The following is a 56272-nucleotide window of genomic DNA, read 5'->3' on the forward strand; positions in this document are numbered from 1 at the left end:
TATTCCAGTCGGACACCACGAAGTCGAATTGCTCCGCGCGCAGTTTAGCCAGCGCCATCACGCCGTCTTCTGCCTCGTCCACGTTGGCATAACCCAGTTCCTTCAAGAGATTTCGCACGATGCGACGCATCGTGGAGAAATCGTCAACAACCAAAAATTTCATCTTTGGATCAGCCATGAATTGCTCCGTTGTTTCTACTTACGCGGTTATTAATTAAAGTGGTGTACCCAGCAAGTTGTAGGATAGCATTTTCGTTGCTCCAAGGCGAACTAACTACCCCAAAACTGTCAATCACGTGTCAAACGCGCAATGCACGCGAGCCATGCTGCGCAAGATAACCCAATACCATGCCGGGCAGCGCCTGCAAGGCTCCAACTTCGTGCGTTGCACCAACGGCAATCGCTTCGCGCGGCATGCCGAACACCACGCAGCTAGCTTCGTCCTGCGCGAAATTATACGCTCCGGCGTTCTTCATCTCCAGCATGCCTGCCGCGCCGTCCTTGCCCATGCCCGTCAGGATCACGCCGACCGCGTTCTTGCCCGCATTCTGGGCCGCCGAGCGGAACAGTACGTCGACCGAAGGGCGATGGCGGTTGACCGGCTCACCCTGGTCCAGCCTGGTCATGTAATTGGCGCCGGAGCGGGTCAGCAGCAGGTGCGAGTGGCCGGGCGCGATGTAGGCATGGCCCGGCAGTACGCGCTCGTTGCCCTGCGCTTCCATCACGGAGATCTTGCACAGCGAATCGAGGCGCTTGGCAAACGATTTGGTGAAGCCTTCCGGCATGTGCTGGGTGATCAGGATGCCCGGGCAGTCCGACGGCATCTGCATCAGGAACTCGCGGATGGCTTCCGTGCCGCCGGTCGATGCGCCGACAATGATCAGTTTTTCCGAAGACATCAGTGGGTTCCGTAGTTGCGGCAGCGGCGTGCCGCCCTCGCCTGCCGTCCCGGCGGCCGGCAGGGTGCGGGCGCGTACCCGGGCCTTGGAGGCGGCGCGAATCTTCTCGGAGATCAGGTCGGCGTATTCGCGCATGCCGGACTGGATCGAGATCTTGGGCTTGGTGACGAAATCCACGGCGCCCAGTTCCAGCGCGCGCAAGGTGATTTCGGAGCCGCGTTCGGTCAGCGAGGAGACCATCACCACCGGCATCGGGCGCAGGCGCATCAGGCGCTCGAGGAAGTCGAGGCCGTCCATCTTCGGCATTTCGACGTCCAGCGTCAGCACGTCCGGGTTGGTCTGCTTGATCAGCTCGCGCGCCACCAGCGGATCGGGCGCCACGCCCACCACTTCCATGTCCGGCTGGCCCTTGATGATCTCGCTCATCACACTGCGGATCAGCGCCGAGTCGTCGCAAATCAGGACTTTGATCTTGTTCATTTTTATATCTCTCAGAACAGCTCGACCTCGCCCACCACCGGTTTCGACTTGAGGCGGTTGGCGTAATCGTTCTCACGCTGCGCCAGGGTGTCGTTATGGGTTTGCATCAGTTTCTTGACCAGCACCTTGCCAGTCTTGGGGAAGAAGTACACCTTGCGCGGGTAGATGTCCAGCAGGTCCTCGGCCACGATGCGGATCTTCTCGTTCTTCAGGAAGTTCTGCACGAAGGCGGCATTGCGTTCGCCGACATTGATCGCGGTGAAGCCTTTCAGCACGGCGCCGCCGCCGAACACTTTGGCTTCCAGATTGTCGCGCCGGGCGCCGGACTTGAGCAAGTCGTTGATCAGCACTTCCATCGCATACGTGCCATAGCGGGCCGAGGCCGACACCGGGCTGCTCTGGTCGGCGCCGCCATCCGGCAGCATGAAGTGGTTCATGCCGCCCAGGCCCGTCAGGCGGTCGCGGATGCAGGCCGACACGCAGGAGCCGAGCACGGTCACGATCAGCATGTCCTTGTTGGTGTAGTAGTACTCGCCCGGCAGGATCTTGGCCGCGTCGCAGTCGAAGGTCCTGTCGTAATAGACATTGGTCGCGAATTGTTCTTTATCCATGTCATGCCCTCTTGCGCTCATCGAGCTCGTAGACAGTCTTGCCGCGCAACTTCAAAGCGTCCGACACGTAAAGGAAGTTCTCGGAGTGGCCGGCAAACAGCAGCGCATCCGGCTTCATCAAGGGAACAAAGCGCGACAGGATCTTGCGCTGGGTCGCCTTGTCGAAGTAAATCATCACGTTGCGGCAGAAAATCACGTCGAAACCGGGACGGATATCCCATTTTTCGTCCAGCAGGTTGACTTGCCGGTAGGTGATCAGCGAGCGCAGTTCCTGGCGCACGCGCGCCATGCCTTCGTTGGCGCCGCGCCCTTTCAGGAAAAAACGGCGCTGCTGCTCGGGCGACAGCTTGTCGATGCGTTCCATCGGATAGACGCCGTTGGCGGCCGTGGCCAGCACGTTGGTGTCGATATCGGTGGCCAGGATGTGCACCGGCGGCGTCAGCGTATTGAACGCTTCGCAGCAGGTGATGGCAATCGAATACGGTTCTTCGCCGGTGGAGCTGGCGGAGCACCAGATATTGATCGTCTCCCCGCGCTTGGCCTTCACGTGCTCGGCCAGCAGGGGGAAGTGGTGCGCTTCGCGGAAGAACGACGTCAGGTTGGTGGTCAGCGCATTGGTGAACGCTTCCCACTCGCCGTTGCCCAGGCGACCTGCTTCCAGGTCGTCTAGGTAGCGCACGAAACTGTTGATGCCGGTGGCGCGCAAGCGCCGCGCCAGGCGGCTGTACACCATCTCCTGCTTGGAGTCGGCCAGCGCAATGCCGGCCCGCTTGTAGATCATTGCGCGGACCCGTTCAAAATCCTTGCCGTTGAAATCAAACTCTTTCACGGTCTCTTTGGTCAGCGCCATTTTTGCTGTTCTCCGCGGTTACATGGACATTAAAACTCTTCCCAGTCGTCGCCGGATGGGGCGGCCGCAGCAAGTTTCTTCTTCGGCGCCTGCGCGGCCGGGGCGGCCGGCACGACCGCCGTGCTGCGTGGCGGCGCCGCCGGCTTGGCCTTGCGCGGCGCCGCGGCCGCGCGCTTGGCGAATTCGTCGCCTGCCAGCTTGAAGATCGACACCGCCTGCGCCAGGTTGTTGGCCTGGTCCTGCATCGATTCGGCGGCGGCGGCCGCTTCTTCCACCAGCGCGGCATTCTGCTGCGTCATTTCGTCCATCTGGCCGATGGCGGCATTGACTTCCTCGATGCCGTGGCTCTGCTCCAGGGTGGCGGCGGTGATCTCGCCCATGATGTCGGCCACCTGCTTGATCGAGGTCACGATCAGGCCCATGGTCTGGCCGGCTTCATCGACCAGGCGGCCGCCCGCGTCGACCTTGTCGACCGAGTCGTCGATCAGGGCCTTGATTTCCTTGGCTGCCGCGGCCGAGCGTTGCGCCAGGTTGCGCACTTCCGATGCCACCACGGCAAAGCCGCGGCCCTGTTCGCCGGCGCGCGCCGCTTCCACGGCGGCGTTCAGCGCCAGGATATTGGTCTGGAACGCAATGCCGTCGATCACGCCGATGATGTCCACGATCTTGGTCGACGATTGCTTGATCGAGCCCATGGTGTCGACCACCTGCGACACCACCTGGCCGCCCTTCTCCGCCACCGACGATGCCGACACCGCCAGCTGGTTGGCCTGGCGTGCATTGTCGGCGTTCTGCTTCACGGTGGAAGTCAGGTTTTCCATCGATGCCGCGGTTTCCTCCAGCGAGGAGGCCTGCGATTCGGTGCGGGCCGACAGGTCGGCATTGCCGGTCGCGATTTCCTGCGAGGCGGTTGTGATGGTTTCGGTCGAAGCGCGCACCTGGCCAACCGTCTTGGCCAGGCTTTCGTTCATGTCCTTCAGCGCCTGCAGCAGTTCCGAGGTTTCATCCTTGCCTTCCACCGTCACTTGCGAAGTCAGTTCGCCGGCGGCCACTTTCTGCGCCACTTCCACCGCGCCCGACAGCGGACGGGTAATTGACTTGGTAATCACCAGTGCGCACAGGATGCCCACGCCAACGGCCACCGCCGCCAGCACCACCATCCACATCGTCAGGTTGCGATCGGCCTTGTTGGAGCTTTCCTTGAAGTCGGCAACCGCCGCCTGCTGCAGGTCCACCAGCTTGTTCAGCGAGGCCAGGGTCTGCTGCTGCAGCGGGTCGATGCGGCCGGCAATCACTTTCGCCGCGCCTTCGGCGTTGAAGGCCATGATCTGGCCCATGGCTTCCTTGAAGGCTGCGTCGACGTCAGTCTGCAAGGCGGAGATGTCGTTCACCACCTTCTTCTCGGCGTCGTTCAGGCCAAGGCTTTGCAGCTTGGTGCGCGCCGCATCGTAGCGGGCGCGGTTGGCCTTGACCTTCTCTTCTTCCTTCTGCATCAGGCTGACGTCCGACTGCAGGCCGATATTGCGCATGGCGATGCCGGTTTCCAGCATCGCGCTCTTCATCGACTGCGCCTGCGATTCCTTGGCGCCGGCCAGGTCCAGGCCCGTCATCAGGGCCGACTTGTTACGGTAGTTCAGCACATTGGTCAGCAGCACGGTGCCCACCAGGATCAGCAAAATGATCCCGAAACCGAAACCAAGCCGTGTCCCTATCTTGTATTCGCGCACATTCATTTTTCTCTCTCCCCTCGTGTCCTTTTGGATCTGTATTTTTATGCTTTACGCCGCGAGCTTTTCGCTCAAGCCCATTTCAGGGCTGGACATCAGGCGCTGGATGTCGACCAGGATCAGCATGCGCTCGTCGATAGTGCCCAGGCCAATCATGTATTCCGAGCTGAAGGCGGTGCCCATGTCCGGCGCAGGCTTGATCTGGTCTTCCGTCAGCGACGTCACGTCCGATACCGAATCGACCACCATGCCTACCACGCGGCCATTGATGTTCAGGATGATGACCACGGTGAACTGGTCGTACACAGGCTCGCCCAGCTTGAATTTGATGCGCATGTCCACCACCGGAATGATGATGCCGCGCAGGTTGATCACGCCCTTGATGAACTCGGGCGCATTGGCGATGCGGGTCACCGCTTCGTAGCCGCGGATCTCCTGCACTTTCAGGATATCGATGCCGTATTCTTCGGAGCCCAGCTTGAAAGCCAGGAACTCCTGGACGGCTGTACCGGCGCTTGCTGCGTCGTTCATGGTTCTTCCTTCACAAAGTTTGATTCGTCAACCAGCTGGCGCGACGAACGGACCAGCGCCGTCACGTCCAGGATCAGCGACACGCCTCCGTCGCCGAGGATGGTGGCACCGGAAATTCCGGTCACCTTGCGGTAATTCGATTCCAGGTTCTTGACCACGACCTGCTGCTGCCCCACCAGTTCGTCCACGAACAGGCAGGCTTTCTTGCCTTCGGTTTCCACGATCACCAGGATGCCCTGGGTCGGATCGGTAAAGCGCGGTGCAATGTCGAAAATCTGGTACAGCGGGATCAGGGGCAGGTATTCGCCGCGCACCTTGATGACGCGGCCCTTGCCGCTGATTTCCTTCACGTCTTCCGGCGCCGGCTGCAGCGATTCGAGCACGAAGCCGAGCGGCAGGATGTACACCTCGTCGCCTGTCTGGATCAGCATGCCGTCCAGGATGGCCAGCGTCAGCGGCAGGGAAATCGAGATGGTGGTGCCGAAGCCCTTGGCCGAGCGGATGTCGACGGTACCGCCCATGGCGGTGATATTGCGCTTGACCACGTCCATGCCGACGCCGCGGCCCGACACGTCGGTCACGGTTTCTGCGGTCGAGAAGCCCGGCGCGAAGATCAGCTGCCACACGTCGGTGTCGCTCATGTTATCGGACAGCGGCAAGCCGTTCTGGCGGGCTTTTGCCAGGATCTTATCGCGGTTCAAGCCGCCGCCATCGTCCGACACTTCAATGATGATGCTGCCGCCCTGGTGCGAGGCGGACAGGAACAGGCGACCCGTCTCGGACTTGCCGGCCGCCTTGCGCACGTCCGGCATTTCAATGCCGTGGTCGATCGAGTTGCGCACCAGGTGGGTCAGCGGGTCGACGATGCGTTCGATCAGGCCCTTGTCCAGTTCCGTGGCGGCGCCGCTGGTGACGAATTCCACTTTCTTGCCAAGCTTGGTGGCCAGGTCGCGCACCATGCGCGGGAAGCGCGAGAACACGAAGTCCATCGGCATCATGCGGATCGACATCACCGATTCCTGCAGGTCGCGCGTGTTGCGGGTGAGCTGGGAAATGCCGCTCATCAGTTTTTCATGCAGCACCGGATCCAGCGAGCCGGCGCGCTGCTCGATCATCGCTTGCGTGATCACCAGTTCGCCGACCAGGTTGATCAGCTGGTCGACCTTTTCCACCGACACGCGGATCGAGGACGATTCGCCGCCGGCCGGCGCGTGGGCCTGCTTTTCCGCTTCCTTGCGGGCGGCTTTCTTTTCCTGTTCTTCGCTCGGCTTGGCCGCTTCGGCCGGGGCGTCCTTGATGCCGGCCTGGGCGCGGATCACTTCCAGCGGCTGGAAGAAGCCATAGCCGCGCGCGTCGTCGGCGGCGCCGGAGGCGTTGGAGCGGATTTCATCGAGCGGCTGGAAGAAGCCATAGCCTTCGCCCTCGGCCGACGGCGCGGCGGCGCCAGCAGCCGGCAGCGGGTCGAAGAAACCGTAGCCCTGCTCCGCCTCCTTGCGTTCGCGTTCGACCTGCTCACGCGCCGACTGGGTCGGGCTCAGGGCCGGCAGCTCGCTGACCTTCATCTGGTCGGCATCGATCACGAAGGAGCAGATGGCGACAATATCGTCCAGCGATTCGTGGGTGGTGACGATCATGGCATGGCGCTCGGCATCGAGCGGCGTCAGCTCCACATGGCCCATCAGGCCAAGTTCGGCTGCCAGCGCCTCCACTTCCCGGTGCACCATCGGCGGCAGTTCAAGGCGGAAGCGCTTGCCGCCGCTATGGTCCACCGCCTGCGATTCCTGCGCATTGAAGGCCGGCGCCACCGGCGCCATCGCCTCGATGTGCACGTCCTGCGCCAGCTCCTGCAGCATCATGCGCACGTCGCCCACGGCTTCCTGGTCGACAGCCGTGCCGAGGCGGTGCCCGTCCAGCTGCATCTTCAGGATGTCCTTGGCGGCCAGGAAGGCGTCGACGTGGGTCGACGTCAAGGCCATCTCGCCCTTGCGGATGCGGTCCAGCAGCGTCTCCAGCACGTGCGTGACTTCGGTCATGTCGGTCACGCCGAACGTCGACGCGCCGCCCTTCACCGAGTGCGCGGTACGGAAAATCGCGTTCAAGTCCTCTTCGCTGGGCGACTCGACGTCCACGCCCAGCAGCAGACGCTCCATTTCAGCCAGCAGTTCTTCCGCTTCATCGAAGAAGACCTGGTAGAACTGGCTAATATCGATGGTCATGCCACACCCCTTAATTAGCCAATGACCTTCTTCACTACCTCAATCAAGCGTTGCGGGTCGAAAGGCTTGACCAGCCAGCCATTCGCGCCGGCGGCGCGGCCCTTGGCCTTCATTTCGTCGGACGATTCGGTGGTCAGCATCAGGATGGGAACCTTGGCATAGGACGGCTGCTCGCGCAGCAGCTTGATCAGTTGCAGGCCATCCATGCGCGGCATGTTCTGGTCGGTCAGCACCAGGTCCACGGTTTGCAGCTTGGCCTTTTCCAGGCCATCCTGTCCGTCGACTGCTTCCACCACCTGGTAGCCCGCTGCCTTCAGGCTGAATGCCACCATCTGGCGCAGCGAGGAGGAGTCGTCGACTGCAAGAATTGTTTTAGCCATCTTTTTTTCTCACTTGGTTAAATTTTTGTATTCGTATCTATATTCAGAACAGTTCGATGTCGCCGCTTTCCAGGTGCTTCTGGCTGACCGCCTTGCGCAGCACGCTGCGCAGCTCCAGGCTCTGGATCGCCAGCGCCATGCTGACCTTGCTAAGCAGGTCCACGATCTCGTCGCTGCCCGATTCCGGCACCACTTCGGCGCCGTGCGCACCCAGCGTTCCAAGGAATTCGCGCAAGCCGGTGACACGCTTCAGGGTGCGGTCGATCAGCTGGCTGGTCATGTCCTGGAACTGCATGCTGGTAATGGCTGCATTGACGTAGCCGCTTACCTGTTCGTTCATTTCCTTCAGGCGCGCCTTGTCTTCCGCCGAAGGATCGCCGCCTTGCAGCAGCAGCTCGATGGTCGCCTGCTGTGCGCTCACCGCCTCATGGATCGCCATGAAGTTGCGCGTCAGCTTGTCGATCGCCTCCTCCAGCAGCAGGTTGGTCTGCAGCAGGTCGGTCTCGACTTCGGTCAGGTGGCGCCGGCCATGGTCCGACACGCCGGACAGCAGCCGTTTCACATGCGAGCCAAGGATTTTCTTTCTTGTCATAAAGCCCCTATTTCTTCCCCGCCGGCGCTGCCGCTGCCGGTGCCGCTGCCGCTGCGGCTTGCGTAGCTTCGGTATCGAGGCCGACTTGCAATTTGCCGCCGTCACGCAGCACATTCTCCTCGGTCCTCTTGTTCATCACAATGATGCTGATGCGGCGATTGATCGGGTTGAAAGGATCGGCGCGGTCCAGGTGGGCGGCGCTGGCCAGCCCCACCACGCGCAGGATCTTATTGTCGGCCAGTCCGCCATGCAGCAGCGCGCGGCGCGAAGCATTGGCACGATCGGCCGACAGTTCCCAGTTACTGTACCCCGTTTCGGTGAAATACGGCGTGGAGTCGGTGTGGCCGGACAGGCCGATCTTGTTCGGCACGTCGTTCAGGGCCGGCGCGATGGCTTCCAGGATCTCGCGCGCATACGGCTGCAAGTCGGCCTTGCCGGCATTGAACATGGGGCGGTTCTGCAAGTCGACGATCTGGATGCGCAAGCCTTCGCTGGTGAAGTCCAGCAAGAGTTGCTCCTTGAACTTCTTGAGCTCGGCGTTGGTATCGATGGTCATTTCGATACGGGCACGCAAGGCCTGCAGGCGCGAACGCTCTTCCGCCTCGAGCGCCTTCTTGGCGGCATCCAGGTTGTAAGTCTTGCTCTGGGCCGGATCGTCGGTCATCTTGACCTGGCCGGTACGGCGCGACAGGTCCGAGCCGCCGCCCTGGATCACCGAGGAACTGTCGCCGCTGCCCGAGCCGCCCTGCATGGCGACCTTCAGCGGCGTCTTGAAGTATTCGGAAATACCGTTCAGGTCGCCCTTGGTCGTCGAGCCGAGCAGCCACATCAGCAGGAAGAACGCCATCATCGCCGTCACGAAGTCGGCGTAAGCGATCTTCCAGGCGCCGCCGTGGTGGCCGCCACCGCCTTTCTTGATCTTCTTGACGACAATGGGCCGCAGGCCTTCTTCAGCCATGGCAGGTCCTCGCTTCCATTACTTCGACTTCGATTTCTTGATATGTTCTTCCAGCTCGGAGAAGCTTGGGCGCTCGGTAGAGTACAGTACCTTGCGGCCAAATTCCACAGCCAGGGCCGGGGCATAACCATTCAGGCTGGCCAGCAGCGTGACCTTTACGCACTGGAACATCTTGGTCGACTCTTCCAGCTTCTGCTCCAGCAGGCTGGCCAGCGGGCCGACGAAACCGTAGGCCAGCAAGATACCGAGGAAAGTACCGACCAGCGCGTGCGCGATCAGCATGCCCAGCTCGGACGGCGGGATGCCCACCGATTCCATCGTGTGCACCACGCCCATCACCGCCGCCACGATACCGAATGCCGGCAGGCCGTCGCCCAGCTTGGCGATGCAATGGGCCGGCACATGGCCCTCCTGGTGGTGGGTGTCGATCTCGTTGTCCATCAGGTTCTCGATCTGGAAAGCATCCATATTCCCCGACACCATCAGGCGCAGATAGTCGGTCATGAACTCGATGATATGGTGGTCTTCCAGCACTGCCGGGTATTTGCTGAACAGCGGGCTGTCTTCCGGCTTGTCGATATCGCCTTCAATCGACATCAGGCCTTCCTTGCGCACCTTGGACAGCACGTCGAACAGGAGCGACATCAGCTCCATGTACAAGTCCTTGGTATAGCGCGAACCCTTGAACAGCGTCGGCAGCGCGGCCAGCGTAGCCTTGATGGACTTGCCGTTATTGCCAACAAAGAAAGCGCCCGCAGCAGCGCCGCCAATCATCAGCAGTTCCAGAGGTTGGAACAGGGCCGCCAGATGGCCGCCGGACAGCGCGAAACCACCAAAAACGGAGCCAAGGACGATGAGGTAACCGACAATGACTAACAAGCGCGCGAACTCCCCGATAGCTAGTTAAAAGCAATAATATTCCACAGTGGAACTACAATAACGTGAAGACGCCTCTGCGGCAAGGAAAACTGCCTCTAAAATGCTCTTATATAAAGGAGCGGACCACCCTCTGTGGTGCGAATGGTCTTGATGCCGTTTGCAGCTGGAATTTCAAATTCATAACTGGCAAGCAAACTACCGGCCCGCATCTCCCGCTGGGCCTTGCGCCACAAGGCCGGCATGGCGGCCGGCGACAGGTAAGCGAACACCAGGTCGTATTTTGCAAAGTTTAACTGTTCATAGTCGCCACGCACGAAGCGCGCGCGGCTGCCGGACAACGCGGCCCGCAAACGCGACACCAGCCACGGCACCGGCGCCAGTTCAATTCCCACAACTTCCGATTCGGGCCGCGCAACGGCCAGGTGCAAGGCGAAGCCGCCGAGGCCGCTACCGATATCGATCATGCGCAGCACCCTGCCCTGCGGCAGCTCAGCCAGCACGGCGCGCCACACTGCCGGATTCGATGGATAGTAAGGGACCTGGGTGCGATAGGTGGACCAATACCAGCCCAGCAAGAGAAGAAAGGCAGCGGCAGCCAGCCAGGGCGGCAGCTGCAGCGCGAGCCCGGCCAGCAGGGCGACGGGAAATAGAAGCTGGATCGGCAGCCACCACCGCGCCAGGCCAAGCTTCCAGCTGATGCCGGCAGCCAGCAAACCTTGCAGCAGCGCGGCTTGCAGCAAGGTCAACCCATGGCCGAGCGCATCAAGGGCAACCGCCAGCGCGGCGCACGGCAGCAGCGCGCCGGCCTGGACCAGCAGCGCCTGGAAGGCTGGAACTCTAAAATTCATTGCAGGAGTATACCCGGGCCAGCATCGTTGGCACTGCAGTGCCTGACCCTGCGGGTCAGGCACTGGTTTACCGGTTTTGTGTGCGTATGCACCGAAACCTAAACCGGCAACCCGTTGTCAGACCCACGGGGTCTGACACCATCCCAATCAAGCAGCGACCGCTTCGGCAGCATCCTTGGCCTTGCGGGTCTTGCCGGCACGCGAAGGCATATGGCACAGGCCGCACTTGTAGTCGCGGTTCAGGTCCATGGCGTCGACTACGAACTTGCCTTTGCAGCAAGTGCAGGGCTTGAGCTGCAGCATATTGCTGCCTGCGAACTTGACCAGGGTCCAGGCGCGGGTCAGCGAGAGCAGCGGCTCTTCGCCGGTAGCCGGCGGCATCTGCTCCAGGTAGAGCTGGTAAGCCTTCATCACGGCATGGATGCCGGTGGCGCCCGCGTGCTCGACCAGGAAGTTATGGATGTTCATGAACAGCGACGAGTGGATGTTCGGCTGCCAGGTCAGGAACCAGTCGGTCGAGAAAGGCAGCATGCCCTTCGGCGGCGACACGCCCTTCAGCTCCTTGTACAGCTTGAGCAGGCGTTCGCGCGACAGCGACACTTCGGTTTCCAGCAGTTGCAGGCGGGCCCCCAGGTTGATCAGCTCGATGGCCAGCTGGATTTCCTGCGCTTCGGTCACCACACTCTTCTTGCTCATGGCGTCGCTCCTTAAGCGATTTCTTCAACAGCCTGGCCGGCCATCAGGATGGCGGCGTGGGACTGGGCCAGGGAACGGTCCTTGTTGTAGTTGGTCAGCATGCCGAGAATGGCGCTGTCGTCGAAGCGGAAGCGAGCCAGCATCATGTTGCCGCCAGCCAGCTTCAGGATCTGGGCATTGCTCATGCCTTCGATCAGGTCAGCGATGTCGGCGGAAATGCCCAGGCGGAAGATCGCGGTGACTTTGTCGGCGCGGATCATCTGCTGCGCCAGCATCAGGTAGCTCAGGTTCGCATCGCGGATTTCAGCCATCATGTCGTTTGCGGTCATGTCCATCTCCAGTCAGTTTCAGCTTGCAACGCAATTTTCGTTGCTGTTGAGATACATTCTGCTGGAGACGCGATAAAGCGCAAAGAGGCGGCACTCTGTATTTTGGGTCGGGAATAGACGAAGTCGCCCCGTAGGATTTTGTCCTACAGAGGGCTGCCCATAGAGGGACAACGCCAGTATTGGCGTGGGTTTGCGGGGCGTTCGGTCTCGCTCAAAACGCAGGAGCCGAAGGTAAAAATGCGATGTCGGCGTGGTGCTTTTTTGCGACATCTGAACTGGTAACGGCAGGGTTTTGGAGAACTTTAGGGTTCCGAGCAAAAAATTTTAAGATTTTTTCACTCATTCCAAAATGCCGAACAGCAAGCCTTTTACCGGGCTTCTAAAAACGGTAACGGCAGGGGTTTGGGGAACTTTAGGTTTTTTTTGAAAAAAATTTTGAAAATTTTTTGGTTCCTTTGAAATCAATGGCTTAGCCAACCAAACCGGTTGGCGGCCGCCGCGTATCGGTGTCAGACCCTGCGGGTCTGACACCGGTTTACCGGTTTTGGCCAAGAAAAGGTTGCTACAATCTCACTTTGTTTAAGTCTCAAGGAAAATGCCCTCATGATTTCCCGTTCCGACTGCCTGGCGCGCGACGCCGCGGACACCCTGGCGCCCCTGCGCGAGCAGTTCGACCTGCCTGCCGGCGTGATCTACCTGGATGGCAACTCCCTGGGCGCGCGTCCCAAAGCCGCCCTCACCCGCGCCACCGAAGTGATCGCCAGGGAATGGGGCAAGGACCTGATCACCAGCTGGAACACCGCCGGCTGGTTCGACATGCCGAAGCGCTTGGGCGACAAGCTGGCCCCGCTGGTCGGCGCCAAGGCCGGTGAAGTGGTGGTTACCGACACCACCTCGATCAACCTGTTCAAAGCCCTGGCCGCCGCCCTGCACGCGCAGGCGCATACCGGCCGCAAGATCATCATCAGCGAGCGCTCGAATTTTCCGACCGATATCTATATGGCCCAGGGCCTGACGTCCTGGCTCGACCGCGGCTATGAAGTGCGCCTGGTCGACAGTCCGGACCAGCTTCCTGCCGCCATCACCGCCGACGTCGCCGTGGTCATGCTGACCCACGTGAACTACCGCACCGGCTACCAGCACGACATGGCCGCCACCAGCGCCCTCGCCCACCAGCATGGCGCAATGGTCGTGTGGGACCTGTGCCACTCAGTCGGCGCGGTACCGCTCGACCTGCACGCCGATGGCGCCGACTTCGCCGTCGGCTGCACTTATAAATACCTGAACGGCGGCCCGGGCTCGCCGGCCTTCATCTGGGTCCCCGAGTGCAACCAGGACAAATTCAGCCACCCGCTGTCCGGCTGGTGGGGCCACGCCAATCCATTCGCCATGGCACCCGACTTCGCGCCGACCAAGGGCATTGGCCGCGCGCTGTGCGGCACCCAGCCGGTGGCTTCGCTGGCCATGGTGGAATGCGGCCTGGACGTCTTCGCGCAAACCACCATGGATGCGGTGCGCGCCAAGTCACTGGCCCTGACCGACCTGTTCATCGCCCTGGTGGAGCAGCGCTGCCCCAACCATCCACTGGGCCTGGTCACGCCGCGCGAGCATGTGCGGCGCGGCTCCCAGGTCAGCTTCACCCACCCGCACGGCTACGCGGTGATGCAGGCCCTGATCGCGCGCGGCGTGATCGGCGATTACCGCGAGCCGGAAATCATGCGCTTCGGCTTCACGCCGCTATACACCAGCTTTGCCGACGTGTGGGATGCCGTGGAAATCCTGAAGCAGATCCTGGACGATAAGGCCTACGACATCACTGCCGCCCGCGGCGCCGTCACCTGAGACACGACACAATATGACCGAAGAAAAGAAAGACGCCGCCTGGCACGGGGCGCAAATGGACTTCTCCAAGTCCATGAGCTATGGCGACTACCTGGGCCTGGAAAAGATCCTGAACGCGCAGCACCCGCTCTCGCCCAACCACAATGAGATGCTGTTCATCGTGCAGCACCAGACCAGCGAATTGTGGATGAAGCTGATGCTGCACGAGCTGCACGCCGTGGTCGACCATATACGCCGCGACGACCTGCCGCCGGCCTTCAAGATGCTGGCCCGCGTGGCGCGCATCATGGACCAGCTGGTGCACGCCTGGGACGTGCTGGCCACCATGACCCCGCCCGAATACACCGCGATTCGCCCTTACCTGGCCTCCTCGTCCGGCTTCCAGTCACACCAGTACCGCGAAATCGAATTCATCCTCGGCAACAAAAACGCGAACATGCTGGCGGTGCACCAGCAGGCGCCGGAAGCGCATGCCCTGCTCGACGCGGCGCTGCATGCGCCGTCGCTGTACGACGAAGCGATCCGCCTGCTGGCGCGCAATGGCCTGCAGATCGACGCCGGGCGGCTGGACGGCGACTGGACCCAGCCGACCGTGGCCAACGAGTCGGTACAGAAAGCCTGGCTCGAGGTATATCGCGACACCACACGATACTGGGCCCTGTACGAGCTGGCGGAAAAGCTGGTCGACATGGAGACCGCCTTCCGCTTCTGGCGCTTCCGCCATGTCACCACGGTCGAACGGGTGATCGGCTTCAAGACCGGCACGGGCGGCACGGCCGGCGTGTCCTATCTCAGGAAGATGCTCGATGTGGTACTGTTCCCGGAATTGTTCGCTTTAAGGACCGCTTTGTGAAACGCTTGCTCGCTGCCTTGCTGGCCGCGGCGTGTGCGCTGCCGGCAATGGCACGCGACGACCGCCCCGGTGTTTTCGATTACTACGTGATGTCGCTGTCCTGGTCGCCCGAGTATTGCGCCGGCCGTGGCGGCGGCGACCCGGTGCAGTGCGCCACCGGCCGCCAGCTCGGCTTTGTGCTGCACGGCCTGTGGCCGCAATTCGAGCGCGGCTATCCCGAAAGCTGCGGCCGCGTCAGGATTTCGAACAGCCTGCGCGAGCAATACGAGTCGCTCTACCCTTCGCCCAAACTGCTGTTCCATGAATGGAACAAACACGGTTCCTGCTCCGGCCTGCAACCCCAGGATTACCTGGCGTTGAGCGCCAGGCTGCGCGACAGCCTGAAGATCCCGGCCGATTTCGCGCGCCCGCAGCAGCCGGTGCGCGTCACGCCCGGCCAGTTCGAGGCCAAATTCCACCAGGCCAATCCATGGCTGGCCAAAGACTCCGTGCTGCCCGTCTGCGGCTCCGGCGGCCGTTTCCTGCGCGAAGCACGCGCATGTTTCAGCAAGGACGGCAAATCGCGCAGCTGCTCGCAAGAAGCCATCGCCTACTCGCAGAAGAGCTGCGGCCAATCCACTTTCCTGATGAAAAATGTGAAGTGATGGCGCTAAGCGTGCGCCGCCCAAGGCACGCTTGCAGCGACAATAAGCGCGCTGTACTGCGCGCCTGCTTGCCATACCACGGGGGGAACCGTTATCGCGGGCTCGCGAACTTTGAGGAGCCACCGAATGGGAACTCATCTGAAAAAGGGGCTGGCGACGCTGGCCTTGATTGCCGCTTGCGGAGCAGCGCAAGCTGATCCACTTGTCTTCAACGCCTCACTCAGCGGCGCGGCGGAATCCCCGCCAAACGCATCGGCAGCCACGGGCGATGTGACCGTGCTGTTCGATATCGACAACCACTACATGACCATTGCAGCCAGCTTTACCGACCTGGAAGGCCTGAGCGGCGCTGCCCACATCCATTGCTGCACCGCCGTGGCCGGCGACGGCACCGCCGGTGTCGCCACCATGCTGCCGACCCTGACCGGCTTCCCGGAGAACGAAACCAGCGGCAGTTATGCCTCGTTCTTCAGCACGTCGCAGGAATCGTTCTGGAACCCGACCTTCCTGGCCAATAACGGCGGCACCACGGCCGGCGCCGAGGCCGCACTGCTGGCCGGGCTCAATGCCGGCGCCGCGTATTTCAACATCCACTCGAACGTCTACCCGAGCGGTGAAATCCGCGGCTTCCTGGCGGCGCCGATTCCCGAGCCGGCACAGATCCTCATGCTGCTGGCCGGCCTGCCCTTGCTGTTACTGCGCAAGCGGGAAAACTAGCGAGGAATCGGGTTGCGTGACGCCACGTTCAGCATGTTCCAGGAACGGATGACCGCAACCACGAAGCCCAGTTCCGCGATCTCTTCGTCGGAGAAATGCTCCTTGACACGGGCGAAAGCTGCGTCGTCGGGATCGCGGACTGGAATTGCATTGATCAACTCCGACCATTCCAGCGCAGCGCGTTCGCGCTCGCTGAAGAATGGCGCCTCGCGCCAGCCCGCCACCGCATTCACATGGCGCGGGTCGACGTCCATCTTCAGCAAGTCCTGGTAATGCATGTCGATGCAAAAGCCGCAGCCATTGATTTGCGATACGCGCAGCAGGACCAGGTCCACCAGCTTCTTGCCCAGCAGTTCACGGTTCAGGCCATTCGACAGCGCCAGCAGGTTCTGGAACGATTTCTGGGACAGTTGGAAGTAGTTGTAACGCAGGGTGCTCATGGAAAATCCTTTCGGTCTGATGGTAAAGGCCACGCTGTGCGGCCTTCTCAACCATTAGACGGAGCAGCCTGCCGGTTTGTGACAGCCCGGCTAAAAATTTTTTCCAGGCTGGGCGGGGAAGGTGCACACCCGGTCGCGGCCGGCCCGCTTGGCCGCATACAGGGCGGCATCGGCCCGCTGCAGGAGTTCGCCCAGCGTCTCACCCGGCTGGTGCGCGGCCACGCCGGCGCTGATGGAGAGTTCGATCCCCGACAGGGCGCCGTCGAAACGCTGGGCGCGCACTTCGCTGCGCACCCGCTCGGCAAACTGCAGGCTGTGTTCGAGGTCGAGCTTGGGCAGGAAGACGGCAAACTCGTCGCCGCCATTGCGTACCGCGATGTCGATGCGGCGCGTATGGCTGTTCAAGACTCCGCCGATGCGTTGCAGCACCACGTCGCCGGCCAGGTGGCCGAAATTGTCATTGATTTGCTTGAAACGGTCGATGTCGAACACCAGCAGGCCAACACGTTCGGCCGGATCGCGCTCGTGCTGCTGCAGCAGGCGGGCCGCGGCATCTTCCATGTAATGGCGCGTGTACAGGCCCGTCACGGCGTCGCGCACTGCCAGCTGGTAGTATTTGGAGCGGTCCTTTTCCAGCGCGCTGTTGTCCAGTTGGGCGAGCCGCAGGTCTTCATAGGCCGACAGCAGCTTCCGGTGCGCCTGCTCCAGCTCCTGCTGCTGGCGCGCCTCGGTGGTGACGTCCTCATAGATGGTGACGAAACCCATGACCCGTCCCTGTTCATCGCTCATGGGGCGGCCGGTCACTTGCAGGACCGTGCCATTGGCGCGCGTGCGCCGGAAACGGTGCGGCACGAACTGGCGCGCCAGGTTGATGCGCTCGCGCACCTGGGCCTCCGGATCGCCGGGCCCGAATTCCCCGCGCAGGGCGTTGAAGCGGAACAGATCCTCCAGCAGCACGCCAGGCTGCATCAGGCTATCGGGGAAATCCAGGCATTGGCAAAACGTCTCGTTCCAGAACCTGAACTGCAGGTCGCGGTCGATGATGGACATGCCAACCGGCAGGTACTGCATGGCGCGCAGCAGGTCCGCCTGCCCGATTTGCATGCCGCGCTCGCGGGTTTCGCTCAACATGTCAGGGCCTCCTCTGCTTGCGTGCCAGCCAACCTCAGTTAACGATGTGCGCCAGTTTATCGGGGTTGCGCACCACATAGATGCCGGTGATGCGCTGGCCGTCGGTGGCAAAGCCCTGCGCCGATTCCAGCTTGCCGTCCACGAAGCGCAGCAAGCCCGGCTCGCCGTTGACCATGGCAGCGCGGTATTCGATGGCGCCCAGCTTGTGCATGCCGGCGTACAGCGCAGCGATCTTGTCCGGATCGGTGATGACGATGCCGAAGGACTTGACCTTGCCGCCGCCATCGCCCACCAGTTCCAGGTCTTCCGCCAGCAGGGCGCGGACCGCCGCCTTGTCGCCGCTGGCCGAGGCCTCCACGAAACGCTGCAAGAGCTGGCGGTGGGTGTCGGCCGGGATATCAAAGCGCGACTGGCCTTGCTGCACACGGTCGCCGGCGCGGCTCACCATCTGGCGGCACGCCGCTTCCGACTTGCCAAGCTGCTCGGCCACCTCGTTGTAGTCGTAATCGAACACCTGGCGCAGCAGGAAGGCGGCGCGCTCCTCGGGACCTAGCCGCTGCAGCAGCCACATATAGGCCAGCGACAGGTCGCTGGCCCGCTCGGCCTGCGCCTCCGGCGTCTCCTCGTCGACTGCCACCAGCGGTTCCGGCAGCCACAGGCCCTCGTAGGCTTCGCGTTCGGCAATGGCGGCGCGCAGGCGGTCGATGGAAAGGCGGGTCACCACCGTCACCAGCCAGGCCTCGGCCGATTGCACGCCGCTGGTATCGGCGCCCTGCCAACGAATCCAGGCATCCTGCACCACGTCTTCTGCATCGGCGCGCACGCCCAGCATGCGATAGGCGATGGCAAACAACCGCGCACGGTGCGCGGCAAAGTCGATTGGATCATTCATGATGCAGGACTATAGCCGACCTTGTGCACTTTCAGCAGCACTTCGCGCAATTCGCGCACGCGCGGCGGCTTGCTCAGCACTTCATCGACGCTGGCCGGCTTGGCGTCCACGTCGCCCTCCGGAATCAGGCGCTGGCCCCAGCCGGTAACCAGGATCACCGGCGTGGCCGGCGACAGCTCCTTGATGCAGCCGGCCACCTTGCGGCCATCGACGTGCGGCATGCCAAGGTCGCTGAATACCGCGTCGAAAGGCTGGCTGGATTCCATCGAAGCGCGGAATTGCTCGATGCCGGCGGCGCCGCCATTGGCCGCCACCACCGTGTGGCCGTCGCGCTGCAGGATGGTGGTCATGGACGCCAGCACGGCCGGATCGTCGTCAATCACCAGCAGGCGCATGGGTTCGGCCACCGCCACCGTCGTGGCAGGCGCTTCCAGCGGCGGCATGGCGGGATGCGCCTGCGGCAGCGGGAAGGCCAGCGACACGGTGGTGCCCTGCCCGATCATCGATTCCACCTGCACCACCGCGCTGTGGCGTTCGGCCATCGAATTGACGGTGGCCAGCCCCAGGCCGCTGCCGCGCTCGCCCTTGGTGGTGAAGAACGGGTCCAGGCAGTGGCGGCGCGTCGACTCGTCCATGCCGACGCCGCTGTCCACCACGTCGACAATGGCATGCTCGCCGGTGCTGCGGGTGCGCAGGATCAGGGCGCCGCCTTCCGGCATCGCATCGACCGCATTGAACACCAGGTTGGTCAGGGCTTCACGGATTTCCGGCTCGGAGCCCATCACGGACGGCAGCCCCGGCGCCAGCTCCAGCTTCATATTGATCACCACGCCGCGCTGCTGCGGCATATCGCTCCAGCGCGCCCGCGTCAGGTCGGCCACCTGCTGCGCCAGCACGTTCAGGCTGACGCTGGTGAGCTCCATCTGCGGCTCGCGGCGGCGGTACAGTTCGCGCATGCGCGCCACCGTCGCCGCCACGTCGTCGATGGCGCGCGCTATCACCTGCAGGTTGCTGCGGCCGCTGGCGCTCAGGCCCGTTTCGGTTTCCAGCAGGGTTTCGGTGTACAGCGCTACCGGCGAGATGGCGTTGTTGATGTCGTGCGCGATGCCGCTCGCCATCTGGCCCAGGGCTCGCAAGCGCTCCTCGCGGGTGACCGACTGCTGCGTCGCATGCAGGGTGTGGTAAGCCTGCTGCAGCGCCCCATACAACTGCGCCTGGCGTGCCGCCAGCGCCGCGTGCTCGCTCAACTGGCGCAGGAATTCGCATTCGCCGCTGGAGAAGGCATTCGGAATGGTGCGCGCCACGGCCAGCACGCCGAAGACCACGCTCTCGGCCTGCAGCGGCGCCAGCACCAGGGAATTCAGGCCGCCGCGCGCCAGCCGGTGCGGGAACGGGAATTCACTGCCGCTGATGTCCGGTTCGTACACCAGTTGCCCCTTCACGCAGCGCGACAGGCCGTTGTTGTCGATCGAAACCTGGGCGCCTTCCTTCAGCGACGCGTCGCCCGGCAGCATGGCATTGCCCAGGCCGACGCAACTGGCTTCCAGCACGCCCTCCTGCAGCAGGAACACGCAGGCAAAGTCCACCGGCAACTGGTCTTCCAGGTTGCGCACCAGGACTTGCAGGATACTGCGCAAGTCCTGCCGCTCGCCGATCGAGCGCGTCATCTGGTGCAACAGGCTGAGCCGGCCAAGCTGGGCCTGCACCTTCAGCTCGGCGCCATGACGCACCTCCATCTCGTCGTGCAGGGCGGCATTGACGGCAACCAGTTCGTCGCGCGAGACCGTGGTGGCGCGCAGGCGTTCGGTCATGGCATCGAAAGCACGCGCCAGGTCCCCCACTTCGTCAACGGCATTCATGTTCATGCGGAAGTCCAGCTTGCCCGAGCCCACCAGTTCGGCGCCACGCCGCAGCCGCTCCAGCGGATGGGCCACGCTGCGGATCGTCAAGGCCAGTGCGCCCAGCACGGTCAGCGCCAGCAGCAGGCCAAGGCCGGCCGCCACGGCGGAAGCATTCTGCTGCGCCTGCAGCACGCCCTGGCGGCTGCGGCGCGCCAGTTCTTCCGCATCCCGTATCATGTCCTGCGTGCGCGACATCAACTGGCCGAACAGCCGCGCTTCCAGCAGGTGCAGCACCTCCGCCCGTTCAGGGGTGGCGCGCAATTCCTGCCGCACCAGCAGCAGTTCGGAGAAATGCCGTGCCAGCAGGGGCAGGTTTTCCTGCAGGTCGTGCAGCAGCTGCGCCTCCTCCGCTTGCCGGAACAGTTCATCGCGCAGCAACAGGCCTTGCAAGGAATCCTTGCGCAATTGCCACTGGATGTGGGAGCGCCGCTCCTGGGTCTGCGCATATTCGAGGGAAAGGTAGCGCAGCGCCACCACGCCGCTGACGATTTCCCCGGCACGCTCGTTGCGCTGCAGCTCCTGCTTGACCTGGCGCGTCGCGCCGATCATCAGCAGCACGGCCAGCGCCACGCCGGCCACGCACAGCCATTGGGCCCACTTCAGGCGAGTGATAATTTTCATGATCGCTTAGTGGATGACGGTGACAGCATTCGGCCGCACCTCGCCCAATCCTTCCAGGTACACATTGTCGAGGAAATTCGGCACTTCGCGCGAATTGGCCAGCCGGTTGCGGATGGCCCAGCGGGCCCGGTCCTCAAAGGCCAGCAAGAGCGACTGGTCCAGCTCCAGGCCGAAGTGGTAAGTCGGCCAGGCCGCCACCACTTCATCGCGATTCAGCTTGGCGGTTGCCGGCAGCAGGGGCTGCGCCTCCCGCGGCGACTTTTCGCACCAGGCCGAGCCCTGCTCGATGGCCTGCAACAGGCGTGGGACGACGGCCGCCCGCTCGCCGGTAAAGCGCTGCAGCGAGACCAGGTTGTAGATGCTCTCGTACGCCTGTTCGCCGGAAAAGCTCACCGCCGTATCACCGAGCTGCTTGCGCATGGCGCCGAGGAAGGGTTCCCAGCCGGCCACCGCGTCCACGTCGCCGCGCTGCAGCGCCTGGCCCAGTTCTTCCGGCTTGTAGTTGACCATGGTGACTTCGCTGCCATCCATGCGTTGCCAGTTCAGGAAAACGTCCAGCGTGAACTGGCCCGAGGTTCCCTGCGTGACGCCGATGCGCTTGCCCTTCAGGCTGGCCGGGGTCAGCACGCCGTGATCGCGGCGGCCGATGATGCCGTGGTCCTTGCCGGTGCGGAAAAAGGTGGCCAGCACCTTGACCGGCACACCGTCCATGGCGGCAAACACGATCGGTATATCGGCCACGGTGCCGACATCGGCCTTGCCGTCGACCACCGCCTGCATCGACGCCTTGCCGCTCGAATAAGGCAGCACCTTGACCTGCAAGCCCTGTTCGGTGAAATAGCCGCGCTGCTGGGCGGCCACCACGGCGCAGGTGCCGACATATTCGGTGTTGGCCGCGATCACCAGCGACTGCGCCGGCCGCGCCGGTTGCCGCTGCTGCTGCCACAGCCAGGCCACGCCCAGCGCCAGCACGACGAACAACACGGCAAGGACCTGCATGGTTCGGCTACGCATGTTGCACCTGTTGGGTAGTTTCCGGCGCCAGCGGCAGTTCCACCCAGAAGGTGCTGCCCTGGCCCGGCTGGCTCTCGACGCCGATGGCGCCTTGCATGGCCTCGACCACGCGCCGGGTGAGGGCAAGGCCAAGGCCGCTGCCCTCCTCCTCCTCGTCGCGGCCGAGGCGGTGGAAAGGCTGGAAGATGTGCTGCACCTGCTCCGGCTCCAGGCCAGGGCCGGTGTCGCTGACGGAAATGCGCAGGCGGCTGCCTTCCGCTGCGGTGCAGGCCACGGCAACGCGGCCCTGGTCGTGGTTGTACTTGATGGCGTTGGACAGCAGGTTGATCAGCACCTGCACCAGGCGCGTGCGATCGGCGCGCAGGCGCTTCTCCGGCACTTCGCCGAAACCCAGGGTGATGTCGCGCTTGGCGGCCAGCGGCGTCACCATCATGCGGCATTCCTGCAGGACGGTCGGCAGGTCCACTGCTTCCATCGCCAGCGGCACCTTGCCCGCTTCGATGCGCGCCAGGTCGAGGATTTCGTTGACCAGCTTGAGCAGGTGCTGGCCGGACTGCACGATATTGCGCGCAAAGCGCTGCTTCTCTAGCTGGGTGGCCGGCAGCTTGTCGGCCGCCAGGATTTGCGCGAAGCCGAGGATGCCGTTGAGCGGGGTGCGCAGCTCGTGGCTCATGTTCGACAGGAAGCGCGACTTTTCAGCATTGGCATGCTCGGCGGCAGTGCGCGCCTGCTCCAGGCGGTGATTGGCTTCCGCCAGTTCCATCACGTTCTGGCGTAGCTGGCGTTCCAGCTCGGCGTTGGCCAGCCGCAGGGCGCGCGTGGCCTGGGCCCGCGCCAGCACCGGCAGCAAGGAAGACGCCTTGAAAGGCTTGACGATGTAATCGAGGGCGCCGCCCTGCATCGCGCGCACGGCGGTGGCAATGCTGCCCTCCCCGGTCATGATGATGCAGGCCAGGTCCGGGTCGTGCTGCAGGGCTTCCTTGACCAGGCCGATGCCGTCCATCCCCGGCATGTTCAGGTCCGACAGCATCAGATCGAAAGACTGGTTGCGCAAGAGCTCCAGCGCTGACTCGGCGCTGGAACAGCCTTCGGCATCAAACTGGTACTGGCGCAATACGTCGCACAACGCCACGGTGTGGACGCTCTGGTCGTCAACGATGAGAATGCGCTGCTTGCGAACTTCCGTCATGCAATCCTCGCGAAGGCGGGCTTGCTTTGATTATGCCGGTTGACAAGGAGGTAAAGTCTCACCAAATCTAACTAGCATATAAATCCTTGCGGCTTTGGCGCCACAGTTGGGCCAGCACCCACTGTGGCGCGCAAGAGGCACTTCTCCGCCAGCTTACTTCGACAGCAGCATTTCGTTCATGCGCTTGACGAAGGAGGCCGGGTCGGCCAGCGACCCGCCTTCGGCCAGCAAGGCTTGGTCGAACAGGATGTGGGCCCAGTCCTTGAACTTCTCGCCGCTTGCGTCTTCATACTTCAGGCGCGTCACCAGCGGGTGCTGCGGGTTGATTTCCAGGATAGGCTTGGATTCCGGCGCGGACTGGCCGGCTGCCTTCAGCATGCGCAGCAGGTTGCCCGACAGTTCGTGCTCGTCGGCCACCAGGCAGGCTGGCGAATCGGTCAGGCGGAAAGTGACGCGCACTTCCTTGGCCTTGTCGGCCAGCGCTTCCTTCATCTTGCCGACCAGTTCCTGGTACTGGGTTTCGGTCTCGGCGTGTTCCTTCTTCTCCGCCTCGTCTTCCAGCTTGCCCAGGTCCAGGCCGCCCTTGGCCACGGAATGCAGTTCCTTGCCTTCGAAGTCGTTCAGGAAGGACAGCATCCATTCGTCGACGCGGTCGGTCAGCAGCAGCACTTCAACACCCTTCTTGCGGAAGATTTCCAGGTGCGGCGAGTTCTTGGCGGCGGCGTAGCTGTCGGCGGTGACGTAGAAGATCTTGTCCTGGCCTTCTTTCATGCGGCCGACGTAGGCTTCCAGCGATACGTCCTGCACATCGCTGTCGTTGTGGGTCGAGGCAAAGCGCAGCAGCTTGGCCAGGCGTTCCTTGTTGGCGAAGTCTTCGCCGATACCCTCTTTCAGCACCTGGCCGAATTCGGTCCAGAAGGTGGTGTACTTGTCCTTCTTTTCCTGCTCGTCGGCGTTGGCCAGTTCTTCCAGCATGCCCAGCACGCGCTTGGTCGAGCCTTCGCGGATCGCTTTCACGTCGCGCGATTCCTGCAGGATTTCACGCGATACGTTCAGCGGCAGGTCGGCCGAGTCGATCACGCCTTTCACGAAGCGCAGGTAGGTCGGCATCAGCTGCTCGGCGTCGTCCATGATGAACACGCGCTTGACGTACAGCTTGATGCCGCCGCGCTTGTTGCGGTCCCACAGGTCGAAGGGAGCCTTGGCCGGGATGTACAGCAGCTGGGTGTATTCGCTGCGGCCTTCCACGCGGTTGTGGGTGTAGGCCAGCGGCGCGCCGAAGTCGTGCGACACGTGCTTGTAGAACTCTTCGTACTGTTCCTGCGTGATCTCGCTCTTGGAGCGGGCCCACAGGGCGCTGGCCTGGTTGATGGTTTCCAGCTCGTCCTTCGGCACGGTTTCCTTCTTCTCCTCGTCCCACTCTTCCTTCTGCATCTGGATCGGCAGCGAGATGTGGTCGGAGTACTTGCGGATGATGGACTTCAGTTTCCAGCTCGACAACAGTTCATCCTCGCCTTCGCGCAGGTGCAGGATGATGTCGGTGCCGCGGCCGGCCTTTTCGATCTGCTCGATCGAGTAATCGCCCTCGCCCGCCGATTCCCAGCGCACGCCTTCTTCCGCCGCCAGCCCGGCGCGGCGCGATTCGACGGTGATCTTGTCGGCCACGATGAAGCCGGAGTAGAAGCCGACGCCGAACTGGCCGATCAGGGCCGCGTCCTTCTGCTGGTCGCCGGACAGCTTGCCGAAGAATTCCTTGGTGCCCGACTTGGCGATGGTGCCGAGGTGGGAAATCGCCTCGTCGCGGCTCATGCCGATGCCGTTGTCGGAAATGGTGATGGTGCGCGCTGCCTTGTCGAAGCTGACGCGGATCTTCAGTTCGTGGTCGTTGCCGTACAGTGCGTCGTTGTTGATCGCTTCAAAACGCAGCTTGTCGGCCGCATCGGAGGCGTTCGATACCAGCTCGCGCAAGAAGATTTCCTTGTTCGAGTACAGCGAGTGGATCATCAGCTGCAGAAGCTGTTTGACTTCTGCCTGGAACCCCATGGTTTGCTTGTTTTCTGCCATTTTTACCTCAATAGTCTTATACGGAACTTCGGAATCGCCCACATGGGGCCGTTTGCGCCGATTTCAAGCCCCTGGCAACGTTTCAAAAATACAACCTTGTTGTGGACAACGACAAGTGGTTCTCTTAGCATGGTAACAACGACGCGCCGGAGACACCGTGATCAACGAAGGCCTGCTGCATGCGACCCTGCCGAAGGATACTTCGGACGCTTCCATGGTGCGTTGGATGCGCCTGGTATTGGCCGTGGCCTGCTTGTTTACCCTCGTGGTGGAACCGTCCGGCCGCGCCGACCCCTTGTCGCTGGGCGTCTTCCTGGCCTACCTGCTGCAAAGCGTAACCCTGCTCTTGCTGGCCAACCGCTCGATCCTGGTGCGCAGCAAGCTGGTGTACTGGCTTGACGTAGGCTGGTTCACGCTGATGGTCTACGTTACCGGCGGCGATGCCAGTTTTTACTTCCTGCTGTTTTTCTTCGCCATCCTGACCTCGGCCTTCAGCCACGGCTTCGAGGAAGGCGCCCGCATCACCATGGCCGCCTCGCTGGCCTTTGCGCTGACCTCCCTGTACACCCACAGCCAGGCCGAAATGGCGGTGGTGATGCTGCGCGCCACCTTCCTGCTGGCCCTGGGCTACATGATCGCGCACTGGGGCGGCATGGCCATGATCCAGCGCCAGCGCATGGCCTTGCTGCATGCGGTGAGCCAGATGTCCAATCCGCGCTTCGGGGTCGACCGCACCATCAGTTCCGTGCTGGAGCAGACGCGCCAGTTCTACGGCGCCCATAGCTGCATCCTGCTGATGCACGACAACGGCGCGGCAAGCTGGACCTTGCGCGCGGCCAGTTCGGCCAATGCCGGGCGTCCGATCCATGCCAGCAACCTGGCGCCGGACGCCGCTGCGCCGCTGCTGGTATGCGGTGAAGACGCCATCCTGCTGATGCGCCAGCCGCGCGGTCCCTGGCTGCGGCGCCGGCTGCAAATCAAGAGCTATGACAGCGCACACCAGCGCTGGGTGGAAGAAGACGCCGAGGCCGGCGAAACCCTGGCCGAATTGCTCGACGCGCTGTCGCTGATCGCGGTGCCGCTGCCGCTGCGGCGCGGTTCCGGGCGCCTGATCGTGGTGTCGCAGCGCCACCACTTCCACAAGTCGGACGCGCTGTTCCTGTTGCAGATCGCAGCCCAGGCCTTCCCCGTGATCGAGAATATCGAACTGCTGGACCGCATGGCATCGGAAGCGGTGTTGCGTGAGCGTGAGCGTATCGCCCGCGACTTGCATGACACCACGATCCAGCCTTATATCGGCCTGCGCCACGGCGTATCTGGCATCCGCCTGAAGGCCGACCCCGGCAATCCGCTGGTGCCCGACCTGGACAACCTGCTCGACGTCACTTCGCAAGTGGTGCGCGACTTGCGCAACTACGCCAAGAGCCTGCGCGGCGGGCTGGAAATGAAGGAACCGGAATTGCTCATTGCCCTGCGCCGCCAGGCCGCGCAGCTGCGCCAGTTCTACGACGTCCACATCAATGTCGACACCAAGGGTGAATTGCACATGAGCGACCGCCTGGCGGCCGAAGTGTTCCAGATCGTCAACGAGGGTATGAGCAATATCTGCAAGCATACGACGGCGCGCAACGGCTATATCGAACTGGCATGCACCGCTGGCCAGCTGACTGTGCGCATCGAGAATGAATGTTCGGGCCAGCCGGTGCTAGACTTTACACCGAGCTCAATCGCTGAACGCGCCGCCGCGCTGGGCGGCGAAGCGCGCGTGCAGCGCGGCCGCCAGAACAACACTGCGGTACAGATTGTGATTCCGGTGTGAGGTGAGTATGGGGCAAGCCGACAAACGAATCCGCATCATGCTGGTCGATGACCACAAGACCCTGCTATGGGGCCTGGGCAAGCTGATCGAAAGCGAAGCGCTGAACATGCTGGTGGTCGGCACCGCGCGCGACTGCGACAGCGCGCTGGCCATGGCGCCCGAAGTGCTGCCCGACGTGATCCTGCTGGACATCGACCTGGGCGGCACCTGTTCGCTGGACATCATGCCGCGCCTGCTGGCCGGCTGCAACGGCGCGCGCGTGCTGGTGCTGTCGGGCACGCGCGACCGCGAGTTGCTCGATCGCGCCGTGATGCTGGGCGCACGCGGCGTAGTCAGCAAGGACGAGCCGGCCGAGGTGGTCCTGAAAGCCATCGAGAAAGTCCACGGCGGCGAGCTGTGGCTCGATGGCATCATGCTCAGCCGCGTGTTCGAAGCCATGCGCAATCCGCAATCGACACGACGGCAAGATCCCGAACTGGACAAGATCGCCCAGCTCACTGCCAAGGAAAGACGCATTTGCAGCTTAATCGCAACAGGTGGTGGTGCGGTTAACAAGGCTTTGGCGCAACAGTTGTTTATTTCCGAGCACACTTTGCGCAACCATTTGACCGCCATCTACCACAAGCTGGGCGTGTCAAACCGCCTGGACCTTTACGTGTTTGCCACCAAGCACAGGCTCGACCAGGCCGACCTGTAGCGCCTCCTCGCCCCCCGCCCACTACCGGCAGGGGTGCCGAAAATATTTCCTCCAATATATCTTCGTTGAACCGGGACAAATGTCCCGATTCCTGCTGGAAAAAAAGGACTTCTGTCACGCATAGAAAAGGACAGATGTTTGATGGAAGTCAAAACGCATGCGCCTAAAGTGAACTCATCAGCACGGCAGACATGTCGGCTGAGACTAGAACCAGGCAAGGCCAACACAACCATGTCCGGAGTACAGAATGCGTAACCGACTCATGCCGCCACGAATCGCAAGCTTCATCGCCGAGGAAGACGGCCGGGCCTTTTACGAATATGTGCTTGTAGCCTCACTGACAGTTGTCGTCGGCATCATTGTGCTTCTAGCGCTTGGAAAAGGCAGGTGAAGCGGGCTTGTTCCGTGAAGCTGCAAACACTTTGGTGCAGTTATTAAACGTCCTGAAAGGAATCATCATGAAAGCCATCCAAAAATTCATCCGCGACGAACAAGGCGTGACCGCAATCGAATACGGCCTGATCGCTGCCCTGATCGCTGTCGTGATCATCGCTGCCGTCAAGCTGATCGGCACCCAGCTGGATAAGACCTTCGACAAGATCGGCACGGCGCTGACCACCGCCAACGGCTAAATCTTGCGCCTGCGTCCGGCCAGGCATTCCCCCGCCTCGCCGGACGACTTTCTTACCTGGAGGTCGATCGTGAAAGAACAATTCCTACGCTTCCTCCGCAACGACACAGGCGTCTCGGCAATCGAGTACGCATTGCTGGCCGGCTTGATCGCAGTGGTCATCGTCGTCAGCGTCGGCAAGGCCGGCACCCAGCTCCTCGCATTGTTCACCTTCGTCAAATCACAAGTCCTGTTGGCCACATCATGAGCGCTGTCCTTACCCCACGCATCGCGACCCGCCCCAGCCTGCCACGCGCCCTGCTGCGCGAGCACGGCCTGCTGCTTGCCATCGTCGGCGTGGAGCTGGCGGCCGCCCTCGCGCTGTGCGCCGCCTACCCGGCCAAATACCGCCACAACCTGCAGCTGGAAGGCTATCTCGCGACCCTGGCGATGGGCCTGGTGTTTGCACTGTGCGGCTATACGATCTACGTCATGATCTTCAAGCGCCCCGAGCACCTGGTGCGCTACCTGAAACAACACCTGGCCGCCTACCTGACGCGCGAACGCCTGCTGTTTTCGGCGCCGGTGCTGGCCATGTTCCCCCTGTTTGCCGCCAGCTTCACCGTGCTGAAAGCCGCCGTGCCGCTGGTGCAGCCCTATGCCTGGGATGCCCGCATGGCCGCCGCCGACGCCTGGCTGCATGGCGGCGTGCAGCCCTGGCAGCTGCTGCAGCCTGTCTTCGGCCACCCGCTGATGACTGCCCTCCTGAATTTCAATTACCACCTGTGGTTCTTCATCGTGCTGTCCACCGTATACTGGCTGGCCTTCAACCTGGAACGCCGCCAGCTGCGCATGCAGTTCATGCTGAGCTTTGTGCTGAGCTGGGCCCTGCTGGGCAATATCATGGCCATGCTGTTCTCTTCCGTCGGCCCGTGCTACTACCACTTTGCGGTCGCGGGCGCCGATCCCTTCGCCGGCCTGATGCATTACCTGCGCGATGCCGACAAGGTGATCCCCGTAATGGCCCTGCAGGTGCAGGACACGCTGTGGCAAGACTACGCGCAGCATAGCGGCACCAACGCCCTCAGCATTTCCGCCATGCCCAGCATGCACGTGGCCAGTTCCGTGCTGCTGGCCCTGCTCGGCTGGCGCCTGAACCGCGCCGCCGGCATCGCCCTCACCGCGTTTGCCGTGCTGATCCAGGTCGGCTCGGTACACCTGGGCTGGCATTACGCGATCGACGGCTACGCCGGTGCGCTGGGCGCCTGGCTGATCTGGACCCTGTGCGGCAAGCTGGTGCAAAGGAGCGCGCCATGAGCTTCGATACTCGCGCCCTGCTGCCGATCGTGCTGCTGGCCTGCCTGCTGGCATGGGCCGTGGCCAGCGATGTGCGCAGCCGCCGCATCCCGAACAAGCTGGTGGTGCTGGGCTTGCTGGCCGGGCTCACGCTGCAAGCGACCGTGACGCCGGGCGCCGGCCTGTTCAGCGAACCGTTCGGTGCGCTGGGCCTGCTGAAAGCCAGTGCCGGCATGGTGCTCGGCCTGGTGCTGCTGTTGCCGATGTATGCGCTGGGCGCGATGGGCGCCGGCGACGTCAAGCTGATGGCGATGCTGGGCGCCTTCCTGGGGCCGCTCGACATCCTGGGCGCCGGCCTGTCCAGCGTGCTGGCCGGCGGCGTGCTGGCCCTGCTGGTGGCCCTGTTCCAGGGCAGCCTGCGCAAGGTCAGCGGCAATGTCAAGGTGATGGTGCTGGGCAGCGTGCTGCGCGGCATGTCCGGCGGCAGCGCCCGCATCGATGCCCCGCTGGCTGCCACCGGCCAGTTGCCCTATGCCGTGGCCATCGCCGCCGGCACCGTGAGTTACCTGTTGCTGACCCGTTACTTCGGCTGGAGCCTGCTATGAACGCCACCCCCATCCTCGCCTCGCGCACCGTCAGCGTGCTGGCCACGGCCGCACTGGCCAGCGTCTGGCTGCTGTTCTCGGTGGCCCACGCGCGCGCCTTCAATGCCACCGGCGACTGGGCCTACCTGCTGTTCGTGGCCTCGGAAACCCTGGTGGCGGCGCTGTTCATGCTGCGCTCGGAGCCGGCTGCCGTGTCGCACTCCCCGCTGGACTGGGCGCTGGCCATCGCCTCCACCGGCGCCCCCTTCTTCTTCGCGCCAAGCGGCGAAGGCCTGCTGCCCGCGGCGCGCGCCCTGATCGTGGCCGGCGTGCTGCTGCAGATCTGCGGCCTGCTGTCGCTGAATCGCAGCTTCGGCCTGGTGGCCGCGCGGCGCCAGATCAAGACTACCGGACTGTACCGCTGGATCCGCCATCCGCTGTATGCCAGCTACCTGCTCAGCTATGTGGGCTATGTCCTGTCGAACAGCAGCCTCGGCAATGCCGTCACCTGCCTGCTTGCCTCCATGCTGCTGCTGGCCCGCCTGGTGCGCGAAGAACGCTTCCTGTCGCGCGACAGCGAGTATCTGTTGTACATGCGCCGCGTCAAGTACCGCATCCTGCCAATGGTGTTTTGAGAGAGGTCCGCCATGCCTGCCGATTTTGAAGAACCAAGCAAGCGCCCCTGGGCTGACGACCCGCTGCGCGTTCCCGCACCGCGCACGGTGGAAGAAACCGGGCTGCCCTTCCTGCTGCTGGTGGAGCTGGCCAGCAAGGTGCTGTACCAGCGCGGCCAGGTCAAGCTCAACGAGCTGGCCGCCCACCTGAAGCTGCCGCCATCGGTGCTGGACCCGGTGCTGGGCTTCATGCGCACGGAAAAGCTGATGGAGATGATGCGCCGCGGCGTCAGCAACACCGATGCCGACATCGTCTACAACCTGACCGATACGGGCCGCGCCCGCGCCGCCGAATTCGTGCGCCGCGACGCCTATGCCGGCGCTGCCCCCGTAACCTTTAGCGATTATGCCGAACGCGTGCGCGCCCATAGCGTGGCGCAGATGCACGTCAAGCGCGAGCACATCCGCAAAACGTTCGATGGCATTGTCGCCAGCCCTGCAGTGCTTGACCAGTTGGGCGCGGCCATGAACAGTGGCCGCGCCATCTTTATCCATGGTCCGGCCGGCAGCGGAAAAACCTACCTGGCAGAGCGCCTGAACGGCCTGCTGCAAGGGCAGATCGCCGTGCCGCATGCGCTGCTGGTCGACGGCGACATCATCCCTGTCTATGACCCGGTGCTGCATACCATTATTGAGGACACGCCGCCGCCGGGCATGCTGTTCGACCGCCGCACCCCGCGCGACCAGCGCTGGGTGCGCAGCCAGCGACCCGCCGTGATCACCGGCGGCGAGCTGACCCTGGAAGCGCTGGACTTGCGCTTCGATCCGGCCACCCGGCTGTACCAGGCGCCGCCGCACCTGAAGGCCAACGGCGGCATCTTCATCATCGACGACCTGGGGCGCCAGCGCTGCTCGCCGGTGGAACTGATGAACCGCTGGATCGTGCCGATGGACCGCCAGGTCGACTACCTGTCGCTGCAGAACGGCTACAAGTTCCCGGTGCCGTTCGACGTGGTGGTGATCTTTTCCTCCAATATGCCGCCCGATGCGCTTGCCGACGGTTCCTTCCTGCGCCGCCTGGGCTACAAGATCCATGTCGGCCCGCAGACGCCGGAACAGTACGAGACCGTGTTCCGCCAGGTGTGCCAACGCTATTCGGTGCCGTTCGAGGCCGAGACTTTCGCCTGGCTGATGCGCCAGCACCACACGCACGAACGGCCGCTGATGGCCTGTTACCCGCGCGACCTGGTTTCGCAATTGCGCGACCTGGCCGCCTATGAAGGACGCCTGCCCACGCTGGACATCGCCTCGCTTGAGTGGGCCTGGAATAACTATTTTGCCGCGGTTTGAAGCCAAGGACGCAAGGGGATAATCATGAGGAACACACGAGCAATGATCATGATGGTGGTAGCCATCGCCCTGGCCTTCGTGGCCGTTGTGGTGGCAGCGCGCTGGATCAACGCGCAGGCCAGCGGCACCACGGCCAAGGTGGCCGTGGCGCAGGTGGACATCAGCCTGGGCGCACGCATCACGCCCGACATGGTGCGCCTGGTCGACTGGCCGGCATCGGTGCAGCCGCCGGGCGCCATCAAGGACGACAAGGCGCTGGAGTCGCGCGTCACCCGCACCAGCATCATGCGCGGCGAGCCGATCCTGGAAGCCAAGCTGGCGCCGCCCGGCACCCAGGGCGGGCTGTCGGCGGTGGTGGCCGAGGGCAAGCGCGCCATGACCGTGCGGGTCAACGACGTGGTGGGCGTGGCCGGCTTCGCCCTGCCCGGCAATTACGTCGACATCCTGGTCAACACCCAGGAAGAAGGCCAGCGCACCCAGACCAAGGACCCGACCATTTCCAAGATCGTGCTGGAGCGCATCCTGGTGCTGGCGGTGGCGCAGGAATCCTCGCGCGACGAGACCAAGCCGAAAGTGGTGAATGCGGTGACGCTGGAGCTGACCCCGGAACAGGTGGAAAAACTCGACCTGGCACGCAGCGTAGGCAGCCTGTCGCTGGTGCTGCGCAACCAGGTCGACCCGAATCCCGCGCTGACCACCGGCGCCACCAAGACCACCCTGCTGGGCGCCGCAACACCCGCGCCGGCACCGAAAGCGGCGCCCGTCGCCGCCCCGGCACCGAAGCCCGTGCCGGTGCGCAAAGTGGCCACCGTGCCGCCACCGGGCGTGCATGTGGAAATGATCAAAGGCCTGGACCGCAGCAGCCAACAATTCTGATACGGAGCTACTCATGAAAAGGATAAGCACCGCTGTACCGAGCATCCTGGGCGCCCTGTTGGCCCTGCCCGCCCTGCCCACGCCTGCCGCCGCCCAGGTGGGCGCCGAAGCAGCCGTCGTGGCGCAGCAGCCCAAAATGAAGGCCAAGGGCGGCGCCATGCCCGGCAAGAAGGCGGAAGCCGCGCTGCCGGCTGCGCTGCCGGAAGGCCGCACCGAACTGGCGCCGGCCATGCAGCTGGCCGAAGGCAAGTCCAGCATCGTGCGCCTGCAGCATCCTGCAGCACGGGTGGCGGTGGGCGACGCCCGCGTGGCCGACGTGATCCTGCTCAATCCGCGCGAAGTATACATGCTGGGCCGCACCGTCGGCACCACCAACCTGATCGTGTGGCAGAAGACCGGCGACACCGTGATTGCCGACCTGACCGTCAGCGCCGACACGGCCACCCTGCAGGCGGGCATCGACAAGCTGACCGGCCAGGCCGGCATGGTCAAGGTGACCGCGGCCGCCGACTCCCTCATGCTGAGCGGCACCGTACCGGACGTGGTGATGGCCGAGCATGTGCTGCAGATGGCCAACGCCTTCGTCACGCGCCAGCGCCCGACCAGCAGCGGCGGCCCGGGCAGCGGCGCCTCGGCGCCGGCCGGCGCCAGCACGCAGGCCATCGCGCCAGTCGAAGGCAGCCTGTCGCTCAAGATCATCAATATGCTGACCGTCGCCGCGCCGCAGCAGGTGATGCTGGAAGTGAAGGTGGCCGAAGTGTCCAAGACCCTGGTCGACCAGCTGGGCGCCAGCATCGGTCTCAATCACACCATCGGCAACTGGACCTATACCCTGCTGTCCAACCTGTTGAGCGGCAACCCTTCGCTGGCCAATGCCTTCAAGAGCACCAACGGCAACTCCTTCACCATCGATGCGCAAAAGCGCGACGGGCTGGTGAAGATGCTGGCCGAGCCGAACCTGATGGCCATCAGCGGCCAGGAAGCCAGCTTCCTGGCCGGCGGCAAGATCTTCATCCCGGTGGCCTCCACCCCGGACGGCGGCGGCTTTACCCGCATCACGCTGGAAGAGAAGGAATTCGGCGTGGCGGTGCGCTTCACCCCGACCGTGCTGGGTGACGGCCGCATCAACCTGAAGGTGGCGCCCGAAGTCTCGGAATTGAACAAGGAAGGCGTGGGCATTTCGGCGGCCGGCGTCAACGGCACCGCCATCCTGCCTTCGTTCACCACGCGGCGCGCCGCCACCACGGTGCAGCTGTTCGACGGCCAGAGCTTCGCCATCGGCGGCTTGATCAAGAACAACTCGACCAACAACATCAAGGCCGTGCCGGGCCTGGGCGAAATCCCGGTGCTGGGCGCCCTGTTCCGTTCCAACGATTTCCAGACCGACCGCACCGAGCTGGTGTTCGTCATCACGCCGCGCCTGGTCAAGCCGCTGCCGCCCGACCTGGCCAATGCCCTGCCCACCTCCAACGTGACCGATCCGAGCCGCGCCCAGCGCATCTTCACCGGCCAGATGGAAGGCACCCCGCCGCAAGACAAAACCCAGAAGCAGCCTGGCAAGCAAGCCGGCGGTTTCGACCTGAACTAGGAGGCCAGCATGAAATCGTCATTCCTGCGCTGCACCGGCACTGCCCTGCTGCCTTTGAGCCTGGCGGCCTGCATGTCGACCACGCCCTACGTCGACCAGCACCTGGGCGAAGCCGCCACCGACCTGCGCCAGGCGCAGATCATGAACCCCGCCGCCGAGCGCAACATGGCGGTGCCCCTGGGGCTGGACGGCCCGGCCGCCAAGGCCGGCTACGACCAGTACGTGAAATCGTTCAAGGCGCCGGAAAAGAACGCCAATTCCTTCCTGATCGGCGTCGGCCGCTAGGAGACAGCCATGGTCCAGCGCATTCCCAAGCACCACCAGCAGCGCGGCGCCGTGGCCGTGATGACTGGCCTGCTGCTGATGCTCGTCCTGATCCCCGTGGCAGGCCTGGTGCTGGACCTTGGCCACTTATACATCGTCAAGACCGAGCTGCAGAACCTGGCCGATGCCTCGGCCCTGGCTGCCGGCAAGGACCTCGACAACTCGGACGCGGGCCTGAACAAGGCCGTCGCTTCCGGCAAGGCGCTGGCGCTGAAGAACCGCTACAACTTCGGCAGCACGCTGACGCTGCAGGACGCCAACTTCCGCTTTGCCGCCAGTCCGGACGGCCCCTGGTACACCCTGGCGCAAAGCCTGGGCAACGCCACCGGTCGCACGTTCGTGGAGGTCGACACCCGGGATGGCGGCAACGGCGGCACTGCGCAGTCGATCAATACCTGGCTGATGCGCATTGCCGGCGACAACAGCACCTCGACCTACGGCTGGGCGGTGGCGGGGCGCTACGTCAACACCGTCACCCCGGTCGGCGTCTGCGCCATCGACCCGACCCGCCGCACGGCCAACTACAGCTACGGCAGCTTCACTGAAATCGTCGAATACGGCTTCCGCCGCGGCATGTCGTACAACGTGTTCGAACTGGGCTCCCTGGGCGGCGCCGCCTCCGACCCGTACCAGATCAACCCGGTCAATTCGCCGCCCAACGCCTGCGTCTCGTCCAACTCGTCGACCAATGTCACCGCCCCCTTCATCTGCGTCGGAAACAGCGCCGTGGTGCCGACCGGGGTGGGCCAGGTCTACACCAATACCGGCGTGTCGGGGACGCTGGAAAAAGCGTTCAACTCGCGCTTCAACGATTATTCCGGCGGCTCGCAGTGCGACCCGGCCACCGCGCCGCCCGACATCAACGTCAAGGAATACCTGCCCGGCTCCGGCGAAGCACCGGCTGGATGGCAAGACGCCGGCAGCACCAACCTGCCCAGCCAGCAATCGGTCACGACCGACGGCACCCCGCAGCTGCCGAAGTACACGCTGCCCTTTGAGGCCACCACCAATATCTGGCCCAGCACGCCCAGCACCCGCGTCCCGACGCAGGCCAGCTATGCGGAACACGGCGTGCTGTGGTCCTACACGCCGGCGGTCCAGTCCGACGGTACGACGGCCGTTACGCCAGCCGAGGCCAATGGCACCAGCGCAACCAGCAAGATGTACGGCACGGGCGCCACCACCAACTATATCGACCCCGCCAATTACCCGACCACGGTCGGCGCCGGCTTCACCTCGCAGTTTGCGGCGCCGTATAACCAGGCCAGCGGCCCGACCTTCCTGGCCCCGGCCGGCCGCACCGGCGTGGAGAACCGCCGCATCCTGAACATCGTGCTGATCGACTGCCGCACCCCGCCGGTGGGCAGCGGCGCCTGCGGCGTCATGAACGTGGTCGGCATCGGCAAGTTCTTCATGCAGAAGAAGGCCGACCTCAGCGGCTCGCCGAAGAAACTGAACGTGGAATTCACCGGCCTGGTAGAACCAGTGCCCTCGTCCGAAGTCAAACTGTACAAGTGATCACCATGCGCCTTCCACCATTACGCAAGCAATCCGGCGCCGCCCTGGTCGAATTCGGGCTGGTGGCCAGCATCCTGTTCCTGCTGCTGGCAGGGGTGTGGGAGTTCGGCCGCGCCTTCGCCTATTACGATGCGCTCAGCAAGGGTACCCGCGACGGCGCCCGCTACATGAGCGTGGCGAAAAAAGCCAACATCAACTCGAGCGCCGTCGGCACTGCCAAGAGCATCGTGGTGGCCGCCGCCAACGCGGCCAAGGTACCCGGCTTCGCCAGCAGCAACGTGGTGGTCACTTGCCTGGATGCCTCCTACAACGACAGCTCCTGCATTGACGGCACCGCGCCCGGCGGCGTACGCGTCGAGATCACCGGCTACGCTGTCAACATCGGCCAGACCATTCCGCTGATCGGCAATGCGGTGCGCACCATCAACCTGACCCCGCGCACCACCATGCGCTACATGCAGTGAGGATGCCATGAAGAACCGGGCCTGCCGTCCCAGCCTGAAGCGCCAGAGCGGCGCCGCGATCGTGGAATTTGCCATCATCGGCGGCCTGCTGCTGGCCTTCATCTATGCCATCTTCGAGTTCGGCCGCATGATGTTCGTCTACAACACCATGCAGGAAATCAGCCGCCGCGGCGCACGCGAGGCAGCCGTGCGCTGGATGAGCGATGCCGACCAGACCGACATCAGGAAGTATGCGGTGTTCGGTGCCACGAGGCTCCCTGGCAGCATGGAAATCACTGATGAAAATGTCAAAATCCGCTACCTGCAGGCAAATGGCGTCGATCCGGTCATCAACCCGCCAGCGGATGCGGGCGACAATATGGCCGCCTGCAACGATGTGCTGCGCACTGCATCTTGTGTCATGTACGTCGAAGTCAAAGTCAAGGATGTCGTATTTACCCCGCTGATTTTCAAGCCCGGATCGGTCACCGTTTCCAAGCCGGCCAACACCATGCCGGAAGCCACCACTGTCGTCTACGCCGAAAGCCTCGGCTTCACCAACTGAGCGATGCCATGAAGATCACCGCCATCTCCAGCAACGATAAGCAACTGTTCGAAATCGCCCGCATCCTGCGCGAGCGCAGCCCGACCGACCAGGTCGACGTGCTGCCAGGCCTGCTCGACAAGCTGCCGCGCTTTGACGGCATGGCACCCGACCTGCTGCTGGTGGCGCAGCCGCTGCTGAACGGCGAGGACATGGACCGCCTCGAAACGCTCAGCGTGCAACACCCCGACATGGCCATCATCGTGGCCTGCACCCAGCAGACGCCCGACTTCCTGATGCAGGCCATGCGCGCCGGCGTGCGAGAAGTGCTGCCCGCGCCGATCGACGGCGCCGCGCTGCAGGCGGCGGTGCGCCGGCTGGACGAAAAGCGCAATTTCAGCGCCCGTTCGCTGGGCAAGGTGCTGGCGTTCATCTCCTGCAAGGGCGGCAGCGGGGCCACCTTCCTGGCCGCCAACCTCGGCTACGCCCTGGCTGCCGCCGAAGGCAAGAAAGTAGCGCTGTTCGACCTCAACCTGCAGTTCGGCGACGCCTCGCTGTTCGTCTCCGACCAGCGCCCGGCCGCCAGCGTGGCCAGCGTGGCGCAGCAGATGCACCGCCTGGATGCCACCCTGCTGTTCTCCAGCATGGTGCAGGTGACGCCGAACTTCCACGTGCTGGCGGCGCCGGAAGACCCGACCCAGGCCAATGACGTGCATCCCGAGCATATCGACGCCCTGCTGCGGCTGGCGCGCCAGCATTACGATTTCGTCCTGCTCGACATCGGGCGCAGCCTGGACGCCGTCTCGGTGCGCGCCCTCGACCAGGCCGACATGATCTTCCCCATCCTGCAGGCCACGCTGCCGTATATCCGCGACGGCAAGCGGCTGCTGCAGGTATTCCGTTCGCTTGACTATCGGAAGGACAAAATCCACCTGATCGTCAACCGCCATTCGAACAACGGCGACATCCGCCTGCGCGATTGCGAGCAAGCCTACGGCATGGAAATGTTCCGCACCATCCCGAACCACTACGAAGCTGCCGCCGCCTCGGTCAACCAGGGCGTGCCGATCCTGCAGCTGCAGCGCGCCAGCCCGATTTCCAAGGCTTTGCAGGACCTGGCGCGTACCCTGGCCGGCGACAGCAGTACCGAGTCGCGCGGCTGGCTGTCCCGAATCCTCCAGCGCGCATAGCGCCCCCAGACCAGCCCATGGAGCCGATCATGCAGATCCCAGCCCAGAACCTCCGCAATCGCCTTGGCGCCGCGCCAGCCAACGGCAACGTCGCCGCCCTGCGCACTTCCGAGGCAATCGACAACCGCGCCTACCAGCAGCTCAAGCACCGCATCCACCAGACCCTGCTCGACCGGGTCGACCTGGAGAGCATGCAGCGCCTGACCCAGGACCAGATCCGCGACGAGCTGAAGATCCTGGTCGAGCGCCTGCTCGAAGAGAACATGGTGGTGATCAACGACAGCGAGCGGCGCAACCTGACGCGCGACATCCAGTACGAGGTGCTGGGCTTCGGGCCGCTGGAGCCGCTGCTGGCCGACCCCAATGTGTCCGACATCCTGGTCAACGGGGCGCGCCAGGTGTACGTGGAGCGCAAAGGCTGTCTGGAACTGACTTCGGTCACCTTCAACGATGATGCGCACCTGATGAAGATCATCGACAAGATCGTGTCGCGCGTGGGACGCCGCATCGACGAATCGAGCCCGATGGTCGACGCCCGCCTGCCGGACGGTTCGCGCGTCAACGCCATCATCCCGCCGCTGGCCATCGACGGCCCGGTGCTCTCGATCCGCCGCTTCTCGGCCGATCCGCTGGGCATGGCGGAGCTGATCAGCTTCAACTCGATGACCGAGGCCATGGCCACCATCCTGCAGGCGCTGGGCAAGAGCAAGGTGAACATCCTGATCTCGGGCGGCACCGGCTCCGGCAAGACCACCATGCTGAACGCCATTTCCGGCTATATCAGCCACAGCGAGCGCATCGTGACCATCGAAGATGCGGCCGAACTGCAGCTGCAGCAGCCGCATATCGTGCGTCTGGAAACGCGTCCGCCGAACATTGAGAACAAGGGCGAGGTAACGCAGCGCGCCCTGGTGCGCAATGCGCTGCGCATGCGCCCCGACCGCATCATCCTGGGCGAGGTGCGCGGCGCCGAAGCGCTGGACATGCTGCAGGCCATGAATACCGGCCATGAAGGCTCGATGGCCACCATCCACGCCAACACGCCGCGCGATGCACTGACCCGGCTGGAAAACATGATCAGCATGGGCGCCGCCGGCCTGCCGGTGAAGGCCATGCGCCAGCAGATCTCTTCCGCCATCGGCGTGGTGGTGCAGGTGGCGCGCCTGACCGACGGCAAGCGCAAGCTGATGTCGATCCAGGAAATCACCGGCATGGAAGGCGAAATGATCACCATGCAGGAGATCTTCTGCTTCAAGCAGACCAGCGTCGGCACCGACGGCTCGGTGCAAGGCTACTTCAGCGCCACCGGCGTGCGGCCGCGCTTCGGCGAACGGCTGCGCACCTTCGGCGTCACCCTGGCCGACGACATGTTCGACCCCACCGTGCAAAAGAGGATGTAAGCCATGGACTACCTCTATTACGCCACCGGCATCCTGGTCTTCCTGGCCGTGGTGCTGCTGATCGAAGGCATGTACCTGACCTGGAATTCGGCCAAGGGGCCGGAAGCGGAACGGGTGGCGCGCCGCTTGCGCATGATGTCGGCCGGCGCCCATGCCGGCGGCGAAAGCGCTTCCATGATCAAAAAGCGCCTGCTCAGCGAAAGCCCGGTATTCCAGCGCCTGCTGCTGCAGATGCCGCGCGTCAGCCAGCTGGACCGCCTGCTGGAGCAGTCGGGCATGTCGTGGACGGTGTCGGACCTGATCGTGCTGTCGCTGATCTGCCCCGTGCTGGTAGGCGGCGCGGCACTGTTCCTGCGGGTGCCGCTGCTGCTAGTGCTGCCGCTGATGCTGGTCTCGCTCAGCTTCCCCCTGCTGCTGGTGCTGCGCGCCAAGGGCAAGCGGCTGGCCAAGGTGGACCAGCAACTGCCCGACGCGCTGGACCTGATCGGCCGAGCCCTTCGCGCCGGCCATGCCTTCCCGACCGCCATGAAGATGGTGGGCGACGAAATGAACGCGCCGATCGCCGACGAATTCAAGGCAACCTTCGACGAGGTCAATTTCGGCATCTCGATGAACGATGCGCTGATGAACCTGGCCACGCGCGTGCCCAGTACCGACCTGCGCTACTTCGTCATCGCCGTGATGATCCAGCGCGAGACGGGCGGCAACCTGGCCGAACTGCTCGACAACATCAGCAGGATCGTGCGCGAGCGCATCAAGCTGCTGGGCCAGATCCGCGTGCTGTCGGCCGAGGGCAAGATGTCGGCCTGGGTGCTCGGCCTGCTGCCCTTTGCCGCGGCTGGGATGATCCAGCTGACCAATCCCAGCTTCCTGGCCGTGCTGTACACCGACCCGGCCGGGCGCAAGATGGTTGCTGGCGCGATCACCATGATGATCGTTGGTGTCTTCGCGATGCGCAAGATTATCCGGATTCGTGTTTAGCGGGAGATTGACATGAGCGTCCTTCAAATGGCCTTCCTGGCCCTGGTGTTCCTGCTGGTGTTCGGCACCGCCTACGTGGTCATGCTGAGTTTCAGCGCCAACCCCGTGCACGGGCGGCTGCAGCAGGTGAGCGAGCTGCCCGGCAAATCGCGGCGGCGCGAACGCATCAACCCCAACCTGCTGGCGCGCATTGCGGCCTGGCTGGCGCCGGTGGCCAAGCTGTCCGGCGGCGAAACCGAAGAATGGGAGAAGTCGACGCTGCGCCTGCGCTTCATGAATGCGGGGCTGCGCCATGCTTCCATGGGGCCGCTGTACTTCGCCGCCAAGACGGCGCTGGCGATCATGCTGCCGCTGGCGCTCTATGCTTCGCTCGTGCTGTCCGGTTCAAAGCTGTCCGGCAATGGCCTGATGTTCTGGCTGCTGCTGGCGGCGGGCCTCGGCTACTACCTGCCGAACTTCCTGCTGCGCTGGGCCATCAGCCGCCGCCAGCTCGAAATCTTCGAATCCTTCCCCGATGCGCTGGACCTGATGACCGTGTGCGTGGAAGCGGGCCTGGCGATGGATGCCGCGCTACTGCGGGTGGCCGACGAAATCGGCATCAAGAGCCCGATCCTGGCCGATGAACTGCACCTGGTGACGCTGGAGCTGCGCGCCGGCCTGTCCAAGGAGCGCGCCCTGCGCAACCTGGCGCTGCGCACCGGCGTCGAGGATGTCGATGCGCTGGTGGCTATGCTGATCCAGGCCGAACGCTTCGGCACCAGCATCGCCGATTCGCTGCGCGTGCAGTCGGAACAACTGCGCACCCGCCGTCGCCAGCGCGCCGAAGAAGCTGCTGCAAAGATTGCCCTGAAACTGCTGTTCCCGTTGATCTTCTTCATCTTCCCATCGCTGCTGGTGGTGTTGATGGGGCCTGCGTTTATCTCGATTTACCGCGTCCTGCTGCCCACCATGGGCGGCGCCGACGCCGGCTAGAAAGGAATTGCCATGATCAAGCTCAAGCCAATCGCATTGGCCGCAATGGGTTGCGGCCTTCTCACGGCATGCAGTGCTCCTCCGGCATCGCATCAACTGGCCTTGCAGCCCGTCGTGCGCGGCGACATGCCGGGCAACCAGGCGGCAAGCTGGAACCGGCTGGCGCGCTTCCACCACGAGCGCGGCCAACTGGCTTTGGCTCTGGGTGCCTACGCGCAATCGCTTGCCCTCGATGCCAACCAGCTTGAGGCGCGCAACGCGGTGGCCGTGATCGAAGCGCAACGCGGCGACCTGGAACTGGCGCGCAAGGCCCTGGTGGCGCTGGTCAAGGACTATCCGGGCGAGGCGCAGCCGCATACCAACCTTGGCTATGTGCTGTACCTGATGGGCGATAACGCCGGTGCCGCGCAGAACCTGCGCCGGGCCATGGCGCTCGGTGCAGGGAAGAAGGCCTTCGAGAACCTGCAGATGGCCGAAGCCGCGATGGGCAAGCAGTCCGGCGCCGACGCGCCGCAGCTGGCCGCCGCCAGCGCCGCCGATGCCGACGCGCCATCGGTCGCTGCGCAGCCTGTCATCGCGCCTTCAGTGGTGGCACCGTCCGTCGCCGCTCCATCCGTCGTTGCCGAACCGGCTGCTGCGCCGTCCATCGTTGTACCCGCCGCAAGCGCACCGCCAATCGCAACGCCGATCGTGGCCGCAGCTGCCGCCGCCCCGGTTGTCCCAGCGCAAGACGCCTCCGCACCAAACATGGCATTGCTCTCCGAGGACCCCGTCGCGCCAGCGCCGGCCCAGGCGCCGCGCAAGGAAGCGCAGCCACTGGGCGTGCTGCCCGCCACCACGGCGAGCGAAATCGCCAGCCATATGGAACTGATCAAAGTCGTCGGCTACGTCTACGAGCTGAAAGCCCGCGTCGCCGCCGAGCCGGCAGCCGCGCCGGTTGCCACCGCGGCACCAACATCCGCCGCCGTGCAGGCCGCAGCCCAGGCCGACCGCGTCCGCGTGGCACGCCTGGAAGTCTCGAACGGAAACGGCGTCGCCGGCATGGCGCGCCGCTTCCGCAACCTGCTGGGCCAGATGGGCATTCCGGTCAATCGCCTGAGCAACGACAAGCCGTACAGGCAGGTTGCCACCATCATCCAGTACAGCCCAGGCTTCGAAAAGCAGGCCGCCAGCCTGCAAAAAGCCCTGCAAGGAAAGGTGCAGCTCACCAGCAAGCAGCTGGCCTCCTGCGACGTCCGCCTGTTATTGGGCAGGGACGCACAGGTGAGCATGGCAGCCGTCACGGAGGCGATCGCAGTGTCCCAAGTTGCCATGCACGACGAAAACTAGTCCGCAAGCTCGCGCTGCAGGAAACGCCAGATTTCCGGCGCCTGCAGCGCAGCGATGTTCAGCCGCATGAACTGCGACGGCAGCTGGCTCGGCGAGAACAGGCTGCCCGGCGCCAGCAGCAAGCCCTGCCCCATGGCCTTTTCGGTCAGCACATTGGTGTCGCGTCCGGCATCGACCCATACGAACATGCCCGCCGGCGGCGCGCTGGCGATGCGCATTCCCGTTTTTTCCAGCTGGCGCACGGTGCGCGCCCGCAGGCCGTCCAGGCGCGTGCGGATGCGCTCCGTGTGCTTGCGGTAGCTGCCTTCGGACAGCACTTTGTGCACGACGCGCTCGCCGATATCGCTGGTGGTCAGCGTTTGCAGCATCTTGCGATCGGCCAGGCGCAGCGCCATTTCTTCCGACGTGGCGATGAAGCCGACGCGCAAGTTGGCGGCCATGGTCTTGGAAAAGCCGCCGAGGTAAATCACGCGCTTCAGCTGGTCGAGCGCCGCCATGCGGGTGGCTGGCTGCACGCTGCTGCCCGGGTGCAGGTCGCAGTAGATATCGTCTTCCACGATGGTGATGCCGTGTTCTTCGGCGATGCGCAGGATCTGGAAGGCCTTGGCTGCCGACAGCGAAGTCGAACTGGGGTTGTGCAGCACGGAGTTGATCACATACAGCTTGGGCTTGTGGATTGCAGCCAGCTCGGCCAGTTGTGCAATATCGGGGCCGTCGGCCAGGCGCGGTATTCCCACCACCCGCGCCCCCAGCGCGGCAAAGGAGCCGAACATCAGGAACCAGGCCGGATCGTCGACAAACACGGTATCGCCGGGGCGGGTGAATTCGCGCGCCACCATGTCGATTGCCTGGGTAACGCCGGCGGTGGTGACGATCTGCTCCGGCGCGGCGCCGATTTCGAGCTCCGCCAGCTTGTGCTGCAAATGCTGGCGTAGCGGCAGGTAGCCCTGCGGCACGCCGTAATTCAAGAGGATGCTGCTGTGCTGGCGGCTGATGGCGCGCAGGGCGTTGCCGATCGCCACCCCATCCAGCCAATCTGCTGGCAGCACGCCCGTGCCGGGCATGTACTGGTGCGGCACGGTGCGGAACATATTGCGCACCAGCCAGACCACGTCGAGACCCTGCGTGCCTTCCGGCTGCGCCAGGCCCGGCTCGCGCGCGGGGGGCTGGGGCGCCTGCAGCGGAGCGCGGTCGCGGATATAGAAGCCGGCGCCGCGCCTTGATTCCAGGTAGCCGCGCGCGACCAGCTTGTCGTAGGCGCCGACCACGGTGAAGGGCGACACGCCGTGCGAGGTGGCGAACTGGCGGATGGACGGCATGCGCGCGCCGGCGCGCAGCACGCGGTCGTCGATGCGGGCGGCCACGCTGCGCACGATCTGGTCGCTGAGCGACTCGCCGCCCTCGCGGCTTAGCAGGATTGTATTGGTCATATCACCATCACAGTGCGTGAAATTATTCGAACAAGTGTATTGGTACTGTACTGGTTACTTATCCTACGATACACCCATCCCCCGCCAATATCCAGTGATTAAAGGAGCCTGCGCCATGAACCTGCTGCCAACCCGTGCTGAACTCGACGCCGCCGCCACCATCGTCTACGGCGCCATGCCTGCCACGCCGCAGTTTTCCTGGCCGCTGCTGAACGAGGCGCTGGGCACCGAAGCCTGGGTCAAGCATGAAAACCATACACCGACGGGCGCCTTCAAGGTGCGCGGCGGCCTGGTCTACCTGGATGGACTGCTGAAGCGCGAACCTGGCGTGGCAGGCATCGTGTCGGCCACACGCGGCAACCATGGGCAGTCGATTGCCTTTGCCGCGCGCCGCCATGGCGTGAAATCGACCATCGTGGTCCCGAACGGCAACAGCGCCGAAAAGAATGCTGCCATGCGCGGGCTGGGCGCGGACCTGATCGAGTACGGCGACGATTTCCAGGCCAGCCGGGAATATGCGCTGTCGCTGGCGCGCAAGCAGGGCTTGCATATGGTGCCGTCCTGCCATGCCGACCTGGTGGCGGGCGTGGCAAGCTACTGGATGGAGCTTTTCCATGCACAGCCCGGCCTGGACACCGTGTTCGTGCCGATCGGCCAGGGGTCCGGCTTTTGCGCGGCAGTTGCGGCGCGCGAGGCGCTCGGCCTGCGCACCCGCGTGATCGGCGTGGTGTCCAGCCATGCACCGGCTTATATGGAATCGTTCCGTAGCGGCCAGTTCTGCGAGGCGCCAACCACCACGGAACTGGCGGATGGCATGGCCTGCCGCACGCCCGATGCGGGTTCGCTGGAGATCGTGCGGCGCTATGCCGATGACGTGGTTGCCGTCAGCGATGAGGAAGTGGCGCGTGCGATCCGCCTGTATTACCGCGCCACGCACAACCTGGCCGAGGGCGCAGGGGCGGCGGCGCTGGCGGCGGCCTTGCGCCTCAAGCACGATCCGCGCGTGGCGGGGTGCAGGGTGGGTTTGCCGCTGACAGGAGCCAATGTGGATGCGGAGAAGATCATGCGGGTGCTGTCAGAGGTGCTGCCATGACGCCGTATTCACATGATGGGCCTTCGTGGGAGGTTGACTGCCAAACCGGTACCCCGGTGCCTGACCCGCAGGATCAGGCACCGGCAACGCGGCGGCTGCGGGCGGGTGTCAGACCCCGTGGGTCTGACACCGAATTTCCGGTTTCAGGCGCCTAAAGCCGCGGCATGCTGCTGGGCTTCATCGGCGTCGCCATCTTCAGCCTGACCTTGCCCTTCACCCGCCTGGCCGTGGCCGGCCTCGATCCGGTTTTCGTGGCCATGGGCCGCGCCGTGGCGGCCGCTGTACTGGCCCTGTGCTGGCTGCGCTGGAAGCGCGCCCCGCTGCCGGCACGCGCCCAGTTGCCAACCCTGCTGGCAGTGACCATCGGCTGCGTCATCGGCTTCCCGCTGCTGACCTCCATCGCCATGCGCACCCTGCCCGCCTCGCACGGCGCGGTACTGGTCGGCATCCTGCCGCTGGCAACCGCCCTGTTCGCGGCCTTGCGCGGCCACGAACGCCCTTCGGCCGGTTTCTGGTGCATGGCCGCCGCCGGCAGCGCCCTGGTGGTCGGCTTCGCGCTGCGCCAATCGGGCGCAGGCCTGCACGCCGCCGACCTGGCCGTCTTCGCGGCCGTGGCGCTGGCCGCCATGGGCTATGCCGAAGGCGGCCGCCTGTCGCAAACCATGGGCGGCGAACAAGTGATCGGCTGGGCGCTGGTGCTGTCCCTGCCGCTGGCCGCGCCGGCCACCGCGTGGCTGCTGTGGCGCGACTGGAACAGCATTGCTGCCGCACCAGCCAGCGCCTGGCTGGGCTTCAGCTACGTGTCCGTGTTCTCCATGTTCATCGGCTTCTTTTTCTGGTACCGCGGCATGGCGCTGGGCGGCGTGGCGCGGGTCGGCCAGGTGCAATTGGCCCAGCCCGGACTATCGTTGGTGGCCGCCGCCGTGGTCCTGAACGAAACTTTGCATATTGAGCATATTCTGTTCACTTTTGCCGTAATTGCCGTCGTCGGCGCAGGAAAACGCATGAAAGTGGCCCGTTGACCGTGACGAATTCGGCAACGTGCAGAGTACAATAGCGACTTCACGGAACCTTTTTTCTTGGAAATCACATGTCTGTCTACGAAAAACTGAAGTCGCTCGATATCACGCTGGCTGCGCCGGCCACCCCGGCGGCCGCCTACGTCATGTACGTACAAACCGGCAACCTGGTGTTCATCTCCGGCCACATCGCCAAGAAAGACGGCGCGCCATGGGTCGGCCAACTGGGCAAGAATATCGCGACCGAAGAAGGCAAACAGGCAGCGCGTTCCATCGCCATCGACCTGATCGGCACCCTGCAGGCCGCTTGCGGCGGCGACCTGACCCGCGTCAAGCGCATCGTCAAGGTCATGAGCCTGGTGAATTCCACCCCTGACTACACGGAACAGCACCTGGTCACCAACGGCTGCTCCGAGCTGCTGGGCGAAGTGTTCGGCGACGCCGGCAAGCATGCACGCTCCGCCTTTGGCGTGGCGCAGATCCCGCTTGGCGCCTGCGTTGAAATTGAACTGATCGCCGAAATCGCTTAACCCCCGCTAGAGATTGAATATGAAAATCGAGAACCAGAACCCATTGCAATGGAACTTCTCCGAGCGTGCCAAGGGCATGCAGGCATCCTTCATCCGTGAGATCCTGAAGGTCACCCAGCAGCCTGAAATCACCTCCTTCGCCGGCGGCCTGCCTTCGCCTGCCACCTTCCCGGTGGAGATCATGCAAGCGGCCTTCGACAAGGTGCTGTCGACCAACGGCAAAGTCGCCCTGCAATACGGCCCCACCGACGGCTACATGCCGCTGCGCCAATGGATCGCCGATTCGCTGTCCCAGAACGGCGCCAAGATCGCTCCGGAACAGGTGCTGATGGTGTCCGGTTCGCAGCAGGCGCTGGACCTGATCGGCAAGGTGCTGATCGACGAAGGCAGCAAGGTGCTGGTGGAGACCCCGTCCTACCTGGGCGCGCTGCAGGCGTTCTCCGTGTACCGTCCTGACTTCCATTCTGTCGCCACCGACGAACATGGCCTGGTGCCGTCGTCGCTGGACGCGATCGCCGACGGCGCGCGCCTGCTGTACGCGCTGCCTAACTTCCAGAACCCGACCGGCCGCTCGCTGTCCGTTGCGCGCCGCCAGGAGCTGGTGGAGACCTGCGCCCGCCTGAACCTGCCGCTGATCGAAGACGATCCATATGGCGCGCTGTCCTATACCGGCCAGCCTAGCCCGAAAATGGTCGCCATGAATCCGGAAGGCGTGATCTACATGGGTTCCTTCTCCAAGGTGCTGACCCCTGGCATCCGCCTGGGCTACGTCGTGGCTCCGCTGCCGATGGTTCGCCGCCTGGAGCTGGCCAAGCAGGCAGCCGACCTGCACACCGCGCAACTGACCCAGATGGTGGTGCACGAAGTGGTGAAGGATGGTTTCCTGGACAAGCACATCCCGACCATCCGCGAACTGTACGGCAACCAGTGCAAGGCCATGCTGGACGCCATGGACCAGCACTTCCCGAAAGAAGCCACCTGGACCAAGCCGGACGGCGGCATGTTCATCTGGGTCGAGCTGCCAAAGCACATCAACGCGATGGAACTGCTGGACGAAGCAATCAAGAACAAGATCGCCTTCGTGCCGGGCGCACCGTTCTACGCCAACGAGCCAGCCACCAACACCCTGCGCCTGTCCTTCGTGACCGTGCCGCCAGAGCGCATCCGCGCCGGCATTGAAGTGCTGGGCAAGTTGATCAAAGCCCGCATGTAAGCCCTGCTGCGCAGGATGAAGTTCATACCGGGGTTCATCCTCGCAGCATGGCTTGCCGTCGGCGGCGCACACGCCGCCGACGGCAAGCCTCCTGTGGTGCTGGTGCACGGCTTCTTCGGCTTCGACCACGCCACGCTTGGCGGATCGTTCCGCTACTGGGGCGGTTTCAACGATATCGCACAGCACATCAGGGCCGGCAGCGGGCGCGATGTATTCACCGCCGGCGTGGGGCCGGTCAGTTCGAACTGGGACCGCGCCGTCGAACTGTATTACCAGCTCAAGGGCGGTTGCGCCGACTACGGCGCCAGCCACACGGCGCAGCACGCAGCCGCCGGGCATATCCAGAAGCCAGCAGGCAAATGCTGGGCGGCCGATCCGTCCAATAATCCTGAAAAATATCCGCTCGCGCTGTATCCGCAGTGGGATGCCGCGCACCCGATCCACCTGGTCGGGCATAGCCAGGGCGGCCAGACCATCCGCACCCTGATCCAGCTGATGGACCAGGGCACTCTGGGCAACGGCGGCGCGCGCGGCTGGGTAATCAGCGCCACCTCCATCGCCACGCCGCACAACGGCACCACGCTGCGCGATATCGTGATCGACTGGCTGCCGGATGCTTCGACGCTGGCCGGCCTGGCCGTGCAGGCGACCGGCGCTGGCGGCTCCGGCGGCTCCGGCTTCAAGTACCGCCTGGAGCAGTTCAACATGAAGGCCAGCGCGGCCGAATCAATCGACGACTTCTTCGAGCGCACGCGCGGCCACCCGTTCTGGAACCTGAACAACCACGACTCCGCGCAATGGGACCTGGCCCCGGATGGCGCCAGCGAATTGAACAGCTGGGTCAAGACTTCGCCGGATGTCTACTATTTTTCCTTCAGCGCCCAGGCCACTGAATCGCTCAGCCTCTTTGGCAAGGAATTCCAGTACCCGCGCAGCGACATGATCTTCTTCCTGCAGGGCATGGCGGGCGAATGGGTCATGCCGTCGTTCGGCCATCCCGGCATGGGTTCTTTCAGGCAGGCGGCGCCCGGACGCGTGCCGACCGACCAGCGCTGGTTTGCCAACGACGGCGTGGTCAATACCATCAGCATGGCCGGCCCCGAGGGCAGCAAGATCCAGGCGCTGGACGGAACACCGGTCAAAGGCGTGTGGAACCATATCGGCACCATGCAAGGCATGGACCACTTCGATGTCATCGGCTGGGATGCCAAGCCTTCGGCCGCGTTGAAGATGTACGACCAGCTGATGGCCATCCTTTCCAAAGTCGAGTAAGCGGGCCTGCTGGCTCGCCGTGCATTGCGATTGGCTCCGCAGGCACGGTTATGCCGCAACCGTGCGCAATCGCCCCGTGGTGAAATGAATCACACAAAAAACCACGGGAGACAACCGCATGAAAGTGCTACCGAGCCTCACCCTGGCCGCCTGCCTGGCCGCCTCCTCCGCCCATGCAGCCAATAGCGACCCGGTCGTGCTGGTGCATGGCTTCCTCGGCTTCGGGCCGGAGACATTCGCCGCCACGGGCTTCAAGTACTGGGGCGGGTTCAACGACATCGCCGCGCATATCCGGGGCACGCAACGGCCGGTGTTCACTGCCGGCGTGGGGCCGGTCAGCTCGAACTGGGACCGCGCGGTCGAACTGTATTACCAGATCAAGGGCGGCTGCGCCGATTATGGCGCACGCCATGCCGCAGACCATGCCGCCGCCGGCCACATCCAGAAACCGGCCGGAAAATGCTGGGCCGCCGATCCGGCCAACAATCCAAACAACTACCCTGTCGCGCTGTACCCGCAATGGGATGCCCAGCACCCGCTGCATTTCGTGTCGCACAGCCAGGGCGGCCAGACCATCCGCACCCTGATCCAGTTGCTGGAAAACGGCGCGCCGAACGGCGCCGGCACGGAAGGCAGCGGCGCCCTGTACACAGGCGGCAAAGTGGGCTGGGTCAAGAGCGCGACGTCGATCTCCTCGCCGCACAACGGCACCACGCTGCGCGACGTGGTGGTTGAGTTCGTGCCGAAGGTTTCCGAACTGGCGGGCAGCATCGTCGAAGTGGCGGGCCTGGGCGGCTCCGGCGGCAGCGGCTACAAGTTCCGGCTAGAACAATACGGTCTGGCGCAGGGGCCGGCAGAATCGATCGGGGACTTCATCGACCGCACGCGCGGCGCCCCGTTCTGGCAGCTGTCCAATCACGATGCCGCGCAATGGGACCTGGCGCCCGACGGCGCAGCCCAATTGAATGGGTGGGTGAAGACTTCGCCCAACGTCTACTACTTCTCGATCGGCTCGCGCGCCACGGAGCAAGGCCACTGGTGCTGCAACAACACCGACCGCGTGATCGCGCCGTTCCAGAGCAGCGATTACCAGTACGCCCGCAACGACATGATCTTCTTCCTGAAGAACACTGCAGGCGAATGGGTGGTGCCTTCGATCCTGCAGCATGGCATGGGCTCCTACCGCTCGCCCGAGTGGTATCCGAACGATGGCGTGGTGAATACCGTCTCGATGCGCGGACCTTCCAGCCAGCCGCAGCGCAACTTCGACGGCGCACCGGTCAAGGGCAGCTGGAACTATATCGGCTACTACGACCAGTACGACCACTTCGACGTGATCGGGTGGGATTCGCCGACGTGGGCGGTGTACCCGATCTACGACAACCTGCTCAGCATCATTGGTGGCCTGTGAACGTGCGCGCTACGATAGGCATCGCATCGATCGCCCTGGCGGCTGTACTGTGGCGGGCTGGCGCGCCTGCGCCCTCGCCTGCTTCCCTGCCTACGCCGCCAGCGGCCACCGCCACTGGCAGTGCCGCTTCCGCCCCGCTTGCCCAGCCCGCGCCGGCGGCTCCGCGCAGTGCAGCCCCGACAGCCAGCACCACGACTGCCGTTGCAGGCGTCGAATCGGCCGTGCGTGAGGCGCGTCGAACCGGCAAGGGCGAACAGGAAGTCCATCGCCTGCGCAGCGAGCGGCTGCCAGCCGAACAAGTGGAAGCTCTGGCCCGCATGGAAGCAGCCGAAGCAAACTGGCGCCAGCGTCTGGAAGCCCTGCAGGCAGCATGCGCAGCCAACATCGGCTGCGACGACGCGCGCGCCAGCTTCACGCGCGAGGAACTGGCGCGAACGACCGCCTACGCCGCGCCCACCCTGCGACAGTAAACACAGTGCGCCCGCAAGCGCGGGCGCACTGTCTTATTTACTGGTGATATTGACCATGCCCTTGAAGTCGTATGGAATCACCACAGTCTGCACCTTGCCTGCCGCAATGCCTTCCGCGATCTTCATCTGGGCCTGTGCCTGCATGTAGGAGATGGCGCCGGCATTGGCGTTAAGCGCTGCAATACGCTCGGCTTCCTTCTTCGCGATCTGCACCTCGACCTCCTTGGTCTTCTCCTCGTTCTTGGCGCGCACCAGGTTGTCGGCGCTGGCCTTGACCGCATCGCTGGGAACCATGCCGCCCACGCGTACCTGCGAGATCGTGATGCCGTTCAGTTTTTCATCGTTCAGCGTCGCGATCATGGTGGCCTGGATCTCCTCCTCGATCTGCGAGCGGTTGTCGTTCATGTTCAGTGCTTCATACTTTCGCGCGACCTTGTACACTGCGTTGCGCGCAGTCTGGTAAATGTAGGCGTGCATCAGGTAGATGTCGCCGCTGGCATCCTGCGTGTGGAAGGAGCGGCTCTTGTTAACCCACAGGTCCGACACCGCCGACGGCGTGATGTTGTAGATCACGGCCAGGTCGAAATCCTTCATGGTCGAATTGTCCGCAGCCAGCGGCATCAGGTCGCGCACGTCGACGCTGACATCCTTGATCGGGAAGGTCAGGATGGAGCCGACGATCGTCTGGTTGAAGCTGCCCGCCACGCGCTCTTCGGCTTCCACGGTCTTGTCGAAGTTGACGCGCAAGCCCACCTCGCCGGTGTCGATCACCTTGCAGCCGGACAGGGCGGCTGCGGCAAGCAGGACAGGAACCAGCAGGAGTGTATGTTTTTTCATGGCGATCTCGATGAGTTGAAAGAAGCGCCATTCTATTGCTTTCCGGACAGATAAAAACCATGAAAATATCGCCAGGATTACCGTTGCCAAAGAGCTAGCGGAAGTGTTCGGATATACACCAAATGTCACAACTTTCCTTAGCTCGCCGGAAACTTTCACCAACTATCAACAAGCCAACGTCTTTTTTAGGCAAAACCTTCCTTGAATTTCTACAATTCCAATTGGCAACACGGTATCATCAAGCCCATATCCTACTCACCCCTAGTCAGCATGAATCAAGGCGGTACCAGCTTTTCGCCACGGCGTGACGCCGTGATTTTGATTGTTGATGATGCGCCGGACAACCTCTCGGTCTTGCGCAAGTTGATGGTCGAGCAGGGTTACCAAACGTACGTCGCCAACTCCGGCGAGCGCGGGCTGGAAATCGCGCGCCGCGTCCACCCTCACCTGATCCTGCTCGACGTCATCATGCCCGGCATGGACGGCTTCGAGACTTGCCGCCACCTGAAATCGCACCCGGCCACGGAAGACATTCCGGTGCTGTTCATGAGCGCCCGCAACGAACAGGAAGACGTGGTGACCGGCTTCGAACTGGGCGCAGTGGACTACATCGGCAAGCCGCTGCGCATGGCCGAAGTGTGCGCGCGGGTGCGCACGCAGCTGCAGATCCGCTTCGCCACCGAAACGCAGCAGGAACAATCGGAGCGCCTGCGCACGATCGTCAACAACATGGCGGAAGGCTTGCTGATCATCGAAGCCGATGGCCGCATCCAGTTCACCAACCCGGCCTGCGACCAGTACCTGGGGTATATGTCGCATGAACTGGCCGGCAAATCGATTTCGGATTTGCTGAATCCATTGGTAGCAGACGAATACCTCGAATACTTTGCACGCTACGCCGCCAACCCGGAAGCGGCCCACAGCCACGGCACGCGCGAAGTGATCATCCGCCACCGCACCGGCAAGTCGGTATGCATGGACCTGACGCTGACGCCGATGTTCCTGCGCCAGCCCTTGTTCATCGGCCTGCTGCACGACATCACCCACCACAAGCTGTCGGAAGATGCGCTGCAGCGCGCAGCCATGATCGACCCGCTGACGAAAATCGCGAACCGGCGCCATTTCGACTCCTTCCTCGAAAAGGAATGGCAGCGCGCCATGCGCACAGGTTCCCCGCTGTCGCTGGTGGTGCTGGATGTCGACCACTTCAAGCTGTACAACGACACGCTAGGCCACGCCCAGGGCGACGTCTGCTTGCAGCAGGTAGCGCAGGCAATCGGCGCGCACGCACTGCGCGTAACCGACCTGGCAGCGCGCTACGGCGGTGAAGAATTCGTCCTGCTGTTTGCCGAAACCGACGCCGATGCCGCCTTCCAGATGGCCGAATCGATCCGCACCCACGTGGAATCGCTGCACATCCCGCACCCGCGCTCGGTCACCTCGCCGCACATCACCGTCAGCATCGGCGTAGCGACCCTGTGCCCCACGCCGACGGACAATATCGAATCGCTGTTCGTCGCCGCCGACCGCGCCATGTACGCGGCCAAGGAAGACGGACGCAACCAGGTACGCGCCACCCGGCCGCCCACCACCGCCATCGAAGCCGCCCGCGCCGCCCTCGCCAAACGCTAATTTGAAAGTCGGGGTCAGGTCTGGCAATCCGCCATAAAAGGCACGTACGTGCCTTTTATGGCGGATTGCCAGACCTGACCCCGACTTTCTGCTTTAAAGCTTTTCGGGGTAGCCGGTGATTGCGGCGATTTCGGCGTACATCGGCTGCAGGCGTTTGTACATCTTCAGGTAGACCCGGTGGTAGAGCTGGTCGTAGGTCTTGCGGTGCGCGGGATCGGGCTGGAAGACGCGGCCCTTGCGCGTCATGGCGTTGATCGCACTGTGGAAGTCCTGGTGCAGGCCAAGGCCGGCTGCGACGGCGATGGCGGCGCCAAGGCCGCTGGTCTCGTAGACGTGGGCGCGCGCTGCCGGCAGGCCGAAGATGTCGGCCGTGAGCTGCATGGCGGCGTCGCTTTGCGAGCCGCCGCCGGCCACGCGCAGTTCGGTGATCCTGGTGCCGCTGCGCTTCTCGATGCGTTCGCGTCCTTCGCGCAAGGCGTAGGCCAGGCCTTCGAGAATGGCGCGGTACATGTGGGCGCGCGTGTGCACGTCGCCGAAGCCGATCATGGCGCCTTTTGCTTCCGGTCCGGGCACCTTGATGCCTGGGCTCCAGTATGGCTGCAGCATCAGTCCCATCGAGCCTGGCGGTACTTCATTCACCAGCCGGTCGAACAGCGCTTCCGGCGGCATGCCCTGCTCCATCGCTGCCGATTGTTCGAGGTGCCCGAATTGCTCCTTGAACCAGTTGACCATCCAGTAGCCGCGGAAGATCTGCACCTCGGTGCTGTAGGCGCCTGGAATGGCCGCTGGATAAGGCGGTATGAACGGCGTGACTTCGACGTACTTGCTGGTGGTGGTGTTGATGGTGGCTGTGGTGCCGTAGCTGAGGCAGCCGATGTGCGGCTCCAGGCCGCCGGCGCCGATCACTTCGCAGGCTTTGTCGGCGGCGGCCGCCACCAGCGGCACTCCTTCGGGGATGCCGGTGGCGGCGGCGGCGCGGGCGTTGATGGTGCCGATGATTTCACCGGGCTGCAGCAGTTCGGGCAACTGGTCGGGGCGCACGGCCAGCGCCTGCCATTTCCAGTCGCGCGCGCCGGCCCAGGCGTGGCGCTTGTAGTCGAACGGCATGTAGGCTACCTGCGAGCCAACGGAGTCGGCGAAGCGGCCGCTCAGGCAGTGATTCAGGTAGCCCGATAGCAGCAGGAATTTATGCGTACGGTCCCACAGGCCGGGCTGGTGGGCCTTGATCCAGTTGACTTCCGCTTCGCGGCGGAAGTAGTCGATGGTGCCGTCCACGCCGGCCAGCTTGAAGGCGGCCGTCCACAAAGGACCTATCGGCGGCACCTGTTCGGTGCGGCGCTGGTCCAGCCAGGTGATGGCGGCGCGCAGTGGCTTGCCTTCGCTGTCGACGGCCACCACGGTGCCGCGCTGGGTGGTGACGGCCACGCCGGCAATCGCACTGCGCGGAATGTCGGTGACGGTCCACAGGCGCTGGCAGGCGGCGCACACGGCATCCCAGTAGCCTTCCGCCTTGTGCTCTGCCCAGCCGGGCTGCTCGGAGTGGTAGGCAGGCTGCAGGTGTACTTGCGTCTTGGCGACCAGATTGCCCTGCAGGTCGAACAGCAGCGCGCGCACGCTTTGCGTGCCATTGTCGATGGAAAGAAGGTATTTGCTCATGCGCGTGCTTTCGGCAGGCTGTAGTTTGACCGGCATAATGCCAGATATGCCGCTTCTTCGGCAGCCCAGCGCTGGTCGTCCCAGCCTAGTTCCGGCTGGCAGATGGCGCGTATGCGGCCCAGCAGCGCGGCGCCGCCGTTGGCGAGCTGGATGCCAAGGCGGCTGCGGCGCAGCATCAGGTCCTCCAGGTGCTGCACGGATTCGTGGCGCGCCGCCCAGCGCAATTGGGCCCAGAGGGTTTCGGTGCCGGGGATTTCTTCGAGTTCCCCT

At 63.8% G+C, this 56272-nt stretch carries 57 protein-coding genes (2 of these 57 cut by a window edge); 31 read left to right on the forward strand and 26 right to left on the reverse strand.

Translation table 11 applies throughout. The features are described from left to right. The 15 genes from cheY to ACN9M3_RS21520 all read right to left on the reverse strand — a co-directional run. Positions 1-178 carry the 5' portion of a chemotaxis response regulator CheY gene (gene cheY / locus ACN9M3_RS21450; protein WP_028104141.1) on the reverse strand. Its footprint begins 212 nt before the window's first position, so the window shows 178 of its 390 coding nt (coding positions 1-178); it begins with the start codon at positions 176-178; its stop codon lies off the left edge, out of view. 121 nt (positions 179-299) lie between these two features. After that, complete coding sequence (locus ACN9M3_RS21455) at positions 300-1379, reverse strand: protein-glutamate methylesterase/protein-glutamine glutaminase (protein WP_426162554.1); 1080 nt, start codon at positions 1377-1379, stop codon at positions 300-302. An 11-nt stretch (positions 1380-1390) separates the two neighbouring features. After that, entirely contained in the window at positions 1391-2011 is a 621-nt protein-coding gene (gene cheD / locus ACN9M3_RS21460; RefSeq protein WP_426318564.1) for a chemoreceptor glutamine deamidase CheD, read from the reverse strand. Next, on the reverse strand, positions 1992-2840 hold the full coding sequence (locus ACN9M3_RS21465; protein WP_426162556.1) for a CheR family methyltransferase: 849 nt from the start codon (positions 2838-2840) through the stop codon (positions 1992-1994). The genes cheD and ACN9M3_RS21465 overlap by 20 nt, the downstream gene beginning before the upstream one ends. 29 nt (positions 2841-2869) lie before the next feature. Next, entirely contained in the window at positions 2870-4573 is a 1704-nt protein-coding gene (locus ACN9M3_RS21470; RefSeq protein ID WP_426162557.1) for a methyl-accepting chemotaxis protein, read from the reverse strand. A 45-nt stretch (positions 4574-4618) separates the two neighbouring features. Then, positions 4619-5098: a chemotaxis protein CheW gene (locus ACN9M3_RS21475; protein WP_426318565.1), complete on the reverse strand. Its 480-nt coding sequence runs from the start codon at positions 5096-5098 to the stop codon at positions 4619-4621. Further along, on the reverse strand, positions 5095-7314 hold the full coding sequence (gene cheA / locus ACN9M3_RS21480) for a chemotaxis protein CheA (RefSeq protein WP_426318566.1): 2220 nt from the start codon (positions 7312-7314) through the stop codon (positions 5095-5097). Before cheA ends, ACN9M3_RS21475 begins: the two co-directional genes overlap by 4 nt. Positions 7315-7328: 14 nt before the next feature. Then, entirely contained in the window at positions 7329-7694 is a 366-nt protein-coding gene (locus tag ACN9M3_RS21485) for a response regulator (RefSeq protein ID WP_055936079.1), read from the reverse strand. A gap of 43 nt (positions 7695-7737) precedes the next feature. Next, positions 7738-8286 (reverse strand): chemotaxis protein, encoded by a 549-nt coding sequence (locus tag ACN9M3_RS21490; protein ID WP_130311381.1) that lies wholly within the window; start codon positions 8284-8286, stop codon positions 7738-7740. Positions 8287-8293: 7 nt separating this feature from the next. Beyond that, complete coding sequence (gene motB / locus ACN9M3_RS21495) at positions 8294-9244, reverse strand: flagellar motor protein MotB (RefSeq protein ID WP_426162560.1); 951 nt, start codon at positions 9242-9244, stop codon at positions 8294-8296. A gap of 18 nt (positions 9245-9262) precedes the next feature. Beyond that, positions 9263-10123, reverse strand: coding sequence for a flagellar motor stator protein MotA (gene motA, locus ACN9M3_RS21500; protein WP_055936071.1), 861 nt, complete (start codon positions 10121-10123; stop codon positions 9263-9265). Positions 10124-10218: 95 nt separating this feature from the next. After that, entirely contained in the window at positions 10219-10971 is a 753-nt protein-coding gene (locus ACN9M3_RS21505) for a class I SAM-dependent methyltransferase (RefSeq protein ID WP_426318567.1), read from the reverse strand. Between the two features lie 147 nt (positions 10972-11118). Next, positions 11119-11667, reverse strand: coding sequence for a flagellar transcriptional regulator FlhC (flhC, locus tag ACN9M3_RS21510; RefSeq protein ID WP_426318568.1), 549 nt, complete (start codon positions 11665-11667; stop codon positions 11119-11121). Between the two features lie 11 nt (positions 11668-11678). Continuing rightward, complete coding sequence (flhD, locus tag ACN9M3_RS21515; RefSeq protein WP_055936061.1) at positions 11679-11996, reverse strand: flagellar transcriptional regulator FlhD; 318 nt, start codon at positions 11994-11996, stop codon at positions 11679-11681. Positions 11997-12335: 339 nt separating this feature from the next. Continuing rightward, on the reverse strand, positions 12336-12548 hold the full coding sequence (locus ACN9M3_RS21520) for a hypothetical protein (RefSeq protein ID WP_426318569.1): 213 nt from the start codon (positions 12546-12548) through the stop codon (positions 12336-12338). A 51-nt stretch (positions 12549-12599) separates the two neighbouring features. On the opposite strand from ACN9M3_RS21520, the gene kynU reads away from it, so the two are divergent. From kynU to ACN9M3_RS21540, 4 genes are all read left to right on the forward strand, one after another. Further along, positions 12600-13838, forward strand: a complete 1239-nt coding sequence (gene kynU / locus ACN9M3_RS21525; protein ID WP_426162563.1) for a kynureninase — start codon at positions 12600-12602, stop codon at positions 13836-13838. A 13-nt stretch (positions 13839-13851) separates the two neighbouring features. Beyond that, a complete protein-coding gene (kynA, locus tag ACN9M3_RS21530) occupies positions 13852-14691 on the forward strand; it encodes a tryptophan 2,3-dioxygenase (RefSeq protein ID WP_426162564.1) in 840 nt (279 codons plus the stop codon). Then, positions 14688-15335 carry a ribonuclease T2 family protein gene (locus tag ACN9M3_RS21535; protein WP_426318570.1) on the forward strand — a complete coding sequence of 216 codons (648 nt, stop codon included), beginning with the start codon at positions 14688-14690 and terminating at the stop codon, positions 15333-15335. Before kynA ends, ACN9M3_RS21535 begins: the two co-directional genes overlap by 4 nt. 126 nt (positions 15336-15461) lie before the next feature. After that, positions 15462-16052: a CHRD domain-containing protein gene (locus ACN9M3_RS21540; protein WP_426162567.1), complete on the forward strand. Its 591-nt coding sequence runs from the start codon at positions 15462-15464 to the stop codon at positions 16050-16052. On the opposite strand, the gene ACN9M3_RS21545 is transcribed toward ACN9M3_RS21540, so the two are convergent. The 7 genes from ACN9M3_RS21545 to htpG all read right to left on the reverse strand — a co-directional run bounded on the left by ACN9M3_RS21545 (position 16049) and on the right by htpG (position 25304). After that, positions 16049-16492 (reverse strand): carboxymuconolactone decarboxylase family protein, encoded by a 444-nt coding sequence (locus ACN9M3_RS21545; RefSeq protein ID WP_426162569.1) that lies wholly within the window; start codon positions 16490-16492, stop codon positions 16049-16051. The two genes, ACN9M3_RS21540 and ACN9M3_RS21545, sit on opposite strands and share 4 nt — an antisense overlap. A 90-nt stretch (positions 16493-16582) precedes the next feature. Then, entirely contained in the window at positions 16583-17623 is a 1041-nt protein-coding gene (locus ACN9M3_RS21550) for a diguanylate cyclase (protein WP_426162570.1), read from the reverse strand. Between the two features lie 34 nt (positions 17624-17657). Beyond that, positions 17658-18515: an RNA polymerase sigma-70 factor gene (locus tag ACN9M3_RS21555; protein WP_426318571.1), complete on the reverse strand. Its 858-nt coding sequence runs from the start codon at positions 18513-18515 to the stop codon at positions 17658-17660. Further along, entirely contained in the window at positions 18512-21037 is a 2526-nt protein-coding gene (locus ACN9M3_RS21560) for an ATP-binding protein (protein ID WP_426318572.1), read from the reverse strand. Before ACN9M3_RS21560 ends, ACN9M3_RS21555 begins: the two co-directional genes overlap by 4 nt. Positions 21038-21043: 6 nt before the next feature. Beyond that, positions 21044-22051: an ABC transporter substrate-binding protein gene (locus ACN9M3_RS21565; protein WP_426318573.1), complete on the reverse strand. Its 1008-nt coding sequence runs from the start codon at positions 22049-22051 to the stop codon at positions 21044-21046. Continuing rightward, positions 22044-23240 (reverse strand): ATP-binding protein, encoded by a 1197-nt coding sequence (locus ACN9M3_RS21570; protein ID WP_426318574.1) that lies wholly within the window; start codon positions 23238-23240, stop codon positions 22044-22046. The genes ACN9M3_RS21565 and ACN9M3_RS21570 overlap by 8 nt, the downstream gene beginning before the upstream one ends. Before the next feature lie 153 nt (positions 23241-23393). Continuing rightward, a complete protein-coding gene (htpG, locus tag ACN9M3_RS21575; protein WP_426318575.1) occupies positions 23394-25304 on the reverse strand; it encodes a molecular chaperone HtpG in 1911 nt (636 codons plus the stop codon). A 157-nt stretch (positions 25305-25461) separates the two neighbouring features. On the opposite strand from htpG, the gene ACN9M3_RS21580 reads away from it, so the two are divergent. The 19 genes from ACN9M3_RS21580 to ACN9M3_RS21670 all read left to right on the forward strand — a co-directional run bounded on the left by ACN9M3_RS21580 (position 25462) and on the right by ACN9M3_RS21670 (position 43439). After that, a complete protein-coding gene (locus tag ACN9M3_RS21580) occupies positions 25462-27123 on the forward strand; it encodes a sensor histidine kinase (protein WP_426318576.1) in 1662 nt (553 codons plus the stop codon). A 7-nt stretch (positions 27124-27130) separates the two neighbouring features. Beyond that, entirely contained in the window at positions 27131-27820 is a 690-nt protein-coding gene (locus ACN9M3_RS21585; protein WP_426162580.1) for a response regulator, read from the forward strand. 458 nt (positions 27821-28278) lie between these two features. Further along, the gene (locus ACN9M3_RS21590; RefSeq protein ID WP_426162581.1) at positions 28279-28452 is read left to right on the forward strand and encodes a Flp family type IVb pilin; all 174 of its coding nucleotides are present in this window, start codon (positions 28279-28281) and stop codon (positions 28450-28452) included. A gap of 69 nt (positions 28453-28521) precedes the next feature. Beyond that, the gene (locus tag ACN9M3_RS21595) at positions 28522-28698 is read left to right on the forward strand and encodes a Flp family type IVb pilin (RefSeq protein WP_426162582.1); all 177 of its coding nucleotides are present in this window, start codon (positions 28522-28524) and stop codon (positions 28696-28698) included. Beyond that, complete coding sequence (locus tag ACN9M3_RS21600) at positions 28695-29747, forward strand: phosphatase PAP2 family protein (RefSeq protein ID WP_426318577.1); 1053 nt, start codon at positions 28695-28697, stop codon at positions 29745-29747. Before ACN9M3_RS21595 ends, ACN9M3_RS21600 begins: the two co-directional genes overlap by 4 nt. After that, positions 29744-30331, forward strand: coding sequence for an A24 family peptidase (locus ACN9M3_RS21605; RefSeq protein ID WP_426318578.1), 588 nt, complete (start codon positions 29744-29746; stop codon positions 30329-30331). The genes ACN9M3_RS21600 and ACN9M3_RS21605 overlap by 4 nt, the downstream gene beginning before the upstream one ends. Further along, entirely contained in the window at positions 30328-30945 is a 618-nt protein-coding gene (locus tag ACN9M3_RS21610) for a methyltransferase family protein (RefSeq protein ID WP_426318579.1), read from the forward strand. Before ACN9M3_RS21605 ends, ACN9M3_RS21610 begins: the two co-directional genes overlap by 4 nt. Before the next feature lie 12 nt (positions 30946-30957). Beyond that, positions 30958-32274 (forward strand): ATP-binding protein, encoded by a 1317-nt coding sequence (locus ACN9M3_RS21615; protein WP_426162587.1) that lies wholly within the window; start codon positions 30958-30960, stop codon positions 32272-32274. Positions 32275-32298: 24 nt separating this feature from the next. Next, positions 32299-33150 (forward strand): Flp pilus assembly protein CpaB, encoded by an 852-nt coding sequence (cpaB, locus tag ACN9M3_RS21620; protein ID WP_426162588.1) that lies wholly within the window; start codon positions 32299-32301, stop codon positions 33148-33150. A 13-nt stretch (positions 33151-33163) separates the two neighbouring features. Then, entirely contained in the window at positions 33164-34738 is a 1575-nt protein-coding gene (locus ACN9M3_RS21625; protein WP_426318580.1) for a type II and III secretion system protein family protein, read from the forward strand. 9 nt (positions 34739-34747) lie between these two features. Continuing rightward, entirely contained in the window at positions 34748-35023 is a 276-nt protein-coding gene (locus ACN9M3_RS21630; protein ID WP_426162590.1) for a hypothetical protein, read from the forward strand. Between the two features lie 9 nt (positions 35024-35032). Further along, positions 35033-36580: a pilus assembly protein TadG-related protein gene (locus ACN9M3_RS21635; protein WP_426318581.1), complete on the forward strand. Its 1548-nt coding sequence runs from the start codon at positions 35033-35035 to the stop codon at positions 36578-36580. A 5-nt stretch (positions 36581-36585) separates the two neighbouring features. Further along, positions 36586-37044: a TadE/TadG family type IV pilus assembly protein gene (locus ACN9M3_RS21640; protein ID WP_426162592.1), complete on the forward strand. Its 459-nt coding sequence runs from the start codon at positions 36586-36588 to the stop codon at positions 37042-37044. A gap of 7 nt (positions 37045-37051) precedes the next feature. Beyond that, positions 37052-37588 carry a TadE/TadG family type IV pilus assembly protein gene (locus ACN9M3_RS21645; protein ID WP_426162593.1) on the forward strand — a complete coding sequence of 179 codons (537 nt, stop codon included), beginning with the start codon at positions 37052-37054 and terminating at the stop codon, positions 37586-37588. A gap of 8 nt (positions 37589-37596) precedes the next feature. Next, positions 37597-38757 (forward strand): AAA family ATPase, encoded by a 1161-nt coding sequence (locus ACN9M3_RS21650; protein WP_426162595.1) that lies wholly within the window; start codon positions 37597-37599, stop codon positions 38755-38757. A gap of 29 nt (positions 38758-38786) precedes the next feature. Further along, positions 38787-40157: a CpaF family protein gene (locus ACN9M3_RS21655; RefSeq protein ID WP_426162596.1), complete on the forward strand. Its 1371-nt coding sequence runs from the start codon at positions 38787-38789 to the stop codon at positions 40155-40157. Between the two features lie 3 nt (positions 40158-40160). After that, positions 40161-41138, forward strand: coding sequence for a type II secretion system F family protein (locus tag ACN9M3_RS21660; protein WP_426162597.1), 978 nt, complete (start codon positions 40161-40163; stop codon positions 41136-41138). 12 nt (positions 41139-41150) lie between these two features. After that, positions 41151-42110, forward strand: a complete 960-nt coding sequence (locus tag ACN9M3_RS21665) for a type II secretion system F family protein (RefSeq protein WP_426162598.1) — start codon at positions 41151-41153, stop codon at positions 42108-42110. Positions 42111-42122: 12 nt separating this feature from the next. After that, the gene (locus ACN9M3_RS21670; RefSeq protein ID WP_426162599.1) at positions 42123-43439 is read left to right on the forward strand and encodes a LytR C-terminal domain-containing protein; all 1317 of its coding nucleotides are present in this window, start codon (positions 42123-42125) and stop codon (positions 43437-43439) included. Here the strand turns inward: ACN9M3_RS21670 and ACN9M3_RS21675 are convergent. Beyond that, the gene (locus tag ACN9M3_RS21675; RefSeq protein ID WP_426318582.1) at positions 43436-44869 is read right to left on the reverse strand and encodes a PLP-dependent aminotransferase family protein; all 1434 of its coding nucleotides are present in this window, start codon (positions 44867-44869) and stop codon (positions 43436-43438) included. The genes ACN9M3_RS21670 and ACN9M3_RS21675 overlap by 4 nt on opposite strands. A gap of 115 nt (positions 44870-44984) precedes the next feature. Between ACN9M3_RS21675 and ACN9M3_RS21680 the strand changes: the two genes are divergently transcribed. The 7 genes from ACN9M3_RS21680 (at position 44985) to ACN9M3_RS21710 (ending at position 51877) form a co-directional block, all read left to right on the forward strand. Beyond that, positions 44985-45962, forward strand: a complete 978-nt coding sequence (locus ACN9M3_RS21680) for a threonine dehydratase (protein ID WP_426162602.1) — start codon at positions 44985-44987, stop codon at positions 45960-45962. A 164-nt stretch (positions 45963-46126) separates the two neighbouring features. Next, complete coding sequence (locus ACN9M3_RS21685; protein ID WP_426318583.1) at positions 46127-46984, forward strand: DMT family transporter; 858 nt, start codon at positions 46127-46129, stop codon at positions 46982-46984. A gap of 68 nt (positions 46985-47052) precedes the next feature. Continuing rightward, the gene (locus tag ACN9M3_RS21690) at positions 47053-47511 is read left to right on the forward strand and encodes a RidA family protein (RefSeq protein WP_426162604.1); all 459 of its coding nucleotides are present in this window, start codon (positions 47053-47055) and stop codon (positions 47509-47511) included. 19 nt (positions 47512-47530) lie between these two features. After that, positions 47531-48724 carry a PLP-dependent aminotransferase family protein gene (locus ACN9M3_RS21695; RefSeq protein WP_426162605.1) on the forward strand — a complete coding sequence of 398 codons (1194 nt, stop codon included), beginning with the start codon at positions 47531-47533 and terminating at the stop codon, positions 48722-48724. Between the two features lie 15 nt (positions 48725-48739). Further along, the gene (locus tag ACN9M3_RS21700) at positions 48740-49996 is read left to right on the forward strand and encodes an esterase/lipase family protein (protein ID WP_426162606.1); all 1257 of its coding nucleotides are present in this window, start codon (positions 48740-48742) and stop codon (positions 49994-49996) included. Between the two features lie 118 nt (positions 49997-50114). Further along, positions 50115-51407 carry an esterase/lipase family protein gene (locus ACN9M3_RS21705; protein ID WP_426162607.1) on the forward strand — a complete coding sequence of 431 codons (1293 nt, stop codon included), beginning with the start codon at positions 50115-50117 and terminating at the stop codon, positions 51405-51407. Then, positions 51404-51877 (forward strand): hypothetical protein, encoded by a 474-nt coding sequence (locus tag ACN9M3_RS21710; RefSeq protein WP_426318584.1) that lies wholly within the window; start codon positions 51404-51406, stop codon positions 51875-51877. Before ACN9M3_RS21705 ends, ACN9M3_RS21710 begins: the two co-directional genes overlap by 4 nt. 33 nt (positions 51878-51910) lie before the next feature. On the opposite strand, the gene ACN9M3_RS21715 is transcribed toward ACN9M3_RS21710, so the two are convergent. Next, positions 51911-52714, reverse strand: a complete 804-nt coding sequence (locus ACN9M3_RS21715) for an SPFH domain-containing protein (protein WP_426162609.1) — start codon at positions 52712-52714, stop codon at positions 51911-51913. A 270-nt stretch (positions 52715-52984) separates the two neighbouring features. Between ACN9M3_RS21715 and ACN9M3_RS21720 the strand changes: the two genes are divergently transcribed. Continuing rightward, a complete protein-coding gene (locus ACN9M3_RS21720) occupies positions 52985-54346 on the forward strand; it encodes a diguanylate cyclase domain-containing protein (protein WP_426162610.1) in 1362 nt (453 codons plus the stop codon). Between the two features lie 93 nt (positions 54347-54439). Here the strand turns inward: ACN9M3_RS21720 and ACN9M3_RS21725 are convergent, their stop codons facing one another. Both ACN9M3_RS21725 and ACN9M3_RS21730 read right to left on the reverse strand, forming a co-directional pair. Continuing rightward, a complete protein-coding gene (locus ACN9M3_RS21725) occupies positions 54440-56002 on the reverse strand; it encodes an FGGY-family carbohydrate kinase (RefSeq protein WP_426318585.1) in 1563 nt (520 codons plus the stop codon). Beyond that, on the reverse strand, positions 55999-56272 hold the 3' portion of the coding sequence (locus tag ACN9M3_RS21730) for a glycerol-3-phosphate dehydrogenase/oxidase (RefSeq protein WP_426318586.1). Its footprint extends 1385 nt past the window's final position; the window shows 274 of its 1659 coding nt (coding positions 1386-1659); the start codon falls outside the window, past its right edge; its stop codon occupies positions 55999-56001. Before ACN9M3_RS21730 ends, ACN9M3_RS21725 begins: the two co-directional genes overlap by 4 nt.

Origin of the sequence: Pseudoduganella sp. R-43 (assembly GCF_049913255.1) — a bacterium.
GTDB lineage: Bacteria > Pseudomonadota > Gammaproteobacteria > Burkholderiales > Burkholderiaceae_D > Rugamonas.

Coding starts and splice junctions, on each gene's coding strand:
- ACN9M3_RS21455 (WP_426162554.1), bottom strand. CDS start 1,379: ATGAACAAGATCAAAGTCCTGATTTGCGACGACTCGGCGCTGATCCGC.
- cheD (WP_426318564.1), bottom strand. CDS start 2,011: ATGAGCGCAAGAGGGCATGACATGGATAAAGAACAATTCGCGACCAAT.
- ACN9M3_RS21465 (WP_426162556.1), bottom strand. CDS start 2,840: ATGGCGCTGACCAAAGAGACCGTGAAAGAGTTTGATTTCAACGGCAAG.
- ACN9M3_RS21470 (WP_426162557.1), bottom strand. CDS start 4,573: ATGAATGTGCGCGAATACAAGATAGGGACACGGCTTGGTTTCGGTTTC.
- ACN9M3_RS21475 (WP_426318565.1), bottom strand. CDS start 5,098: ATGAACGACGCAGCAAGCGCCGGTACAGCCGTCCAGGAGTTCCTGGCT.
- cheA (WP_426318566.1), bottom strand. CDS start 7,314: ATGACCATCGATATTAGCCAGTTCTACCAGGTCTTCTTCGATGAAGCG.
- ACN9M3_RS21485 (WP_055936079.1), bottom strand. CDS start 7,694: ATGGCTAAAACAATTCTTGCAGTCGACGACTCCTCCTCGCTGCGCCAG.
- ACN9M3_RS21490 (WP_130311381.1), bottom strand. CDS start 8,286: ATGACAAGAAAGAAAATCCTTGGCTCGCATGTGAAACGGCTGCTGTCC.
- motB (WP_426162560.1), bottom strand. CDS start 9,244: ATGGCTGAAGAAGGCCTGCGGCCCATTGTCGTCAAGAAGATCAAGAAA.
- ACN9M3_RS21505 (WP_426318567.1), bottom strand. CDS start 10,971: ATGAATTTTAGAGTTCCAGCCTTCCAGGCGCTGCTGGTCCAGGCCGGC.
- flhC (WP_426318568.1), bottom strand. CDS start 11,667: ATGAGCAAGAAGAGTGTGGTGACCGAAGCGCAGGAAATCCAGCTGGCC.
- flhD (WP_055936061.1), bottom strand. CDS start 11,996: ATGACCGCAAACGACATGATGGCTGAAATCCGCGATGCGAACCTGAGC.
- kynU (WP_426162563.1), top strand. CDS start 12,600: ATGATTTCCCGTTCCGACTGCCTGGCGCGCGACGCCGCGGACACCCTG.
- kynA (WP_426162564.1), top strand. CDS start 13,852: ATGACCGAAGAAAAGAAAGACGCCGCCTGGCACGGGGCGCAAATGGAC.
- ACN9M3_RS21540 (WP_426162567.1), top strand. CDS start 15,462: ATGGGAACTCATCTGAAAAAGGGGCTGGCGACGCTGGCCTTGATTGCC.
- ACN9M3_RS21545 (WP_426162569.1), bottom strand. CDS start 16,492: ATGAGCACCCTGCGTTACAACTACTTCCAACTGTCCCAGAAATCGTTC.
- ACN9M3_RS21550 (WP_426162570.1), bottom strand. CDS start 17,623: ATGTTGAGCGAAACCCGCGAGCGCGGCATGCAAATCGGGCAGGCGGAC.
- ACN9M3_RS21555 (WP_426318571.1), bottom strand. CDS start 18,515: ATGAATGATCCAATCGACTTTGCCGCGCACCGTGCGCGGTTGTTTGCC.
- ACN9M3_RS21560 (WP_426318572.1), bottom strand. CDS start 21,037: ATGAAAATTATCACTCGCCTGAAGTGGGCCCAATGGCTGTGCGTGGCC.
- ACN9M3_RS21565 (WP_426318573.1), bottom strand. CDS start 22,051: ATGCGTAGCCGAACCATGCAGGTCCTTGCCGTGTTGTTCGTCGTGCTG.
- ACN9M3_RS21570 (WP_426318574.1), bottom strand. CDS start 23,240: ATGACGGAAGTTCGCAAGCAGCGCATTCTCATCGTTGACGACCAGAGC.
- htpG (WP_426318575.1), bottom strand. CDS start 25,304: ATGGCAGAAAACAAGCAAACCATGGGGTTCCAGGCAGAAGTCAAACAG.
- ACN9M3_RS21585 (WP_426162580.1), top strand. CDS start 27,131: ATGGGGCAAGCCGACAAACGAATCCGCATCATGCTGGTCGATGACCAC.
- ACN9M3_RS21590 (WP_426162581.1), top strand. CDS start 28,279: ATGAAAGCCATCCAAAAATTCATCCGCGACGAACAAGGCGTGACCGCA.
- ACN9M3_RS21600 (WP_426318577.1), top strand. CDS start 28,695: ATGAGCGCTGTCCTTACCCCACGCATCGCGACCCGCCCCAGCCTGCCA.
- ACN9M3_RS21605 (WP_426318578.1), top strand. CDS start 29,744: ATGAGCTTCGATACTCGCGCCCTGCTGCCGATCGTGCTGCTGGCCTGC.
- ACN9M3_RS21610 (WP_426318579.1), top strand. CDS start 30,328: ATGAACGCCACCCCCATCCTCGCCTCGCGCACCGTCAGCGTGCTGGCC.
- ACN9M3_RS21615 (WP_426162587.1), top strand. CDS start 30,958: ATGCCTGCCGATTTTGAAGAACCAAGCAAGCGCCCCTGGGCTGACGAC.
- cpaB (WP_426162588.1), top strand. CDS start 32,299: ATGAGGAACACACGAGCAATGATCATGATGGTGGTAGCCATCGCCCTG.
- ACN9M3_RS21625 (WP_426318580.1), top strand. CDS start 33,164: ATGAAAAGGATAAGCACCGCTGTACCGAGCATCCTGGGCGCCCTGTTG.
- ACN9M3_RS21630 (WP_426162590.1), top strand. CDS start 34,748: ATGAAATCGTCATTCCTGCGCTGCACCGGCACTGCCCTGCTGCCTTTG.
- ACN9M3_RS21635 (WP_426318581.1), top strand. CDS start 35,033: ATGGTCCAGCGCATTCCCAAGCACCACCAGCAGCGCGGCGCCGTGGCC.
- ACN9M3_RS21640 (WP_426162592.1), top strand. CDS start 36,586: ATGCGCCTTCCACCATTACGCAAGCAATCCGGCGCCGCCCTGGTCGAA.
- ACN9M3_RS21645 (WP_426162593.1), top strand. CDS start 37,052: ATGAAGAACCGGGCCTGCCGTCCCAGCCTGAAGCGCCAGAGCGGCGCC.
- ACN9M3_RS21650 (WP_426162595.1), top strand. CDS start 37,597: ATGAAGATCACCGCCATCTCCAGCAACGATAAGCAACTGTTCGAAATC.
- ACN9M3_RS21655 (WP_426162596.1), top strand. CDS start 38,787: ATGCAGATCCCAGCCCAGAACCTCCGCAATCGCCTTGGCGCCGCGCCA.
- ACN9M3_RS21660 (WP_426162597.1), top strand. CDS start 40,161: ATGGACTACCTCTATTACGCCACCGGCATCCTGGTCTTCCTGGCCGTG.
- ACN9M3_RS21665 (WP_426162598.1), top strand. CDS start 41,151: ATGAGCGTCCTTCAAATGGCCTTCCTGGCCCTGGTGTTCCTGCTGGTG.
- ACN9M3_RS21670 (WP_426162599.1), top strand. CDS start 42,123: ATGATCAAGCTCAAGCCAATCGCATTGGCCGCAATGGGTTGCGGCCTT.
- ACN9M3_RS21675 (WP_426318582.1), bottom strand. CDS start 44,869: ATGACCAATACAATCCTGCTAAGCCGCGAGGGCGGCGAGTCGCTCAGC.
- ACN9M3_RS21680 (WP_426162602.1), top strand. CDS start 44,985: ATGAACCTGCTGCCAACCCGTGCTGAACTCGACGCCGCCGCCACCATC.
- ACN9M3_RS21685 (WP_426318583.1), top strand. CDS start 46,127: ATGCTGCTGGGCTTCATCGGCGTCGCCATCTTCAGCCTGACCTTGCCC.
- ACN9M3_RS21690 (WP_426162604.1), top strand. CDS start 47,053: ATGTCTGTCTACGAAAAACTGAAGTCGCTCGATATCACGCTGGCTGCG.
- ACN9M3_RS21695 (WP_426162605.1), top strand. CDS start 47,531: ATGAAAATCGAGAACCAGAACCCATTGCAATGGAACTTCTCCGAGCGT.
- ACN9M3_RS21700 (WP_426162606.1), top strand. CDS start 48,740: ATGAAGTTCATACCGGGGTTCATCCTCGCAGCATGGCTTGCCGTCGGC.
- ACN9M3_RS21705 (WP_426162607.1), top strand. CDS start 50,115: ATGAAAGTGCTACCGAGCCTCACCCTGGCCGCCTGCCTGGCCGCCTCC.
- ACN9M3_RS21715 (WP_426162609.1), bottom strand. CDS start 52,714: ATGAAAAAACATACACTCCTGCTGGTTCCTGTCCTGCTTGCCGCAGCC.
- ACN9M3_RS21720 (WP_426162610.1), top strand. CDS start 52,985: ATGAATCAAGGCGGTACCAGCTTTTCGCCACGGCGTGACGCCGTGATT.
- ACN9M3_RS21725 (WP_426318585.1), bottom strand. CDS start 56,002: ATGAGCAAATACCTTCTTTCCATCGACAATGGCACGCAAAGCGTGCGC.